Below are 57,671 nucleotides of genomic sequence, written 5' to 3' on the forward strand. Positions count from 1 at the left end.
TGGCGTCAGCCATGGTGGACGGCTGAGAAGAGACCCTGCCGGCATGAGTAGCGATAATTGGGGTAGAAACCCTCAACGCCGAAAATCTAAGGTTTCCTGGGGAAGGTCAGTCCGCCCAGGGTCAGTCGGTCCCTAAGGCGAGGCCGAAAGGCGTAGCTGATGGACAGCAGGTCAACATTCCTGCACCGCCTGAAACGCGTTATCACCGAGGGGGAGACGCAGGAGGATAGGCATACGCGCGATCGGAAATGCGCGGCCGCCACGTAGGGGGAGTGTCCAGGCAAATCCGGACGCTCTTAACCCCGAGCACGGCGGGGTAGGTTGCCTTCGGGCTTCCGAACTTGTCGATTCCACGCTGCCGAGAAAATCCTCTAGGGAGTTTTTCAGGTGACCGTACCGCAAACCGACACAGGTAGATGAGAAGAATATTCTAAGGCGCACGAGTGAGCCCTCTTTTAGGAACTAGGCAAGTTAGCCCCGTAACTTCGGGATAAGGGGCGCCTTATTAGGGTGAAGCCGTACAGGCGGAGCCCGAGGAGGCCGCAGAGAAATGGCTCTAGCGACTGTTTAATAAAAACACAGGACTCTGCAAAGACATAAAATCGATGTATAGGGTCTGACGCCTGCCCGGTGCTGGAAGGTTAAGGGAAGCGGTCAGCCGCAAGGCGAAGCTGCGAACCGAAGCCCCAGTAAACGGCGGCCGTAACTATAACGGTCCTAAGGTAGCGAAATTCCTTGTCGGGTAAGTTCCGACCCGCACGAAAGGCGTAACGACTTGAGCGCTGTCTCAAAGAGGGGCTCGGCGAAATTGTGGTACCGGTGAAGACGCCGGTTACCTGCCGCTGGACGGAAAGACCCCGGCACCTTAACTGCATCCTAGCATTGGATTTCGGTCCATGATGCGCAGGATAGGTGGGAGACTTTGAAGCATCGGCTCTGGCCGGTGTGGAGTCAACGGTGAGATACCACTCTTCCTGGTCTGAGATTCTAACCTTCGCCCCTGATCGGGGCGAGGAACAGTGTTAGGTGGGTAGTTTGACTGGGGCGGTCGCCTCCTAAAATGTAACGGAGGCGCCCAAAGGTTCCCTCAGGTTGTTTGGAAATCAACCGTAGAGTGCAAAGGCATAAGGGAGCTTGACTGTGAGGCCGACGGGCCGAGCAGATGGGAAACCAGGGCTTAGTGATCCGGTGGTCCTGTATGGAAGGGCCATCGCTCAACGGATAAAAGGTACGCCGGGGATAACAGGCTAATAGTGTCCAAGAGCTCACATCGACGACACTGTTTGGCACCTCGATGTCGGCTCATCTCATCCTGGGGCTGAAGCGGGTCCCAAGGGTCCGGCTGTTCGCCGGTTAAAGAGGTACGTGAGCTGGGTTTAGAACGTCGCGAGACAGTTCGGTCCCTATCCACGGTAGGCGCAGGAGATTTGAGGGGGGCTGTCCATAGTACGAAAGGACCTGGATGGACGAACCTCTAGTGTACCAGTTGTCCCGCCAGGGGCAGCGCTGGGTAGCTACGTTCGGTTGTGATAACCGCTGAAAGCATATAAGCGGGAAGCACGCCCCAAGATAAGATCTCCCTCCCGCAAGGGCTGAAGGTCCCTGGTAGACGACCAGGTTGATAGGCTGGAGGTGTAAGCGCAGTGATGCGTTCAGCTGACCAGTACTAATAGACCGTGAGGCTTGACCATAAAGTTTATCAAGACAAAAAAGGCGGTAATTCGGGACGCGGCCCAATTCGGGGACATGTAATCAATTTTTCTCGAAATTGGCACGTGTCGCCAGGAATTGGGATGTCCCGGAATTAGCGCGCAAGCTAAGTTGCTAGATCGGATTAAAATCCCGGTGACTTTAACGGCGGGGCCACACCCGTTCCCATTCCGAACACGGAAGTTAAGCCCGTTCGTGCCGATGGTACTGCCTGGGCAGCTGGGTGGGAGAGTAGGTCGTTGCCGGGTTTTTTATTTTTTCTCGAATAAAGGACAGAGGGGCACGGGCCCCCAAAAAAAACGGTCGGTCATACTCCTCTCCTTTTATTCGGCAGGTCGGGCGCGGCCCCGTTCATGGGCCAAGGGGAACCACGGAATCCGAATAAGAGGGTTCGCGCCCAAGGCAAGGGCAATTTTTCAAGGAGAGATGTATGAACATCTACGTGGGAAACATTTCCCGCACGGCGGCCGAGCAGGATCTCAAGGACGCTTTTTCGGCATTCGGCGAGGTTTCGAGCGTCGCCATCATCAAGGACAAGTTCAGCGGTGAGAGCCGCGGTTTCGGCTTCGTCGAGATGCCGAACAAGGAAGAGGCCGACAAGGCCATCGCCGGCCTCAACGGCAAGGACCTCAAGGGCCGTCCTCTGACGGTCAACGAGGCCCGGCCCCGGACCGATCGTCCCCGCACGGGCGGCGGCGGCGGCAGGGGCGGCTTCGGCGGCGGCCGCGGCCGGTACTGATCGCTTAGCGACTTTATTCGAACGCAAAGGGCGGACCCCTTCGGGGGCTCCGCCCTTTTTTATTTTCGGGGCGGATTTCCGGCGCGCTTTATGAATCAGCCCTGCTCGAGCGGATGGACTACCTGGACGCCCGGGTGACGTCCCATATTCCCGGCAACGGTCAGGTCATGGTCCGCTGGACGAGGGGAGCGGCCTGCCCCTGTTAGGTAGAATTCTCAGCTGGTCGGCCGAATCCTGAGTGCTTGATTCTTGATGCAGGCCGCGATATCCTCCTTTCGTGATAGGAGGTGTCGATCCTGAGTCCGGGGCCGGCGCTTTCAGGAAAGGAATTTCCTATGAATTGGAGAAAACCATGTCGCTTGCCCTTTTCGTTCTAACGCTGATGACGGCGATCCCGCTGCTCGGCGCGGTTCAGGCCGCCGGGCCGGCCGACGATCCGGAGGCTGAAATCATCGCCATGGAAAAAGCCATGCTCGACCGCTGGGGAACCGGCGATACGTACGGCTTCATTGAACTGGCCGCCCCGGAAATCACCTATTTTGATCCGAGCCTGGAAAAACGGCTGAACGGACGCGAGGCGTTTGAAAAGTTTCTAGCCCCGCTCAAAGGCACGTTCCGGGTTCCCAAGTACGAAATGATCGATCCAAGAGTACAGGTTCATGGCGAGGCCGCCGTTCTCTCATACAACATGATCGATTACGATGAAACGGGGGAAAATGCCTTCCGCATGAACGTCACGGAGGTCTACGCCCGCCATGACGGCCGATGGGCCCTCGTCCATTCCCACTTCTCGATCACCAAGCCGCAGGTCAAATGACCGAAGGAGGAACGAGGGCGAAAACGAAATAAAACAAGCCCGCTTGGAACCGATCGCTTCCTGCCCGATGTCGTCCTGACGACGATCGGCGCTGACGGTTTTCCCCAGGCCCGGGTCATGTTCAACCTGCGCGGCCCGCGCTATCCCGGGCTTCAGGAACGTTTGCCCCCCTCGACGGAACGTTCCGCTGTTACCTCGACACCTATACTTCCTCATCGAAAGTCGGGGACGTCCGGTCCCGTCCGCAGGCCTCCCTGCTCTTCTGCCGGCCGGAGATCCATTTCAGCTTGATGCTGGCCGGCGATTTGACCGTTGATGATGATCCGGTTCTTTGCCGGGAGCTCTGGCGTCCGGGTTGGGAAACGTGTTACCCAGGCGGGGCCGGAAGATCCCGACTATACGATTCTTCGGTTCGATCCCCGTTACGGCCGGGGATGGAACGGCGGCGTCAATTACTTTTTTGACTTGCGGGGGGAACGTTGAACAAGCCGCGCCAGGGCGGTTTCCTGATGGCCAGGGTCCAACAAGTCTCTCGATGACGCGGAGCGAGTCGCTATTGAGATTGGAGAGCCAGTCCTCCCCTTCCTCAAGCTCCGTCGGATCGCGCTTAGTGAACAGGGTTTCGTAAACCCGGACCTCGCCGGTGGCGTTCGTGGACCCCGAGCCGACAATTTCGCCGTCTTGTTGTATTCTATAGGGAATGGAGATCCTCGAGCCTTGCGCGGCGATGCCTCCCAAAAGACGCGACTCTTACGTTCGACATGGGAGTGAATGACGATGCGAGATTCGAACCGAGCGTACTTCTCGCGGTTCGCGGCTGTCCTTCTGGCCGCCGGCGGCCTAGCCCTCCTCGCGGCGGGTGCCGGGCCGTTCCTGACCCGACCACCCGGTCAGGCGGTTGAATACGCCCAGGCCGATCTTCTGGACAAGAACGCCTCCTTCCCCAAGACGCTGGTCCTCAGCCTCGGCGACGAGCCCGGAGTTCATCTTCAAGCCGGCCGGGCGGTCGCCCTCTTCGACTCGCTCGGCTTCGCCATCAAGCCCCATGCGCCCCAGCGCATGATGCTGGGGCCCGGGCCCATCCTGGGCGGGCGGCCGTCGCTGCTCGCCGTCGGAACAGCCTCGAAAGGATGATAAGGAGAAAACCATGAAAAGACAGGATTTCCTCAAGACGGGGGCTTGCGCCTGCCTGGCCTGCTCCGGCGGCTCTTTTCTGGCCGGACAGGAAACCAAACCGCCGGTTGAGCCCGCCGGGCGCGAAAAGCGGAAGGGTGAGATGGAGGAGCGCTTCAAGCAGGCCTATATCCTGACGCTTATGGAGAACCTGGAGAGGAGCGTCGGCGAGCCCGTCCGCACCAGGATGATGAACGATTGCGGCCGGGCCTGCGCCCGCCGCGGAGGACTCTTCAAGCTGGCCCAAGCGAACAAGGGCGACTTGAAGGCCTTCTTAGCCAGGATGTCCGGCGTGCTGGGCGAGGGGAACGCGCGCCTCATCGACGGGAAGACGGTACACTGGAGCTATCCGCGCTGCTTCTGCGAGCTCGTGGCCGCCGGGCCCCGGCGTTTGCCCGCGGTCTACTGCCAGTGCTCGGTCGGCTGGGTGATGGAGATATTTCAGACCGTTCTGGGACGCCCAGCCAAGGTCGATCTCGTCCAATCGATCAAGACGGGCGCCCCGTCCTGCGTCTTTCGGGTGGACGTCGGCTGAAAGCCGCCGGCAGCGCCGGAAGCCGATTCACCGGTCCTTACTTGCGGATGAACTCGAACACGAGGCACGTTTCGTGCGGCGCCCATCCGAAGTCGAGGGGCAGGAATCCCAGGCCGCCATCCCAAAGCTTCAGGATGTCGCCGCTCAGGGCCACCAAAAACCCCGGCACTTCCCCATATTCGTAATCCGGTTCCAGCGACGACGGATAAAAATCGATCTGGGGCTTGCCCCAGAATTCATGGTAATGCCAGGTGCCGGGCGAGAGCGATGGATCCTGTCCGGGCATGGTCACGGATACGGTGTAGGCCCCGTTCGTTTCGAGGACGAGGGTGACGGCCCCCCCTTCCGCCACAAGGTCCCGGCGTGAGCCCGGAACCTCCACGAATTTGCCGTCCTTGTTTATCGACCTGCAGGCCACGGCCTTTGTAGCCAGCCACGTCCCCACGAGGCCGTCGGGAGCTACGGTTGTGGTTGACCCCGGAACCGATCCCGCCGTTGCGCTCTTCGCCGCCGCGGCGGAAGAGAGCTTCGGCCCCGTCGGACCGTTCTGGCAGGCTGCGGCCGCGATGACGGGCAGCGCGACAAGGACCGCGAACGCGGATTTTCTCATGACATTCTCCTTACCGAGATGGATATTCCCCCGGGCCGGGAGCGGCAGGGCCGGACCGTCCGGGCGGCCGGCCACGGCCGACGCGTACGCTCCGGCTTGATCCGGTGACCCATGCCGATGCCTTTCCCTCCGAAACATAGAGAAAACTCCCGCGCGAGTCCATGGCTTTGGCCTTGGATTTTCATTGTTTTTCCGGGGACCGGGTCTAAGGCTTGCGGGAATGGCGGGCCGTTGACATTCGCCCGCGGCCGGCACTATCATGCCCGGGTCATGACGCGGGCCGGTCAGCATCCTAACGGCAGCCGTTCCCGGGCGGCGGCTTCAAGACGCCCGATGAAACGAAAAGCCGATTGAAATCCCGGCCGTCGACCCAGCCAATGCGCATTCATTCCCAATCCATGTCTAAGGAGGATTCGATGAAGCTCCGATCGGCCCTTATGGCCCTTGCTGCTCTTGGCGCGGTTCTCCCGGCGGCCTCGGCGGCCTACGCCCAGCTGCCGCCGGCGGCGGAACTGCTCCCCGCGGGATTCAAAGTGGTCCAGGACCTGAAAAACGGACCGATGACCGTCATCGTGGCCCAGAAGGCCAACGAGGGCCTTCCCCAGCCCTGGGCTCATGTGAACATCGAGCTGAAATATTCAGTGACCAAATGGGTCCCGGACGAGGATGCCACGGCCGAGGATATCGAGGGCATGAAGGAGCTCTTCGAGGAAACGATGGCCCAATATCTGGACGCGCCGCAGGAGGCCGACAAGCGGCAGCCCGGCTCGCCGATGCGATATGAATTGTGCGGCAAGGAGCGTTATCAGAAGGGGGTGCTCACGTGCCAAAGGTACATCGAACGATACACGGGCGGCATCGGGAACGAAAAGGTCCCCGACCTGGTCACCTATGATCTGAATTGGATGGGGAAGAGCGACGCGGGGAGCGTCGCGATCTCGATCTTCCACTATGGCGGGGCCAGGGAGACCGCCCTCGGCTGGATCGACGCCATCATCTCCCGGATATCAGCGAAAAAGTGATCTGGGCGGCGCCGTCCCCGCCGCGGTCCCGTCGATCCGGGGGCCGGTCAGGACAGGCGCTGAAGCGCCTTGACGGCCAGCTTCATGGCCGGCTCCTTCGGACTGTCGATCAGGAGCATGGCGACGCTCAGCCAGTATTTGCCCTTCACGACGGCAATCGTGTTCGCCCGGCCCCCGGCCCAGAAGGCCCGGTCGCCGAGGCCGGAGACCGGCTCCGGATCGACGCCGGATGTCGATTTGGACGCGCCCTTGTTCTTTTCGAGGACCGCCTGGGCGGCGGCCGCATCCCGCGACTGCTGGACTAGGAACACGATCGTCGATCCGTCGGACGTGATGTAGGTGGCCGAGGAATAGCTGGCTCCGTCGCCGCCCGTTTTCACGGCCAGGATCGTCGTCCCCAGGATCGCGCCGACCTCCTCCTTTGTCAGCAGCTGGGAGGCATCGATCCCGGCTTGGGCGGCGGAGGGGCCTGCGAAGGACGGCTGGAACGCCTGGGAACTGCCCAGGAACATGCCGAGCAACAGCGAAACGAGCAGGATGGTCCGCAGGACCTGAACACAAGATCTGGTTCTCACCTTTCCTCCTTGTCCGGCTTGGCGCGATACGAAGGCGTCAACGGCGCCGACGATCAGGCATCTTTTCCGGGGCATTCTATCCAGACGCGATCCCGGTGTCAACGGGCCGGATCCCGCTTGACAGGCAGCCGCCGCGCCTTGACGCCGGCCTGAGGCCCGGGTATCCTCATTTACTGAAGGCCGGGGCCGCCGCCGGTTTGGCCATTCCCTCGGGCGGGGCTTTCGGCCGGAACGGACAGGATCGAAACGGAGGTCGACGATGAAAGCTCTGGCGGGATTCGCGGCGGTGCTCCTGGCCTTCTCGGCCCTGGCCGGCCAGGAGGCGCGCCCGGTGCGCGACGACGTCGGCTTCTGCTGGAACCCGGCGAGCATGCGGCTGCTCGTCGACTATCTCCAGGCCCGCGAGCCGGATCAGTTCGAAGCCGACGGCCTGGTGGCGGCGATCGCTCCCCATGACGATTATCTCCTGGCCGGACGCGTCGATTTTCCCCTGTTCAAGATCCTGCGGGCCAGGGAAGTCGTCGTCTTCGGCGTCACGCACGGCACGGTGCGCAAGGAGATCGGCGACCCGCACAACGTCATCATCCTCGACGAATTCAAGGCCTGGCCCGGGTTGACGGGGCCGGTGGCCGTCTCCGGGCTGCGCGAGGCCCTGAAGGAACGCCTGGCCAAGAGCGCCTTTCAGGTCAGCAACAAGGCGCACGCCCTCGAGCACTCCATCGAGGCCGAGCTGCCCTGGCTGCAATGCTTCAATCCGGGCGTCAAGATCACGCCGATCATGGTCACGGCCATGCCCTTCGAGAAGATGGAGGAGATCTCGACCATGGTCGCGAAAGTCGTCGCGGCCGAGATGAAGGCCAGGGGGCTCGTCGCCGGCCAGGACGTCTTTTTCCTGATCTCCGCCGACGGCAACCATTACGGCCAGGATTTCAACAACTCGGCGTTCGGCGAGGGCGAGGCCGCCTGGCTCAAGGGCCGCGCCTTCGACGAGCGGCTGATCCGCGACTACCTGACGGGCGTCGTGGACGAGGCGAAGGTCGAGGGCTTGACCAAGGAGCTTTGGGGCGCGACCTACCTCGATTATCGCAACACCTACTGGTGCGGGAAATACTCGATCCCCTTCGGGCTGCTGACGGTGCAGAAGATCCTCGCCCTGACGGAGAACAGGAAGATCGGCGGCATGCTTTTCCGCTATTCCGACAGCTACAGCGAAGGCGCGCTGCCGCTCCAGAAGACCGGCATGGGGCTCACGGCGCCCTACTCGCTCCGCCACTGGGTCAGCTGGTGTTCGATCGGCTATTATCGCGAGTGAAGCGCCCGGCTTCCCGCCGGGGAGCGCCATTTATGCTGCTGATTGATTCTGGCAATTGAATTCTCGCGAAACTCCCAAGGCAGGGAGGCAGGCCTGCTGACCTTGTCTGTTGCAGAAAGGGCCGTGCCGTCAGCGTTCTGCGCGGCCGAGCTGGCCGCAGGCCGCCATGAGGCCGCGACCCCGGGGGCTTCTCAGCTTGACCAGGACCCCGGCCGCCTGGAGGCGCCGGGTGAATTCCTCGATCTCCGTCCCGGCCGGCGCCCGGCCGATGGGGGCCGAGCCGGGGTTGTAGGGTATGAGGTTGACGAAGGCCCGGCCGGGCGGGGCCGCGGCCCGGATGAAGGCGGCCACGCCCTCCGCCGCGCCCTCGCCGTCGTTCCGGCCCGGGATAAGGCAGTAGTTCACGGCCAGGGTGAAATTGCGGCGCTGGGGATAGAGGGCCAGGGCGGCGGCCAGGGCCTCGAGCCCCGCGGCCCTGTTCACGGGCATGAGCTCGCTGCGGAGCCCGTCGTCCGGCGCGTTGAGGCTGATCGAGAGATTGAGACGCTTCAGCCCGAGTCCCTTGAGACGGGCGATGCCCTCGGGCAAGCCGACGGTGCAGACCGTGAGGTCATCCTGGGCAAAAGCCGGGCCGGATCCGTCCAGGAACACCGCCAGGGCGCCCGAGACGCCATCGAAGTTGTCGAGGGGCTCGCCCATGCCCATGAAGACGACCTTGCCGATCTCCCAGCCCAGGACGAGACGGGCGGCCGCGTATTGGCCCACGATCTCCTCGGCCGCGAGGTCTCTCGCGAAGCCCCGGCGGCCCGATTCGCAGAAGGCGCAGGCCATGCGGCAGCCGACCTGGGAGGAGACGCAGAGAGTGGACGGCGCCGGCCCGCGGCCGCGATGGAACACGGGGATGCGCACGCATTCAATGCGCTCGCCGTCGGCCAGCCGAACCAGGGCCTTGGCCGTGGTCCCGATGGGCCCTTCCTCCTCGACGACGCGCTCGACGGCGGGCAGCCTGACCGTGAAACGGGCGGCCAGGGAGGCGGCGGCCTCCCCGGCGATGGCCTCGGAACCCGGCTCGAAGCGGCCTTCGGCGAAAGCCCGCCTGTAGAGGCGGCCCAAGGCGCGCGAACGTCCTCCCGGGCCGGCCGCTCTCTCGAAGGCCGGGCGGGTCAAGCCCAGGATGTTCAGGCGCGCATCATTCTCCGCCATGGGGCCACTCTAAAGGAATTGCGGCCCTTGTCAAATCATAGAGGGACGGGCCCGCGCGGGGCGGGCCTCCGGATACGTCGTTATTGACACGGCCGGGCGCCGGTCCTACCATGGAGCGGCCATCCATAGGAGTGCATCCATGAACAGCGTCCGCATCCTGGTCACCGGCGGCACGTTCGACAAGGAGTACGACGAGCTTGCCGGCAACCTCTTTTTCCAGGACACGCATGTGCCCGAGATGCTCCGGCTGGGGCGGTCGTGCCTCAAGGTCGAGATCCGGACCCTGATGATGGTCGATTCGCTCGACATGTCCGACGCCGACCGGACGAGCATCCTCGAGCACTGCCACAGCTGCCCGGGCGAGCGGATCCTCATCACCCACGGGACAGACCGGATGGAGGTCACCGCCCGGCTGCTCGGGCAGTCGAACCTGGGCAAGACCATCGTCCTCACCGGGGCTATGGTGCCCTACAAGTTCGGCTCCTCCGACGGGCTTTTCAATCTCGGCTCGGCCCTGGCCTTCGTCCAGGTCCTGCCGCACGGCGTCTACGTGGCCATGAACGGCCGGGCCCTGCCCTGGGACAGGGTCCGCAAGAACCGCAAGACGGGCATGTTCGAGGAGATAGAAGCCTGATCGTCCGCCCGCCGTTCGTTTGACATCGGACCCGCACTTCTCATATAGTCCATCCGATCGACGCACGAAAATCGGGAATGCTCTCAGGAGGTAGCGGGTGCGATCCAAATTGACATGGCTGATATGCGCGCTGTTGTTCGTCCCGGCTGCTCAAGCCCAGGACTTGCAGCTTCAGGTGGAATTGATGAACGGCGTAGGCACGGGCTCCAGCCATAAAGGCGACCTGGTGTCAGGCCGGGTCGTCGCCCCGGCGGCCCTCCAGGGTGATATCCTGGAAGGCAAGGTTGCGAACGTCGAACAGGGCGGCGGCAAGTCGGTCCTGAAGTTCGGCTTCGAGACACTGCGCCATGCCGGCCAGGCGGTCCCGATCTCCACGGAGATCCAATCCATCGCCAATTCCAAGGGCCAGGTCGACGTCGACGAGAACGGCAACGCCATCCGCAAGAGCCATAATCAGGCCAAGCCGTCCGGGATCGCCCGGGCCGGGGGGGCCATCGGCGGCCTCCTCGGCGGCCGGAAGGGAGCCACTGTCGGCGCGGCCTCACGCGCGGCCGAAGCGATCAAGTCGATCGACCTGGCTTCGGACGCCCCGAGCCTCAGCCTGGCTCCCGGCAGCAAGATCACGCTCCTGGCCAAGTCTCGCGGCGGAGCGGACCTGGCCGGCCTGGCCCCCAACGCGGCCCCGGCCGGCGGCACGGTCGCCGCGGCGGCCCAGACCGCGGCCCCGGACGGCGGCCAGCCCAACCTGACTGCGGTGAAGGTCGACTTCGTCCCCGGCGACAAGGTCATCCTTTACGACGACTTCTCCGACATGGGCGCGGACGAGCCGCCGCCGCATTGGAGGGTCCGGGGCGGGACGGCCGAGCTTCGCGTCGGAAACGGCGTCCGGCAGCTGACCATGACGGCCCGGAACATGACCTTGGCGCCCAACGTGACCGAGCTGCCGGCCAACTTCACCATGGAAGCCGACGTCGCCTACAGGGGGCACGGCGGCAGAACCTGGTGGAGGTTCCATGACAAGGCCGGTGCGGGCGTCCTGGAGATCATAGCGAGCGTGAACTATTCTAACCTGACCCTGGTCATCCGGAAAGGCAGCGAGGAGCTGGCCAACCAGCAGATCCCGATGGATTGGGTCAAGCCGGTCAAGCAGGCCCTGTGGCTGCAGAACGGCCGCATGCGCTATTACGTCAACGGGCAGCGGGTCATGGACGTCAACCAGGTCGAGCTGCCGGCGCTGGGCAAGATCGAGTGTTACGTCGAGGGCCCCGGCGGCAACGATCCGGAGGGCTACGTCGGCTTCCAGTTCTTCCGCGTCGCGGAATCGTCGCCCGACTTCAGCAAGATCATCATGTCGTCCGGGCGCTACGTCACCCGCGGCATCCTGTTCGACACCGACAGCGACAAGATCAAGCCGGAGTCGGCCCCGGTCCTCAAGATGATCGCCAAGGGGCTGGAGGCCAACCCGGCCCTGAAGCTCCTGATAGAGGGCCACACCGATTCGGTGGGCAGCGCCGATCACAACCTGGATCTCTCGAAGCGGCGGGCCGAGGCCGTCAGGACCGTTCTCGCGTCCCAGTTCAATATCGACGCCTCGCGGCTGGCCACGGCCGGGCTGGGGGCCTCCAAGCCGGTCGATTCCAACGACACGCCGCAGGGCCGGGCTCAGAACCGGCGCGTGGAATTAGTCAAGCAGTAGCTCCCAGGGAGTGGACGGACATCGCGTTCGGCACTCACGGCGGTAAGGTCCAGGTCACGCTGTCTCCGGAGAAGGCCCCGGTCAAGATGCTGAAGTAGACATGGCCGCCGTCAGAGCTGGCCGCGTTCCTGGATGATGTCCTGGACGGTGATGACGCCCGAGAGGATGTCCTCGTCGTCGACGACCGGCAGCATCAGGAACTTGTATTTGCCGAAGAGGTCGGCGATTTCCTCGACCCGTTCGTTCGTCTCGACCTTGACGAGGTGGGGGTTCATGACCGTCCGGACGGGCGTCTCCTTCTCCAGCATCAGGAGCTGGCGGAGCGTGATGACCCCGAGGAGGCGGCCCGGCTCGTCCGTGACGTAGATGTAGGCCACTGACTCCAGCGGGTGCGTCGTCTGCTCGAAAGCCCGGACGGCGTCGCCGATCGTCTGGTCGTCGCGGACGGCGATGAAGTCCGTGGTCATGATGCTGCCCGCCGTCCCTTCCTTGTACGCCAGGAGCTCCTGGATGACCTCCCGGCTGGGCCTTTCCATCGTCTGGATGAGCTTGTGCTTCCGCTCCTCGGGCAGCTCGGCCAGGAGGTCCGTGGCCTCGTCGGGTTCCATCTCCTCGAGCAGGTCGGAGGCCTTCTCGACCGGGGCCGCCTCGATGAGGGAGCGCTGGAGCCAGGGCTCGGCCTCCTGGAGCGTGTCGGCCGCCGTCTCGAGGTCGAGGGTCCGGAAGACCCTCTTCCGGTTATCCCGGTCGAGGTCCTCGAGGATGTCGGCCAGGTCCGAGGGGTGGAGGTCGCGGAGGGCGCGGACGCCGACGTTGAGCTTCAGGTCGGCCCGGTGGACGTCCGAGCCGAGAGGCTGGATGTACTTCCAGGAGACGAGGACCTCGGCGAACTCGTATTCGAAGAACCAGCGGGTCAGGGCCTCGACCGGCCGCAGGAGCCCCAGGCGCCGGAGGATGCCGCGCTTGCCGATGTCGACATGGACGAGCCGGAGGTCGTGGTCGAGGACGAGAAGATGGATATCGTTGACCCGCTCGATCTTCGCCCCGAAGGTGTCGACGACCTGCTTGTCCAGGAGCTCCTCCTTGAGGAGCATCTCCTCGCCCTTGACCTCGGGCCGGCAGAACTTCTCCTCGGCCCTGGGTTTCAGGATGATCCGGCCTCCCGCGAAGCTCGCGACCTCGGACCAGTCGAGAGTCTCGATCTTCTTCCAGCCCGATCTAACGTCGAGGGCGACGATCTTGGGGAAGCTCTCTCCCAGCCGGACCTTGAGGTCGGCCAGCCGGCCCAGCCGGCGGCCCGCCGCGTCGGAGACGGGCCGGCCCAGGAGCTCGGAGACATAGATGAAATGCCGCGCCTCGTCGGCGTCGAACCCGCCCGCCGCGGCGGCCCTGGCCTTTTCTGATTCCGGCAGGGGACCCATGGCACTCACTTTCTGACCAGATGGACGACCTGGGAGACGAGGAGCGTCGCCGTCAGAGCCAGCAGGACGACCGTGCTCGTCCAGCCGACCGCGTTCTGGAAGCCGTTGTTGACGTGCGTGCCCATGATCTTCCTGTTGTTGACCATCCGGATCATGGAGATGAGGACGACCGGCAGGAGCATGGCGTTCAGGACCTGCGTCCAGATGGTGATGCCGATGAGCGGCGCCCCGGGGATGAGGATGATGAGCACGGCCAGGCCCATGATGGAGCCGAAGAGGGCGTAGAACTGCGGCGCCTCGCGGATCCGCTTGTTGATGCCCGCCTCGAAGCCGAAGGCCTCGCAGACGTAGAAAGCCGTGGCCAGGGGCAGGATGGCCGCCGAAAAGACCGAGGCGATGAACAGCCCGAAGGCGAAGAGCTCGGCGGCGAGATGCCCGGCGAAGGGCTTGAGGGACATGGCCGCGTCCTTGGCCTCGTTGATGACCACGCCGTTGACGTGGAGGGTCGCGGCGCAGGCGACCATGATGAAGAAGGCCACGGCGACCGTGGCCACGCAGCCGACGACCACGTCCCAGACGGCGTACCGGTAGTTCTCGACCTTGATGCCCTTCTCGATGACGGCCGATTGCATGTAGAACTGCATCCAGGGGGCGATGGTCGTGCCGACGATGCCGAGGACCATGCTCAGGTAGGGGACGTCGAAGCGCATCTCGGGCTTGATGATCGAGGTGCCGATCCTGGCCCAGTCGGGCTTGGCCAGGATGGCCGAAACGACGTAGGACAGGAGGCAGAAGCTGAAGAACAGGAAGATCCGCTCGGCCGTGCGGTAGTTCCCCTTGGAGACCAGGAGCCAGACGCCGACCGCCACCAGGGGGACCGAGACGTACTTGCTGACGCCGAAGATCATCATGCTCCCCGCGACGCCGGCGAACTCGGTGGCCGTGTTGCCGATGTCGGCGATGACCAGCCCGATGAAGATGACGAAGGTGACCTTCAGGCCGAAGTTCTCCCGCATCAGGTCGGCCAGCCCCTTGCCGGTGACCGTGCCCATGCGGGCGTTCATCTCCTGGACGACGAGCAGGAGGATGAACGACGGGATGAGGGTCCAGAGAAGCTGGTAACCGTAGGACGCGCCGGCCACGGAGTAGGTCGTGATGCCGCCGGCGTCGTTGTCGACGCTGCCGGTGATGATGCCCGGGCCGACGACGGCCAGGAAGAGGAGGGCGTTCCTCAGGAAGCGGTTACGCTTGAGCTTTTCCTTGAGCGACATGGGCATTGTCTCCGGCGCGGCCCTCCCCGGCGGGCCCGGAAAGTCCAATCGCTTATAGCACAGGAAACGGGGGGTGTCAAAAAGGGCGGAAATAAGGTTTGCCGGGCCGGGAGGATTGTCGTAATATCCCGGTATCTCGCACGGAGGAGGGACCGAAGCGCTCATGAAAAAACCAGGGACGGCGTTCCTAGCCGCTTTTTCCGGATGGATCCTCCTGGCCGCAGCCGCCGCGGCGGGGGCGCCGGCTCAGGCGCCGGCGCCCGGTCCGGCGCTCGACCGGCCCGTCCTTCTGGTCATCGATATCCAGAACTTCTATTTCGCGGGGGGGCGGATCCCGCTCGCCGGGAGCGTTGAGGCCAGCCTCAAGGCCAAGTCAGCGCTCGAGGCGTTCAGGGCCAGGAAGCTTCCCGTGATCCATGTCCAGCACATGCCCCAGGGGATCGAGAGGTTCGAGCCGGGGGTCACGGACCCCCAGTATGCCATCCATCCCAATGTCGCCCCGATCGCGGGAGAGCGCGTCGTGGTCAAGCATTTCGCCAATTCCTTCCGGGATACGGGACTCCTGGCGCTTTTGAAGGGATTGAACGTCAAGACCCTGGTCATCGCCGGGATGCAGACCCATATGTGCGTGGAGGCCGCGGTCCGGGCCGGCGCGGATCTGGGCTATGACGTCGTCGTCGTCGAGGACGCCTGCGCCACCCGGGACCTGAAGCTCCGCGACACGGCCGTCCCGGCCGCATCGGTCCAGGCGGCCGTCCTCGCGGCCCTGAACGGGAGCTACGCCAGGATCGCGACCGTCGCCGACGTCCTCGCCGCTCTCCGATAGGCCGGCCCCGGCCGCCGCCCTCGATCACCCTGACGGCGCCCCGGGTCTCCCGTCACAGGCCCTTGTTCGAGCCGGGCTCGGGGCTCCCGCTGTAGCCCTTCAGGTAGAGCGAATAGAGCGTGCCGCTGGGGCAGAGCGGGATGCACTCCCGGCAGACCGGGCAGAGGGAGTGGGAGAGGTCCGATTGGAAGACGACCTCCTTGCCGATGCCCCGGCCGATGAAGCAGGTGACGTTGTTCTTCTTGATCTCGGCGCAATAGCGGACGCACAGCCCGCAGAGGAGGCACTTGGGCTGGTCTCCCTGGAAGCGCGATTCCTTGAGGCCGTACCTCTTGGCCAGGGCCTCCAGCGGGCCCGTCGCGGAAACGGCCAGGAGCAGCTCGAGGATCATCTTGCGGATCTTGACGATCCTGGGGGTCTCGGTCCTGACGACCAGGCCGTCCTCGGCCTCGTAGGCGCAGGAGGCCACCAGCCGCTTCTCTCCGCCCTTGTCGATCTCCACCATGCACAGGCGGCAGGCGCCGTAGGGAGGGAGCCTCTTGTCGTAGCACACGGTCGGGATGTCGCTCCCCGCCTTCCGGGCCGCCTCGAGGATGGTCGTCCCCCCGGCCGTCTCGACCTGCTGGCCGTCGATCTCGAGCTTGATGGTTTTCATGTCGGGCTCACTTTCTCTTCTGGACTCTGGTCCCGGCGGGGACGGGCGCGGGCGCCGGCTTGCCGGAGATCTTGGTCACGGCGCCGAAGCGCGAGGGGCAGGCCTCGAGGCAGGCGCCGCACTTCGTGCACTTGGACTGGTCGATGACGTGGACCAGCCCCTTGTCCCCGCTGATGGCCCCGGCCGGGCAGCTCTTGGCGCAGAGCAGGCAGGCCTGGCATTTTTCGGGGACGATGTAGTAGCGGATGAGGTCCTTGCAGACGCCGGCCGGGCAGCGCTTCTCCCTGATGTGGGCCTCGTACTCGTTCCGGAAATACTTGATGGTCGACAGCGGCGGGTTGGCGGCCGTCGTGCCCAGGGCGCAGAGGGAGGCTTCGGCCATGACCTCGGCGATCTCCCGCAGCAGCTCGATGTCGCCTTCCCGGCCCTTGCCGGCGCAGATGTTGTTGTAGATGAGGAGCATCTGCTTCAGGCCCTCGCGGCAGGGCACGCACTTGCCGCAGGATTCCTCGGACAGGAAGTTGATGAAGTACCGGGCCGTGTCGACCATGCAGGTGTCCTCGTCCATGACGATCATGCCGCCGGAGCCCATCATGGAGCCGGCCCTCTCCAGCTCCTCGAAGTCCACGGGCAGGTCGAGGCTCGCGGCCGGCAGGCAGCCGCCGGACGGGCCGCCGGTCTGGACGGCCTTGAACTTCTTGCCGCCGGGGACGCCGCCGCCGATGTCGAAGATGACCTGCCTCAGGGTCGCGCCCATGGGCACCTCGACCAGCCCGGTGTTGTTGACCTTGCCGACCAGGGAGAAGATCTTGGTGCCCTTGCTGCCCCTGGTCCCGATGCCGCTGAACCAGGCCGCGCTCTTGTTGATGATGGCCGGCACGTTGGCCCAGGTCTCGACGTTGTTCATGTTGGTCGGCTTGCCCCAGAGGCCGCTGATGGCCGGCCGGATGTAGTTGATCTGGGGCTCGCCGACGCGGCCCTCCAGGGCCGTGATCAGGGCGCTGGACTCGCCGGAGACGAAGGCCCCGGCGCCCCTGTGGATGGCGACGTCGAAGCCGAACTCCGAGCCAAGGATGTTCGCGCCGAGGAGGCCCATCTCGCGGGCCTGTTCCAGGGCCACGGTGAGGTTGGCCACGGCCAGAGGGTATTCCTGGCGGACGTAGATGAATCCCTGGCGGGCGCCGATGGCATAGGCGCCGATGATCAGGCCCTCGATGACGCTGTGGGGATTGCCTTCGAGGACGCTCCGGTTCATGTAGGCCCCGGGGTCTCCCTCGTCGGCGTTGACGATGACGTATTTCGGCTCGCCGGGGGCGTTGCGGGTCGTCTCCCACTTCACCCCGGTCGGGAACCCGGCGCCGCCGCGTCCCCTCAGGCCGGACTTCTTGACCTCGTCCAGGACCTCCTCCGGGGTCATGACGAAAAGGGCCCTGGCCAGGGCGGAATAGCCGCCCAGAGCGATGTAGTCCTCGATCCGGGTCGGGTCGACCAGGCGGTTGGCCCCCAGGATGATCCGGCTCTGGTGCTTGTAGAAGGGGATGTCGCCCTCGTGGACGATCTTCTTGCCGTCCTCCCCGGTATAGAGCAGCCGGTCGACGATCTTGCCCTCGACCAGGGTCTTGGCGACCACTTCCGGCACGTCGGCCGGGGTCACCTTCAGGTAGCAGATCTCCCGGGGGAAGATGACGACCAGGGGGCCGCGCTCGCAGAAGCCGTGGCAGCCCGTGCGCCGGATGTCGACCTTGGCCTCGAGGCCCTGCTTGCGGATCTCGCCGGCGAAAGCCTGATAGACCTTTTCGCCGCCGCAGGCCTGACAGCCCGTGCCCAGGCAGATGGACAGGCACGGCTTGTTCGGGTCACGCCTGGACAGGACGTCCTGCCGGAATCTCTTCAGTTCGGCCGCTGAACTCAGTTTCGACATGATTGCCTCTTTTCTCTCGCCCCTCGCCTCAGTCGCAGGACGCGGCGATCTTCTCGATGTCCTTGATCCCGGGCTTGCTGTAGTACTGCCCGTCGACCAGCATGACCGGTCCCAGGGCGCAGCAGCCCAGGCAGTTGACAGTGGTCAGCGTGAATTTTTGATCGGCGTCGGTATGGCCGGGCTCGATGCCCAGGACGGAAGAGACGTTGTCCAGGAGGCGCTTGGCGCCGCGCACCTGGCAGGCCGTGCCCAGGCAGACCTGGAAGATGTGGCGTCCCAGGGGCACCAGGCTGAAGGCCTTGTAGAACGTGGCGATCTGGTAGATCTGCGAAAGCGGCACACCCAGCCTTTCGGCGACCCAGATCAGGGCCGGCTTCGGGAGCCAGCCGTTCTGGGCCTGGATGTCGAGGAGGACCTGGATCAGGGCGTTCTTCCGGCCCTGATACTTGTCCAGGATCCGGTCGACGTCGGCGAGCTCCTGGACCATCTGGCGGACGGCCAGCCTCTTGTCCTGGACCTGCTTCAAGGCCTCGGCCAGGTGCATGGCCTCGGATTCGAGGCTGCGCAGATCGAGATTCAAGGGCCCCCGGTCGAGGCCCAGGGAGTAGTACTCGCTCAGCAGCTCCAGGCCCCTGAGCAGGACGTCGCTCTTGCTCGCCTTCGAGTCTTTCTGGAGGCGGCTCAGGGCCTGGTTCTGCTCCTCGCTCAATCGCATGCCGACGAACTTGGATTTATTCTTTTCGCGTGGCATCAGGCACTCCTGTGGGCGGTGGTGTTTAACATTACTATCTTAAGCCGGGGCAATGAGATTGTCAACAATATTAGGCATATAACATGGCGTCTCGACTCGTTTGTGGGCCGGCGTTTAACAAATAGCCAGAAGGATTCCCGGGTCTGATAACCGGGGCGGTTCCGGGCCCGGAGGCGTTTTCCCCCGGGCCCTTGACGCCGGCCCAAGCCTGACGTAGTGTCGGTTCAGGATCCGAAAAGGGAGGGGACAATGAAAATGAAAAGACTCCCCCTGCCGAAGGCGTTCATGCTCCTCGAGCCGGGTCCCGTGGTGCTTGTGGCCACGGCGGACGGCGGCAGGAACAACGTCATGACCATCTCCTGGCACATGGTCATGGATTTCACGCCGCGGTTCGCCCTGCTGACGGGGGCCTGGAACTTCTCTTATGAGGCCCTGGTCAAGACCCGGGAATGCGTGATCGCGATACCGACGGTCGATATCTCGGCCAAGGTCGTCGGTATCGGGACGTGTTCTGGCTCCGACACGGACAAGTTCGCCAGGTTCGGGCTTACGCCCATCAAGGCGAAATCGGTCCGGGCGCCGTTGATAGGGGAGTGCCTGGCGAATATCGAATGCCGCGTTTCCGATCATATCGGGGAGCACGACATCTTCGTTCTCGACGCGGTCCATGCCTGGGTGGACGAGGACAGGAAGGAACGGCGCACGATCCACGCCCGGGGGGACGGGACGTTCGTCGTCGACGGCCGGACGATCGATCATAGCGCGCTGATGCGTTCCAAGATCCCTCCGGGGGTCTGAGCCCTTGACTCGAGCCCGCGGCGGCCCGGGCGGTCCTGTCGCGCTTCGACCAGCGCTCGCAGCATTACGAGGCCCGCGGGCGCCGCGCCCGCTAGCCGCCTTCCTTGACACCCGGCAGGATCGGGACCTATCCTGGACCCGCTGGAGAGCGAACCAAGGAGGCGGATGATGGTCGGTCCAAGGGCGCGGTCTTCGTTCTTCCTTCTGGCAGCTGCGGCGGTCCTGGCGCTTGCCGCCGGGACCGCTTCGGCCGAGCTCGTGGCCAAGCTGCCGCAGGTGATGAACCCGTTCTTCCTCTCCATCGCCGGCGGCCGCATGTATATCGTCGAAAACGACGCGACCGTGCACATCTACGCGCTGGAGGCCGGGCGCGTCTCCTTCGTCAAGACGTTCGGACGGGCGGGCCAGGGACCCGGCGAGTTCGATTTCATCTACGCCGTCCGCCCCTTCAAGGACCACCTGGACATCCCCGGTTCGGCCAAGCTGGCCCGCTTCTCGCTTGACGGCGACTATCAGAGCGAGATCGTCTTCACCGTCGGGGCGTTCAAAGGCGCCTTCTATCGCCTGGCCGACCGGTACGTGGCCCGGGACATCGATTTCGATGACAAGGGGGCCACGACGACCATCCGTCTCTATGACAAGGATCTTAAATTGATCAAGGAGATCGGCCGCCGCACGGAGCCCTTGAATATCATGGAGAAGATCAATCTGGTGAGCGGCTATTACGCACCGCGCGTCTCCGGCGACCGCCTCTACGTGATCGATTCGGCCCGGGAATCGATCGTCGCAGTTTACGACCGGGACGGCGTTCTGCAGCGCAAGATCCGGCTGCCCCTCGAGCCGCAAAAGATGACGGCCGCGCTGAGGGACGCCGTCATCAGGACCGTCAAGGAGGGCTGGGCGGGCCGGATGCCCTGGGCGGAATACGAGAAGAGGCTGTTCTTTCCCGATGAGACACCGGGACTCGATTACTTCGAGGTCCTCGACGGGGCGTTCGCGGCCAGGACGTGGAAATACCGCCGGGATATGGTCGAGTTCGCCCTCTTCGACGGGCAGGGACGCGAACTGAAGCGATTGGAACTGCCTTTCACCGGCCGGCTGTCCAACGGCATCCTGTTCTGCTTCTGCGAGGGGCGCTATTATTACCTTCGCGAGAATCCAGGCGAAGAGGCCTGGGAGCTCCACGCCGAAAAGGCCTGGTAGTCCCCCGGGATGAAGAAGCGGGCGCGGACCATCCGGCGGATCCTGGCCTGGATCGTCCCCTGAGCCTGGGGCAGCATCCCCCGCGCCGGGGCTCCCGACCCGGGATCCGCGGGTTCCGGGCCGGGGACGCCTTGGAATAACCTCGGCTCCGCCGGTGTCAAATCGGATGTAGAGAGCCCCCCAACGGAGAAGAGAACCATGAAACGGACGCTCGCTCTGGCCGCGGTTTCGTGCCTGCTTTGCCTGTCCTGCAGCGGCGGAGGATCGGCCAACGACCCGGATCCCGGAGGGACGAGCGCCGAACCGGCGACAACGATCGATGCCGCGCCTTTCGCGGTTTCCGTCGCGGCCGAGGCGGACCCTCCGCCCCATCACCATGATCCGGCGGATATCGTCGCCAACAACGCTTTCGACAATGCCGTCGACATAGATTTCACCGCCAATACCGCCAAGTTGCCCGCCGATCCCGCCGACCCGGCGACCCAGACCATCACGCCGGAGGGCGTAACGCCCCTCGCCGGGGTCTCCGTTGCGCAGACGGCTTACGGCGTGACTATCACTTCCACGGCCGCCGGCGTCAGATACAACCTGGCGGGGTCATTGAGCGGGACGCTCGTCGTCAACAGCTCCAGCCAGTACCAGCTCTGTCTCGACGGCGTCGCGATAGATGCCGCCCAGGGGCCGGCGCTCGACCTGGAATCGTCGAAGAAGGTCTTCATCGTCTCCCCGGCCGGGACGGCCAACACGCTGACAGACCAGGCGACTTCCGGCACCATGGATAAGAAGGGCGCCCTGTACGGCAAGGGGGCCATGATCTTCAGCGGCGACGGAACGACGACCGTGACAGGGAACTACAAGCACGGCATTTACAGCAAGGACTATATCCGGATCTGCGGCGGAACGCTCAACGTCACGGTCAATGCCAAGAACGCCGTCCAAACGGTGAATGGCTTCATCTTCGACGACGGGGATCTGACGGTCAACGCCCGCGGGGAAACGCTGGGCGATGAGAGCAAGGGGATCAGGGTCGAGGGCCTGGAAGGCGCGGCCGGCGCGGGGAAAGGGTACATAGTCGTCAACGGCGGGCGCATCAACGTCACGTCCGTCGGCAAAGCCATCACGGCCGGCTGGGATATCGACGAAGACGAGACGGTGACGCCCGGGGACCCGTCGGACAACCCCGACCCCGACGTCATCATCAATAACGGCGTCATCGACGTCACAACGACGGGGACCCCGGAGCCCGACGACATCAACGGCGACGGCCTGACCCTGAGCCCCGAAGGGATCGAGGCGAAATCGGACCTGGTCATCAACAGCGGGTACATCGTCGTCAACGCGACCGAGGACGGGCTCAACGCGGGAGATTCGATCACGATCGGCGGCGGATACGTCTATCTGAAGAGCCAGTCCGGCGACGCGTCGGATTCCAACGGTTCGACCAAGATCTCCGGAGGCGTCGTCGTGGCTATAGGCCAGTCCGGCGCCGTGGAAGGCTCGTTCGACAGCGAGCCCGGGCATCCCTTCGCCATCACCGGGGGGATCTTGGTCGGGATCGCCGCCAACACCAGCGAGCCGACCGCGTCGGCCTGCACCCAGAACGCCGTCGTCACCGGCCGGCTGACGGCCGAAAGGACCATGGCCCTCAAGGCCGATGCCGGGACGGTGGCCTTCGCCTTCTTCGTGCCCAGGTCCTTTGAGACGATGATCATATCCTCCCCGCTGATCTCGGTCGGAACAGCGTACACCGTCTACACGGGCGGGACCGCCACGGGGGACAACGTCTTCGGAGGCCTTTATCTCGGGAATCTCGGCTATTCCGGCGGAACGGCCGGAACAGCGTTCACGGCGTCGTCGGGGGTCACCCGGATAGGCGGAACGTTCTTCTGATCTCGACCCGAGGAGAGGGGGCGAGATGATGAGATCATATCTCCGCGGCGCCGTTGACGAACGGCTTCGCCGGCGGGCCCCTCTTCTTCGTCTGCGATAGGGCGGCCGTCATCACCCTGAGCGGCGCGGCGCCCGTCAACAGCTTGGACATGCTGCTCGTGGCCGGCCAGGCCTCCACGGCCTCCCAGTATATCGATGACGTCAACAGCGACTGGGGGACCCTCGGCGGCACGGTGACGTTCAGGGCGACGAACGAAACGATGGCCGGCAAGATCATCATCTGCGACAGCTCGAGCTCGATCGACCTGACGCTTGCGGGATCGACCCTCACCGGCGCCATCGACGGCGACGACAAAGGGCCGGCCGACAAGCTGACGGCCCGGACCTCCCGGCCGGGCCGCGGGGCCCGGGCCGCGAGGGGTCACAAACCTCCGCCCAGGACCTTGTAGAGGGCGACCTGGTTGACCCGGCGGGCCAGCTTGGTCGCGACAAGCCCCCGCTGGGCGTCGTAGAAGGACCGCTGGGCCACCAGGACGCCGAGATAGCTGTCGATGCCTTCCTTGTAGCGGGCCTCGGAGAGACGGTAGCTCTCGCCCAGGGCCTCGGCCAGGGATCGCTGGGCGTCCAGCTGCTCGACGAGGGTCGAGCGAAGGGCCAGGGCGTCGCTGACCTCGCGGAAAGCCGTCTGGATGGCCTTCTCGTACTGGGCCACGGCGATGTCGCGGTCGACCTTGGCCGCCTTGAGGTTGGCGACCAGGGAGCCCCCGGCGAAGAGAGGCTGGACGATCTGCGGCGCGTAGCTCCAGTAGCCCGTCCCGGACTCGAACAGCCCGGCCAGGGCGGGCGCCAGGGTGCCGGCCGCGGCGGTCAGCGAGATGCGCGGGAAGAAGGCCGCCCGGGCGGCGCCGATGTTGGCGTTCAGGCTCTTGAGCTGGTATTCGGCCGCCAGGATGTCGGGCCGCTCGAGGAGGATGCCGGAATCCAGGCCGGCGGAGATGTCCTTCAGCTCGGCGACCGCGGCCAGCCCGCCCGGCAGAAGGCCGGCCGGGACCTCTCTCCCGGCCAGTAGGTTCAGGGCGTTCGTGTCCGCGGCCACGAGCCCGGTGTAGCGGGCGACGTCGACGCGGGCCGCTTCCACCTGGCTCTGGGACTGGCGCAGGGTCAGGTCCGAGGCGACTCCGGCGTCCCGGCTTTTCAGGATCAGCTCATAAGAAGCTTTCTGGGCTTCGAGGGTCGCCTTGGCCAGATCGAGCGATTCACGGTCGGCCGCCAGGGACAGGTAGGAGCCGGCGACGGCGGCCACCAGGGAGATCTGGGCCGACTTCCGCCCCTCGACCGTGGCCAGGTACTGGTTCAGGGCCCTGGCCTTCAGGCTGCGAAGGCGGCCGAAGAGGTCCAGCTCCCACGACGCCGTGCCCATGACGCTGTACTGCTCGACCGTATAGGCGTTGCCGGTTGACGACATCTGCCGCGGGATCCTGTAGTTGTCGGCGCCGGCGGCCGCCGCGGCGCTCGGATACAGGCTGGATCGCTGGATCCGGTAGACGGCCTGCATCTTTTCGACGTTGAGGGCCGCGATCCGCAGGTCGCGGTTGTTGGCCAGGGCCAGCTCGATGACGCCGCGCAGGCCGGGATCGGTGAAGAATTCCCGCCAGGCCGGCTCCGGCGCCGCCGGCGCGGCGGGGGAACCGCCCGTAACGGCCGGGCCGGCCGGCAGGGCGGCCGGGACCGGCGCCTCGGGACGGCGGTACTTGGGGATCATGGTGCAGCCGCCCAGAAGGAGGACGGCCAGGGCTAGGGACAGGGTCTTGTTGCGCATCTTATTCTTCTTTCGATTGCTCGGCGAAGCTCGCTTCGCGCGGCGCGCGGTTCCGGCCGAGCCCGGAGATCTTCTCGATCAGGACGTAGAACAGGGGCGAAAAGACGAGCACCAGCACGGTGGCCGTGACCATGCCGCCGAGGACGCTGGTGCCGATGGCGTTCTGCGACCCCGACCCGGCGCCCGTGCTGACGGCCAGGGGCAGGACGCCGAAGCCGAAGGCCAGCGAGGTCATGAGGATCGGGCGGAACCGGAGCTTGGCCGCCTCGAGCGTGGCTTGGATGAGGTCCATGCCCGCCTCCACGCGGGCCTTGGAGAACTGGACGATGAGGATGGCGTTCTTGGCCGTCAGCCCGAGGGTGGTCAGCAGGCCGATCTGGAAATAGACCCCGTTGGTCAGGCCGCGAAGGGACGTGGCGATGACGCCGCCGATCGCGCCGAGGGGCAGGGCCATCAGGACCGAGATGGGGATGGCCCAGCTTTCATAGAGGGCGGCCAGGCACAGGAAGACGACGAAGATGGCGAAGGTATAGAGGAGGCCGGTTTGCGAGCTGGACTGCCGTTCCTGGTAGGAGAGGCCGGTCCAGTCATACCCGATGCCCGCCGGCAGCTTGGCGATGGCCTCTTCCATGGCCTTCATGGCCTCGCCCGAGCTGACGCCGGGCGCCGGCTGGCCCATGATGTTCATGGACGGGAAGCCGTTGTAGCGTTCGAGCCGCGGCGAGCCGGAGGTCCAGCGGCCGGTGGCGAAGGCGGAGAGGGGGACCATCTTCCCGGCGTTGTTCCGGACGAAGAGGCGTTCCAGGTCCTGGGGCAGCATGCGGTAGGGCGCGTCGGCCTGGACGAAGACCCTCTTGATGCGGCCGGCCTGGATGAAGTCGTTGGCGTAGGCGCTGCCGAAGGCGGCCGAGATGGTGTTGTGGATCGAGCCGATGGGCACGCCGAGCGCGCCGGCCCTGTCCCAGTCCACGTCGACCCGGTACTGTGGCACGTCCTCCAGCCCGTTGGGGCGGACGCCGGTCAGCCGCGGGTCCTGGGCCGCCAGGCCGAGAAGCTGGTTGCGGGCGGCCGTCAGGGTCTCGTGGCCGAGGCCGCCCATGTCGAGCAGCTCCAGGTCGAACCCGGAGGTCATGCCCAGCTCGGTCACGGCCGCCGGGGCGAGGACATAGATGGAAGCGTTGCGGATCTGCGAGAGGGCCCGGTTGGCCCTCCCCGCCACGGCCTTGACCCGGAGGTCCTTGGTCGGGCGGAGATCCCAGTCCTTGAGCTTGACGAAGAGCATGCCGACGTTCTGGCCGCTGCCGGCGAACCCGGCGCCGACGATGCCCATGCACGAGTCGACGGCGTCCTTCTCGTTCTGCTCGAAATAGCCCTGGATCTGGGCCATGACGGCCTTGGTCTGTTCGAAGGTGTTGCCTCTCGGCAGGGTCACCTGGCAGAGCAGAGCCCCCTGATCCTCGTCGGGCAGGTAGGAGGTAGGCAGCCGGAGATACAGGAAGCCCAGGAGGGCGACGATCAGGACGAAGACCGCGATGTACCGTTTCTTCTTGGCCAGCGCGCGGCCGACCAGCCGCGAGTACCACTCGCGCAGGCGGTAGAAGCCGCGGTTGAACTTTCTAAAGAACGGCCGCAGCAGGCGGAAGGTGGTCTCCGAGGTGTCGTGGCCGGCGGCGACCGGCTTGAGGATCGAGGCGCAGAGGACGGGCGTCAGGATCAAGGCCACGACGACCGAGAGCATCATGGCCGTGACGATGGTGACGGAGAACTGCCGGTAGATGACGCCGGTCGAGCCGGCGAAGAAAGCCATGGGCACGAAGACCGCAGAGAGCACGAGGCCGATGCCGATGAGGGCGCTGGTGATCTGGTCCATCGATTTGGCCGTCGCCTCGCGGGGCGACAGCCCTTCCTCGGACATGATCCGCTCGACGTTCTCGACGACGACGATGGCGTCGTCGACGAGCAGGCCGATGGCCATGACCATGGCGAACATCGTCAGCATGTTGATGGTGTAGCCGAAAAGCGCCAGCAGCGCGAACGTGCCCAGGAGCACGACCGGGACGGCGATGGTCGGGATGAGCGTGGCCCGGAAGTTGCCCAGGAAGAGCCACATGATGAGGAAGACCAGAAGGACGGCCACCAGGAGGGTCTTGAAGACCTCGTTGATGGACACCCGGATGAAGGGCGTCGTGTCGTTGTTGTAGGTGACCTTCATGCCCGCCGGGAAGTACCGGCTCATATCGGCCATCTTGGCCTTGACGGCCGCGGACGTTTTCATGGCGTTGGCCCCGGCGGCCTGCCGGACGGCCAGGCCGGCCGAGGGCTTGCCGTTGTAATAGACCTCGGCGTTGTAGTACTGGGTCCCCATCTCCGTCCGGCCGACGTCGCTGATCCGGACGACGGAGCCGTCCGGGTTCGTCCGCAGGGGGATGGCGGCGAACTCGTCGGGCTTCTGGAGCATGTTCTGGACGATGATCGAGGCGTTCAGGCGCTGGCCGGGCTGAGCCGGCATGCCGCCGAATTGGCCGGCCGAGACCTCGACGTTGTAGGACCGCAGGGCGGCCAGGACTTCCGCGAACGTCAGCCGGTAATCCGTGAGCTTGTCCGGGTTGAGCCAAACGCGCATGGCGTACTCGGAGCCGAAAGAGGACACCTCGCCGACGCCGGGGATGCGGGCCACGACCTTTTCGAGGTTGGACTTGGCGTAGTCCATCAGGTCCTTGCCGTCCATGCTGCCGTCTTCCGAGATCAGGCCGATGATCATAAGGTAGTTGCGGGTGGACTTGGTGACCGTCACGCCCTGGGTCTGGATGACCGAGGGCAGGTTGGCCATGGCCATCTGGAGCCTGTTCTGGACCTGGGCCCAGGCCAGGTCGGGGTCCGTGCCCGGGGCGAAGGTCATCTCGAGGCGGGATGCGCCCGACGAGTCGCTCGTGGCGGACATGTAGAGCAGGTTGTCGAAGCCGGTCATCTTCTGCTCGATGATCTGGGTGACGCTGTTCTCGACCGTCTCGGCCGATCCGCCGGGGTAATAGGCGGAAATGGCGATGGACGGCGGGGCGATCGGCGGGTATTGGGCTATGGGCAGCATATAGATCGCCAGGGCCCCCGCGGCCATCATGGCGATGGCGATGACCCAGGCGAAGACAGGGCGCTTCAGGAAGAATTTCGATAACATCTCGGGCCTCCGTCGAATCGGATCCGCGGCCGGTTATTTCGCGGCGGCGCCGGCCGCCGCCGGGGCCGGGGCCGGGGCCGCGATCCGCACGGCCGCGCCGGGCCGGACCCTCAGCTGGCCCTCGGTGATGACCCGGTCGCCGGCGGCGAGCCCCTTGCCGACGAGCCACTGGTCGCCGATGGCCCGCTCGATCTCGAGCGGCCGCTGCTCGACCTTGCCCTCGCCGTTGACGATCAGGGCATAGGGACTGCCCTTCGTGTCGCGGCTGACCCCCTGCTGGGGGACGAGGAGAGCCTGGTCGCTCACCCCTTCCTCGACGATGGCCCGCACGAACATGCCGGGGAGCAGGACCTTGTCGGGATTGGGGAAGACGGCCCGCAGGGTCACCGATCCCGTGGTCGGGTCGACGGTGATGTCGCGGAACTGCAGGGTGCCTTCCTGCGGGTAGGGGGTGCCGTCCTCGAGTTTCAGCCGGACCCTGCTCCAGGCCTCCTTGTCCTGCCTCAGCTCCCCGCTCTCCATGAACCGACGCAGGCGGAGGACCTCGGCGCTGGACTGGATGACATCCACGAAGATGGGATCGAGCTGCTGGACGACGGCCAGGGGCGCGCCCTGGTAGGCGTTGACTAGGGCGCCGACCGTCACGGCCGAGCGGCCGATGCGGCCGGAGATGGGCGACTTGATGGGCGTATAGCCGAGATTGATGCGGGCGTTCTCCAGGGCCGCCCGGGCGGATTCCGCGCCGGCCTCGGCCGTCTGAAGGGCCGACACCGCGTCGTCATAATCCTGCTGGCCGACGGCGTTGATGGCGGCGAGGTTCTTGAACCGGTCGGCGCGCGAACGGGCCGCCGGGATCTTGGCTTCGGCCACGGCCAGGGCGGCCTTGGCCTGCTCGAAAGCCGCCTGATAGGGGGCGGGGTCGATCTGGTAGAGGACGCTGCCGGCCCGGACGTCCGCGCCTTCCGTGAACAGGCGCTTCTGGAGGATGCCGTTGACCTGGGGCCGGATCTCGGCGACGAGGAAGGCCGTCGTGCGGCCGGGTAGCTCGGTGGTCAACGCCAGCCGTTCCGTCCGGAGCGTGACGACCGCGACCTCGGCGGGCCCGGCGGCCGGCATGGGTTTGGACTTGCAGGCGGCGGCCAGGGCGCTCAGGACGATCAAGGCCAGCGCGGGCATTCGGCGAAGCTTGGGGTTCGAAGGCGTGCGGCTCATGGGGTGACTCCTTTCTCTGCCGCGGGGATCTCCCGCGGTCCCGGGGCGGTCTGTAAAGCTATCGATCATGGTTCGTTCTCCAGGGATCGTGATGATTCCGTCGGTCTCGGCGGATCGGGGTGGAGGGGCCTAGGCCCCCTGCGGGCCCTCCGGCCGGCGCCCCTCCGCCTGGGGGGGGCCGAAGGACTCGAAGGCTTCCTTGATCAGGTCCTCGCCGGTCAGACCGAACTCCTCTGACAGGAACCGCTCCTCTACGCAGGCCATGCGGATCAAACCGAGGATCATGCCCATCAGGATGAGGGTCGTCTTGACCGGATCGGCGCCGGCCCTGAATGTCCCGTCGGCGATGCCGCTCTTGACCAGATCGAGGTTGAGGGAGAAGATCTCTTCCTTTGCTCAGTTCCGCGGCCTCGGCGATCTCGTCGATGGTCGTGGCGCCGAACCCCTTGGCGAAGAAGAGCTTCTCGGCCGCATCGATGATGCTTTCCTGGCGCATCTTCTTGTCCCGTTCACGGCGATCGACGATGCTCATGCGGTCCTTATTCCCTTCTGCGGCGATTTGGTTAAATTATACTAATGAACAATTAATGACTATCGGTCATAGTAATCGGCCATCATAGCAGTTAATTGAATTTTGTCAAGGGACCCGGCTGCCCGCCTCCGCGGGAAGGGCTGCACGTCCCGGATCCCGGCGGCCGCCGCGATAAGCCGTTGACACGCGGCCGGAGCCGGGCATATGATGCCGGGGATCGGAAACCTGGGAGGTGTCGCCCATGATCCAGGCCCTTATCAAGATCCTCAAGGTCCTCAACTCCGAGACGCATCCGGCCCAGATCTCGCTCGGGCTCTGCTTCTCGGTCATCGTCGCCTTCACGCCGAAGTTCAGCGTCCACAACGTCGTCATCCTGTTCCTCATCCTCTTTTTCCGCATCAACCTGTCCGCCTTCCTTCTCGGCGGCTTCCTCTTCTCGGGCGTCGGCGCCCTGCTCGACCCCCTGTTCCACAAGCTGGGCCTGGCCCTCCTGACCGTTCCCGGCCTGGAGAAGCTCTGGACGGCCTTCTACAACGCCACCATGTGGCGGGTCGAGCGGTTCAACAACTCCGTCGTCATGGGCGCCCTCTTCTCCGGGCTGGTCCTGTTCGTGCCGCTCTATTTCCTCTTCAACGCCTGCGTCCGCTACTACCGCAAGCACGTCTACGACCGTGTTCAGAAGCTGAAGATCATGAAGCTCATCAAGGGCAACGACCTCTACCAGAGATACCGTAGCCTCAAGGAATGGGGAGGCCTGGCATGACGGCCCCGAGCGAGCCCAAGCTCCAGGGACCGGCGGGGACGCCCGAGCCGGCGCCGGCTGAAAACGGCCGGAAGAACCGGAAGACCCGGAAGAGATCGACGATCGTCCGCTGGCAGGGCATCATCATCTTCTTCGTCGTCTGCGCCCTGCTGGCGGCCTTCTGGCGGCTCTTCCTCAACGGCTTCACCGAGCGGGCCATCGAGAAGACGGGCGCGGCCATCGTCGGCGCCGAGGTCGATCTCGACGCGGCCCGCGTCTCGCTCTCGCCGCTCGGCATCACGTTATCGGGGCTCCAGGTGACGAACCCGGCCGCGCCGGCCACTAACATCGTCGAGGCCGGCCGCATCGCCTTCCACATGGACGGCCAGAACGCCCTCCGCCACAAGGTCATCATCGACGAGATGCGCGTCGAGGGCGTCCGGCTGAACTCGCCGCGCAAGAGGCCGGGGTTCGTCTCCAAGACCGAGGGCCCGAGCGTGATCCAGCAGCTGGCCGAGCTGCCCTCGTTCGTCATCCCGAACGTCAAGGAGGTCTTCGAAGAGGAGAAGGCCAACCTGCCGTCGCTCAAGCTGATCGCCGGGGCGGTCGAAGACAGCCAGAGGGCCCGGGCCAAGTGGGACGGGAAGATCAGGGAGATCAGGGCGGCCTCCGACCCGGACAAGTACCAGAAGATGTACGAGGCGCTCAAGGCGAGGAAGGGCAAGGCCTCACTCGGCAACATCCTCGGCGGCGCCAAGGACGTCGTCGCCCTCCAGAAGCAGGTGCGGGAGGACCTCAAGACCATCGCTTCGGCCAAGAACGAGTTCACGGCCGACGCCTCCGCCCTCAAGAAGGTCGTCACGGACGCGCCCGCTCTGGTCGCCTCCGACGCCCAGAGGCTGATCGAGAAATACTCTTTCAGCCAAGCGGGGCTGGCGAACATCAGCCGGCTCCTGTTCGGCGGCAAGATCGCCGGCCAGGTCTCTTCCGCGCTCCGGTGGAACGAGCGGCTGTCGCCCCTCATCGACCGGATCAAGACCAAGGTCAAGGGCAGGGACGCGGTCAAGCCGCTCCGGGCGAAAGGGCTGGACGTGCGGTTCCGCGAGGACCGCCCCCTGCCGGACTTCCTGGCCCGCCTGATCAACGTCTCGATCAGCCTGCCGGCCGGGGACTTCGGGGGCCGGATCGAGAACCTGACGCCCGACCAGGACGTCCTCGGGCAGCCGCTCAAGTTCCGCTTCTCGGGCGAGAACCTCAAGGGCCTCAAATCGGCGGTCCTCGAAGGCGCGTTCGACCGGACCCGCGCCGACGCCCGGAAGGACATCCTGAACTTCCGCGTCCGGGGCTATCAGGCCCGCGGCCTGAAGCTCTCGACGAGCCGGGCCCTGCCGGTCTCGCTGGCCGAAGGATCGGTGGACCTCGACGCCGGCGCGACCGTGGAGAAGGGGCGAATCTCCGCCAGGATCTCCGCCGGGCTCCGGGGGGTCCGCCTGGCGATCGAGAAGACGGAAGAACGCCAGGCCCTGGCCGGCCGGGTGGATGCGGCGCTCCGGACCGCCCTCCTGTCCGTCTCGAACCTGAGCCTCACGGCCGAGATCACGGGCGCCTCCGACAGCTTCGAGGTCAAGGTCCGCTCGGACATCGACGACCTCCTCAAGAACGCGGCCGGCGCCGTCGTCCGGGACCAGATGGCGGGATTGGAGAAGGACCTGAAGGCGGCGATCAACGAACGGGCGGCCGGGCCGCTGGAGAAGCTCGGCTCGGGCCTCAAGGGGCTCGACGGCTGCGGCCTCGAGCTGGACGGCCTGTCCAAGCGCCTGAACGACCTCCTGAAGAAGTGGAAATAGCCGGGGGTAGCCCCGGGGAGGACGGAATCCCGGCAGGCGGAACAGGCGGGGGCCGCGGGAAGCCGTCCCGTCTCGCAGCCGGGGGGCCGGCCCCCGGCGTGCCAGTTGGCACATATCTTGCCGAAAGCAAGATGAAGGAGGCGCCATGCCGGCTGACGGTCGCCATCGCTGCCTGACCATCCGCATCCTCTATCCCCGACCCGGCGGCGGGGCCTAGGCCCGTGGACAGGCCGAGGACCGCATATCTCGACAGGCCCGGCGGGAGGATCGCTTTTAACGTCGCCGGCCGTGGACCGCTCGTCATCATGGGCAGCCGGGATGCCGACTCCCCCGACCCGGAGGCGGAAGCCGGGCTGGTCGCCGGACGCCTGAACGGCCGGGTCCTGATGGTGTCCGGGGCCGGCCACTATCCCCAGGCCGAGTATCCCGAGGTGGTGAATCCGGCCGTCATCGGATTCCTGGACTCGATCTCGCGCCGGGTTCGGCCATACGCAGGCGGAGGACGGCAAGCGGGCGCTTGACTCCCGCCCGGCTCCGGGCTATCTTCCCTTCGCGCGCCGCGGCCGCGATCCCTGCCCGAAAAGTGGACGGCCGAGGGCCGGGCGGACCGGGCGCATACCGGAGAACGGGCATGACCAAGAAGTGGTACGAAGCGCTCTTCACTGATTTCGCGGAAGCCTACGACAAGGAGGCTTTCACCCGCGGCACCCCCGGCGAGTGCGACTTCCTCGAGTCCGAGATCGGCGGCGACCGCTCGGTCCCGATCCTCGACATCGGCTGCGGCACGGGCCGGCACGCGATCGAGCTGGCCCGGCGCGGCTACAAGGTGACGGGGATCGACCTGTCGCCGTCCCAGATCGACCGGGCCCGGGCCAAGGCCGCGGCCGCCGGGGTCGCCCCGGATTTCCGGGTCGGCGACGCCCGGGCCCTCCGCTTCGGCCCCGAGTTCGGCCTGGCCGTCATGCTCTGCGAGGGCGCCTTCCCGCTCATGGAGACCGACGAGATGAACTTCGAGATCCTGCGCGGCGCGGCCCGGGCGCTGCGCCCGCGCGGCAAGCTGGTCATGACCACGCTCAACGGCCTCTTCCCGCTGCACCGTTCGGTCGGTCAATTCGAGAACGAGGGCAAGGGCGAAGACGAGGCCGCGACCGGGGGCCACGACTTCGACCTGATGACCTTCCGGATGCATTCCAGGCTCAAGGCCCGCGACGACCACGGTTGCCCGATCGAGATCGACTGCGACGAGCGCTGGTACGTCCCCTCCGAGCTGGCCTGGCTGCTCAAGCAGGCCGGGTTCGCCTCGGTCGGGATCTTCGGCGCCAGGCTGGGCGGCTTCAGCCGCTCGGACCGGCTGACCCCTGACGACTTCGAGATGCTGGCCGTGGCCGTGAAGCCCTGAGCCCGGCCGGCCCCGTCCGGAACGACGGCCCGCGGCGCCGGCGCCGCTTTTTCGATGCGATATAATCGAAATGGGCCGACCCTTTCGGCATCGCGAGGTGATCATGGACAGACGGCGGCTTGTCGGTTTCGTTGGCCTGACGGCCCTTTGGCTGATGCCTCTCTCTCTCCCGGCCGGGTCCGGGCCGGCCGCGCCAGCGGTCGCGCCGAAGGCCCGTCCCTTGCCGCTCGGCGACGTGCGGCTGACCGGCGGCCCCTTGAAACATGCCCAGGACCTGGACGCCGCCTACCTGCTCTCGCTTTCGACCGACCGCATGATGGCCTTCCTCCGCAAGGCGGCCGGGCTCGAGCCCAAGGCCCCCGGATACGGCGGCTGGGACGGCGACGACCGCCAGCTGACCGGCCACATCGCCGGCCATTACCTTTCCGGCGTGAGCCTGATGTACGCGGCGACGGGCGACCCGCGGTTCAAGGAGCGGGCCGACGCCCTCGTAGCCGAGCTGCGGGCCGTCCAGGACAAGAACGGCGACGGCTACATCGGCGCCCAGACCGACCGGGCCGGAACGCCGGGGAAGGTCCTCTACGGCCAGATCGCCGCCGGCGACATCCGCTCGTCCGGCTTCGACCTCAACGGCATGTGGTCGCCCTGGTACGTCCAGCACAAGATCTTCGCCGGCCTGCGGGACGCCTATCGTTTCGCCGGGAGCCGGTCGGCCCTGGAGGTCGAGACCCGGTTCGCGGCCTGGGCCGAAGGGGTCCTGTCCGGGCTCGATGACGCCCAGATCCAGAAGATGCTGAACACCGAGTTCGGCGGCATGAACGAGGTCCTGGTCGACCTCTGTGCCGACACGGGCGACCGGCGCTGGCTCGCCCTCGCCGACCGGTTCGAGCACCGCGCGATCGTCGAGCCCCTGGCCAGGGGCGAGGACATCCTGCGCGGCAAGCACGGCAACACCCAGGTCCCCAAGCTCCTCGGCGTGCTGGCCCGCTACGTCGCCACGGGCCGGCCGTCCGACGGCGCCGCGGCGAGGTTCTTCTGGGACCGCGTGGCCCTCCATCACAGCTTCGCCACCGGCGGCCACGGCCGGAACGAGTACTTCGGCGAAGCGGACAAGCTCGACGACATGATCGAGGGCCGGACGGCCGAGACCTGCAACGTCTACAACATGATCAAGATGTCCCGGGCCCTGTTCGCCCTCGACCCGCAGATCCGTTACGCCGATTTCCACGAGCGGGCCCTCTTCAACCATATCCTCGGCTCTATGGACCCGGCCGACGGCTCGACCTGTTACATGGTCCCCGTGGGCCAGGGCGTCGTCCGCGAGTACCAGGACATGCAGGAGGACTTCACCTGCTGCGTCGGCTCGGGCATGGAGAGCCATGCCCTCCACGGCTACGGGATCTACGACGGATCGGGGGACACGCTCTGGGTGAACCTCTACGCGCCCTCGACGGCGGATTGGCGCGCGGCCGGCGTCCGGCTGGCCATGGCGACATCCTTTCCGGAGGGCGAGGAGGCCGAGCTGACCATCCGGACGGCGAAGCCGCGCTCCTTCACGATCGCGCTCCGGCGGCCGTACTGGGCGGGGGCGGGCTTCTCGGTCACGGTCAACGGCGAGGCCGTGAAGGATCCCGGCCCGGCCGGGTCCTACGTCCGCATCTCCCGAAAATGGCGGACGGGGGACAAGGTGGCCCTGATCCTGCCCAAGGCCCTCCGGCTGGAGCCCCTCCCGGACAATCCCGACCGGGCGGCCATCCTCTGGGGCCCGCTCGTCCTGGCCGGCGACCTCGGGCCGATCCCGGCGCGGCAGCCCCGGGACGAATCCATCGCGACGGCGGCCACGGCCGCCGAGTGGCCGGCGACGCCAGTCCTCGTGACCGCCGAAACCTCCCTCGACGCCTGGATCAAGCCCGTGGCCGGGAGGCCCGGGGTCTTCCGGACCGCCGGCGCCGGCCGCGACAGGGACGTCGATCTCGTCCCGTTCTATCGCCTGCACCGGCGCGTCTACGCGGCCTACTGGGATATCCTGACCCCGCGGAAGTGGGAGGAACGGGCGGCGTCCCTGAAGGCGGCCGAGGAGGCCCGGCGCCGGCTCGAGGCGACCACGGTCGCCTTCGCCCAGCCGGGACAGATGCAGTCCGAGCGGGACTTCAACCAGCAGGGCGGCAGGACCTTCCCGGCCCAGCTCCGGGGCCGGTACGGACGACGGGCGGCCGACTGGTTCTCGTTCGACCTGGCCGTCGATCCCTCGGCGCCGCTGAGCCTGATCGTGACCTGCAGCCGCGAGGAGCCGGCCGACCGCGCCTTCGCCATCCTGGTCGACGGCCGGAAGGTCGGGGAGCAGCGCATCCCCCGGCGCAGCCCGCAGGAGAAAGAGGGCTTCTTCGACGCCGCCTATCCCATCCCGGCCGAGGCCGTCGCCGGCAAGACGAAGGTCACGGTCCGGTTCGAAGGGATCGAAGGCCGCGAGACCGGAACGGTGTTCGGCATCCGGATCGTTCGGATCGATTGAACGCCCCGCGCCTTCGAGCGGGCCGCGGCCGGGCCCTTAGGCCTCGATCGACCCCGTGAAGACGAAGGTCGCCGGGCCCGCGAGCCGGACGTTCGTGACCAGGTCCCCCCGGATCTCGAACTCGACCCTCAGGCGTCCGCCCCGGGCCCGGACGTCGACGGGGCCGCCGGCGGCATGCGCCCTCAGGGCGGAGGCGATGGCCGAGGCGGTCACTCCCGTGCCGCAGGCCCAGGTCTCCTCTTCCACTCCCCGCTCGAACGTCCGGATGTAAAGGCCCTCGGGCGTCGTCTCGACGAAATTGACGTTCGTGCCGCCCGGCGCGAACAGGGGAGACCAGCGCCATTTCCGGCCTTCGGCGGCGACGTCGATCCCGTCGATCCCGGAGGCGAAGATGACCAGGTGGGGGGACCCGGTGTCGAGGAAATAGTGCCCTTCGACCGCCCGGCATCCCCGGACGTCGGAGAGCCGGAGCCGGACCGTGTCCCCCGCGACATCCGCCTCGTGGAGCCCGTCATAGGCCAGGAATCTCTGCCGCGGTCCGGCGATCTTCCGTCTCAGGGCGAAGCTGGCGGCGCACCGGCCTCCGTTGCCGCACATCGACCCGGGCCGGCCGTCGGCGTTGAAATAGCGCATCTCGTAATCGGCCCGGTCGGAGGGAAGGATCAGGATCAGCCCGTCGGCTCCGACCCCGAAGCGGCGGTCGCACAGCCGGCGGACGAGGTCCGCGTCGCCGGGATCGAGGACGTTGTCGCGGCCGTCGACGATGACGAAATCGTTGCCGGCGCCCTGGTACTTGTCGAAGCGGATCGTCATGCGGGTTCGAGCCACCTCCCGGAATGATACGGGAGGCCCGGCGTCGCGTCAAGGAACCGCGGACCGGCGCCTCGGCGGGGCGGCCCGGCCGCGGTCAGCTCCTGTAGAAGTCGATGTTCTCCGCGGTGACGATGTCGATCTGCATCGTCACGTTCTTCGGGACCGGCTCCTTGAGGACGACGTGGCGGTAGAGGGTGCAGACGCCCTCGTACCCCTGGCGTTCCGGCTGCTGGCTGATGAGGAAATCGATGACCCCTTCGCGGAGCCAGCGGACGTTCTCGTCGATGAGGTCGTAGCCGACGATATGGATCTTCCCCGACACGCCGCGGGACTTGACGAAAGCCGCGGCATAGTGGGTGCTGGCGTTGGATACGAAGATGCCGCGGAGGTCCGGATGCCTGGCGATGATCCGGCGGACCGTGCGGGCGCTGGCGGCCAGCGTCCCCTCGCCGTCGAACTCATAGACCTCGCTCGTGATCCCGGGGCAGCGCCGGCAATAGGACTGGAAGCCCTTGACCCGGTCGTCGATATGGAAATCCTTGGGCAGGACCTTGATGATGGCGACATGCCCCGGCGCCGTCACCAGCAGCCTCATGAGCCGGGCCGAGAGAACGCCGCTCTGGAAGGAATCCTGGCCGATGGACGAGAGGTGGGGGACGCCGGGGATGAACGAGTCGAAGAAGACGCAGGGCGTACGGTGCGGCCAGGCCCGCAGGAACTTCTCGAAGGCCTCGGACGCGACCGGGGCGACGAGAAGGCCGTCGAGCGCGGCGGCCAGGACCTGCCGCCGGGCCCGGGCGAAGGACGAAGCGGAGTGCTTGTCATAGAAGAAGCGGCGGATGCGGACGTTCTGGGAACGGAGCTCGGCCTCGGCCCTGGCGACGCCCCGGAGCGGCAGGGTCCAGTAGCCGCCGTCCTGGGCCGGCCGAGGCATCAGGACGCCGAAGACGAAGGCCTTGCCCAGCTTGAGGTTCCGGGCGAAGATGTTGGGCTTGTACTCGAGGTCCTTGACGATGCGCAGGATGCGCTTCTCCGTCGCCGGCGAGACCCGGCCGCGCTTGTGAAGGACCCGGTCGACCGTTCCGATGGACACCCCGGCCAGCCGGGCGATGGTCTTGATCGTTCCGATGCTCGTTCTCCTCGGCGCCCTGGCGAGCGGCGTTGCCTATGATATAAGGACCATTCCCATCCAAGTCAAGGAAATCGAAAAAACGGCTTGACAACGGGTCGATTCCGCTTATTATCAATGTGTACGATAACGCAGGAATTATCCTGCGCTTCCGCGATGACATAGATTTCCCGAAATCAACAGCAGAAAGGAGAGGCCATGAGATCACGGAAATCCTTAGGCGTGCTCCTGCTCGGCCTGCTGCTGGCTCCCTTCCTGACCGCTCAGGTGAGCCGGCAGACGGGCGTGATCAAGGGCGTCGTCACGGACATGAGCGGGGCGGCCTTGCCGGGCGTGAGTGTCGCCGCCGCCAGCCCCGGGCTGATGGGCACGATCGCATCGGTCACGGACTCGACCGGCGCCTACCGGCTGGTCAACCTGCCGCCCGGGACCTACACGATCACGGCCAGCCTGCCGGGCTTCAAGACGGTGAAAAAGGGCGGCATCATCGTCCAGGTCGGGCAGACCTACCTGGTCAACCTGCAGACCGAGGCGAGCCCGTTGAGCGAGGAGATCACGGTCACCGGCGCGGCCCCGGTGGTGGACGTGGAGTCGAACAAGGTCACCAGCGTCATCACCACCGAGCTGCTCCAGAACCTGCCCCTCAACCGCAACATCAACGGCCTCTTCAATATCACCGCCGGCAGCGCCGGCTCGATCGGCGCCTACTCGGGCAGCATCCACGGCGCCAACTCCGGCTCGACGGCCTACGAGATCGACGGCGTCAACGGGGAAAGCCCGACCACGGGCGGCATGCAGATCTCCCCGCAGTACGAGAGCATCGAGGAGATCGAGATCGCCACGGCCGGGCTGCCGGCCCAGGTCGGCGCCTCCGGCGGCTCGTTCATCTCGGTCGTCACCAAATCGGGCGGCAACACCTTCCACGGCCAGGCCCAGACCTACTACACCGCCAAGGGCCTGAACCAGATGCTCTTCACCAACGAGGAGCTCAACGCCTTCGGGAGGTCCAAGCCGTCGTTCGCCAAGTACGACGTCGACGGGTCCGTCTCCCTGGGCGGCCCGATCATCAAGGACCGGATCTGGTTCTTCACCACGCTCGACTATCGCCAGAACGAGTACACGCTGAACAACGTCCCGGTCACCCTGGAAGGGACCCTCTACGACGTCTTCACCAACCCGACCAAGACCTACTCGCCGTTCCTCAAGCTGACGACACAGCTCAACAAGGACATGCGCCTGTTCTTCATGTTCAACGGCAGCTACACACGGAACCTCTACGGGCCGAGCTATTACCAGGTCTTCGATTCCACCACCCGCTCCCGCTCGAACAGCATGGCCGTGACCGCCAACCTCAACTGGATGCTCGGCGCCAGCACCTACATCGACATCCGCGGCGGCTACAACAACCTGGACTGGTCGCTGACCTCCCAGCCGGATGCCCGGCTGAATGCCACCAAGATCGACGACTACACCGGTTACGTCTGGGGCGACAAGGATGGCGAGGAACAGTACACCATCCGCCGGGGCGAGACCGGGAGCATCCGGATGACCCACTTCCTGGACAACGTGCTGGGCGGCAATCACGAGCTCGGCGCCGGCGTCGAGTACGTCTACTCGTTCGACCGCCTGACCGTGGCCCGGGGAAACCCGCTGACCATCCATTACTATAACGGCAACCCCTACGCCTACGCCGCCCAGGGCCGGGACCGGGCCACCTACGGGGACGGCTACATCCAGCTGTTCAACATGGGCCCGAACGAGGGCGACTCGACCAAGGACCTGCCCGGCAACCGCTTCGGCGCCTACCTGCAGGACTCCTTCAGCGTCAAGAACCGCCTGACCGTCAACCTCGGCTTCCGCTATGACTACTATTGGGGCGGCTTCGGCGGCGCGAGCTCGACCGGCACCGCCACAGACGGGCTGGCCTACAAGATGGGCGAATTCGTCGCCGAGACCATCGGCTGGAACCCCTACGCGGCGATGACCTGGGAACCGATGCGCAAGACCATGCAGACCTCGGCCCTCTCGCCCCGCATCGGCGCGAGCTACGATCTCTTCGGCAACGGCAAGACGGCCCTGAAGATCTCCTGGGGCCGCTATTATGAAGCCATGCCCGTCATGTGGTTCTCCAACGCCCAGGCCTCCATCCAGCAGAACTACGCCTACAACTGGTGGGACGACAACGGCAACCACGTCCCCGACGACCCCGGCGTCGACACGTACGTGCCGACGGACGGCTATTGGTCGTTCGTCGAACAGGACCTGACGGCCCTCCGCCGGCTCGTCGCCGGCAAGGGCGAGCAGTACCAGCTGAAGGCCCCCTGGAACAACGAGCTGGTCGTTTCCCTGTCCCACGAGCTGGTCAAGAACTTCTCGGTCAAGCTGCAGTACGTCAACAAGCTGGGCCGGCGGGACCACTGGGACACGATGTACGACATCTCGACCAAGAGGTACCTGAGCTCGCTGCAGGACGCTCCGGCCGGCTTCTGGGTCCCGTTCACGACCACCGTGCCGGCGGTCGGCGCCTGGCCGGAATCGACGGTCACGATCTACGTCCCGACGAACGATTACAACTGGGATAACGTCGTTTCGCGGCAGGCCAGCAATCCCTATTCCAAGCGGCGCTACAACGGCATCGAGCTGGCCTTCGACAAACGCTACGCCAACGGCTGGGCCATGGGCGGCTCGATCACCCTGGCCAAATCGAAGGCCATCACGCCCTACGACCCGAACTATGTCGTCAACGGCTGGGGGGCGGACATCAACGATATCCCGATGGCCATCAAGCTCTTCGGCTCGTTCCGCCTGCCCCTCGAGTTCGTCGGCTCGTTCATCTACCGCCACATCGAGGGCGGCCCGCTCAACTACGGCGGAAACTTCTGGGACAAGTCGTTCGACGTCTACGTCTACGTTCCCGACGACTGGCTGGCCGCGCACAACTGCGTGACCTGGTATAACTATATCGGCGTCCAGCTCGCGCCCAACGGCACGCACCGCCAGGCTTCCTGGGACAACGTCGATTTCAGGCTGGAGAAGCAGTTCAAGTTCGGGTTCGGGACCGTGTCCGTTTTCGCCGACGTCTTCAACCTGCTCGGCAACAAGTACGTCTACAGCGGCTTGAACCCGGCCGGCGTCTGGTATCCGGTCGACGAGAACACTTCCGTCGGGACCCGCGAGCTCGACTACTACTACAAGAAGGTCACGAGCGTCTCGGGGCTCAGGATCTTCAAGTTCTCGGCCCGCGTCACTTTCTGATCCGGATGTCGTCGCGGGGGAGGGGCCCGGCCCCCCCCCTTCTTTTCTATTCTTCTCCTATCTCCGGGAATCCCTCTCGCGGCTGCGATGGGCGTTGCCCTCGAAGATCCCCGTTGCTGGAGAGGGGGGCCGGGGAGCTGGAGGCACTGCCCTGAGCAAAGCAGCCTTCTTTTTCGCCCGGGGAGCGCGCATAATGGAGATGACCCTGACGAAGGGACGGGAACGGACATGACCATGAAACATCGCCTTCTTCGCGTCCTCCGGCTCGGCGCGGCCGGGTGCCTCGCGGCCGTCCTGGCGCTCGCCCTTCCGGCCGTCCTGGCGGGCCAGGAGAACCTCGGCCGGGGCCGGGTCACGGGCAAGGTCGTCGACCGGAACGATCGTCCGGTCGCGGGGGCGCTGATCGTCGCCCAGAGCCTGACCGCCCTGACCACGAGGCTCGAGGCCAGGACCGACGGCAAGGGCGGCTTCGTTGTCGGCGGGATGGGGACGGGCCCCTGGCGCTTCACTGTCGGCAAGAGCGGATACCAGGACGCCGTCCAGGACGTCGACGTGCACCAGCTCCGGCCGAACCAGCCGCTGGTCTTCGTTCTGACCGAGCTTGCGGCCGCCGCCCCCGCGGACAATGCCCGCAAGGAGGCCGAAGACAACCTGGCCCTCGGCAACCAGCTCCTGGCGGCGGAGAAATATGCCGAGGCCCGGGAGCTACTGGAAGGTTTCCTGAAGGACCATCCCGACGCCTATCAGGTCCGGCTGCAGATCGGCATGTGCTCTCTCAAGCTCGGGGAGACCGACCTGGCCGAGACGGAGCTGAAGGCCCTGCTGGACGCGATCGCGGCGAAGTCGGGATCATACGACAAGGAGCCGGCCTTGGCGGTCCAGGCCCTGGCCGGGCTGGGCGAGGCGGCGGTCAAGCGCGGCGACATGGAAGCCGCGATGGCCCGCTTCCGCGAGGCCCTGACCGTGTCCCCGACAAGCGAGCTCGTCGCCTATAACGTGGCCGAGATCCTTTTCGCCAACCAGAAGACCGACGAGGCGATCCAGTATTACCTGATGGCCATCGAGATCAAGAAGGACTGGCCCAAGCCGTACTACAAGCTGGGCATCGCCTGCCTGAACAAGGGCGATTATCCCAAGGCGCTCGAATACCTGCGCAAGTTCGTGGCCCTGGACCCGCAGAGCCAGGCCGCGGCGGAGGCCCGCAACGTCATCGCCGCCATCGAAAAGATGAAATAGGCCAGGCCGGCTTCCATCCTGGAATGCCTTGAATCCGGGCGGACGACCGGATTAGAATGGGGCGCGGATCCGATCGAAGCCCTGGGCCCGGCGATCCGGCCCCAGATCACCGATGAGGATGGAAAGCATGAAAGCCAAAGCCGCGAAGATCCTGATCCTGGCCATCGTCCTGGCGGCGGTCACCCAGACCGCCGCGGCTCAGCTGCCGAAGGAGACCGAGGCCCAGAAAGCCCAGCGGATGCGGTGGTGGACCGAGGCCCGCTTCGGGATGTTCATCCACTGGGGGCTCTACGCCCTGCCGGCCCGCCACGAGTGGGTCAAGAACCATGAGCGGCTGACCAACGAGCAGTATCAGAAGTATTTCGAGATCTTCGACCCCGACCTCTACAACCCCCGGGAATGGGCCCGGATGGCCAAGGCCGCCGGCATGAAGTACGCCGTCCTGACGGCCAAGCACCACGAGGGGTTCTGCCTCTGGGATTCGAAATACACCGATTACAAGGCGACGAACACGCCCATCGGCAGGGATCTGGTCAAGGAGTTCGTGGAAGCCTTCCGGGCCGAGGGCCTGAAGGTCGGGTTCTATTATTCGCTCATCGACTGGCACCACCCCGACTACACCGTCGACCGGAACCACCCCCAGCGCGCCGAGAGCGACGCCGACTACGCCAGGCTGAACGCGGGCCGGGACATGGCCAGGTACCGCGAATACCTCAAGAACCAGGTCCGCGAGCTGCTGACGAACTACGGCGAGATCAGCATCATCTGGTTCGATTTCTCGTTCCCCGGCAAGAACGGCAAGGGCCGCGACGACTGGGATTCCCTGAACCTGCTCAAGCTGGCCCGCTCGCTCCAGCCCGGCATCATCGTCGATGACCGGCTCGACCTGGCGGACGTCGAGGGCGGCTGGGACTTCACGACGCCTGAGCAGGAAAAGGTGGCCAAGTGGCCCGAGCGCAACGGCCGGCGGGTCCCCTGGGAGACCTGCCAGACGTTCTCGGGGTCCTGGGGCTATTACCGCGACGAATACACCTGGAAAAGCCCGGCCCAGCTCCTCGAACTCCTGGCCGAATCGGTGAGCAAGGGCGGCAACCTCCTGCTCAACGTCGGGCCCACGGCCCGGGGAACGTTCGACGACCGGGCCCAGGCCAGCCTGAAGGCCATGGGCGACTGGATGAAGGTCAACGGCCGTTCGATCTACGGCTGCACAGAGGCCCCGGCCGGGTTCGTCGCCCCGCCGAACACGCTCCTGACCTGGAACCCGGCCGCCAACCGGCTCTACGTCCACCTGCTCGATTATCCGCTCGACCGGATCGTCCTGCCGGGGATGGCCGGCAAGGTGAAATACGCCCAGTTCCTCCACGACGCCTCCGAGCTCTGGATGAGCCCCGGGCGCGGGGACGGGGCCGCGGACCTGACGCTCTCGCTCCCGGTCCGCAAGCCGCCGGTCGAGATCCCGGTCGTGGAGCTTTTGCTGAAATAGAACCGAAGACCGTCTTCGGACCTGGCCCAAAGGAGAGGTTCATGAAACGATCCCCGTACCGCTCGATGCCCCCCGAGAACGCAGTCGGCCGCCGGGATTTCCTGCTGAAGGCCGGCGGGGCGCTCGGCGCCGGCTTGGTCATGACCGGCCGGAGCCTCGTCTTCGCCCAGCAGGCCCAGGGCCAGGCGCCCGCGGCCAAGCCGGCCGGGCAGCCGCCGAAACCCAAGACCAATATCGAGGACGCCCTCAAGGTCCCCCGGACCAAGTGGAGCCTGCCCGGGCCGTTCCCCGGACGGGTCGTCGAGGTCCATGACCCGGCGGCCATGCCCGACGGCAAGGTCGATGCGGCCGTGGTCGGGGCCATGGTCGAAAAGGGGATCCGCGGGCTGACAGGCAAGAGCCTGAAGAAGAGCTTCGGCCAGTTCTTCGCCAAGGACGACATCGTCGGGCTCAAGGTCAACCCCGTCGGCCCGGGCCTCATCAGCACCCGGCTCGAGGTCGTCGACGCCGTCATCGGCTGGCTCGCCTCCTGCGGCCTGCCGCGCCGGAACATCATCATCTGGGACCGCTTCGACTACATGCTCAAGGACGCCGGCTTCACGGCCGAGCGCTTTCCGGGCGTCGGGATCGAGGGCCTGCAGACGATGGACGAGGCCGCCGCCGAGGGCAAGACCCAGGACAACAGCAAGTGGCTCAAGGCCGACGGCAGCCATGTCAGCGCCCCCAATTTCGACCAGGCGGTCTACTACTGGGCCGACGTCGAGGGGCCCAAGGACCTGCCCTATCTCAACCAGCACGTCTTCAACGGCAAGCACTCCTATTTCGGCAAGCTGCTGACGAAGAAACTGACCAAGATCGTCAACCTGCCCGTGTTCAAGAACACCGGGAATGCCATCTCCATGGCCACCAAGAACATCGGCTACGGCGCGGTCTGCAACACCAACCGGCTCCACCAGCCGCTCTTCCTGGATGTCTGCGTCGAGGTGCCGGCCTTCTGGCCGGTGCGCGACAAGATGGTCCTGAACATCACCGACGGCCTGCGCTCCCAGTACGACGGCGGGCCGGACAAGAACGCCAAGTTCGCCTACATCGATAACCGGCTCTATTTCGCCTCCGACCCGTTCGCCCTGGACATGGTCTGCCACGGCAGGATCTTGGCCAAGCGCAAGGAGATGGGCGTGGCGGTCAACGAGAACCCGCGCTTCACGAACTATCTGCGCTACGCCGAGAAGCTCGGGCTCGGGGTCGCCGACCCGGCCAAGATCGTCCATGTCAAGGCCTGAGGGATCGCCGGGGCGGTGGAGAGCGGGACGCGCCGCCGCGCTGGCGGCCGTCCTCGCCCTCCTCTGCGACGGGATCCAGGCCCTCCCCGCCGCGGGCGCGGCGCGGACGGACGGCCAGGCGGCCGCCTCGTCCGCCCCGATCCCCGCTCCGGGATTCGCGCCCGGCTGGGCCGGGTCCGGGCCGCTCCGGGCGTTCACCGGCCAGGACCTCTTCAACCAGATCGACGGCGGGGCCGAGCTCTTCCTCGAGTTCGGCTTCGTCCGGCTCCGCCTCCAGTCGTACGCCCGCGGCCGGTCCGAGCTGACCCTCAACGCCTACGAGATGGAGAGCGCCGCGTCGGCCCTGGGCATCTACCTGATGAAGATGGGCAAGGAGAGCCCTTTCCCGGAAGTCGCGGCCCGCAATTCCAGCGAAGAGGTCCAGCTGACCATTCTAAAGGGCCGTTATTTCGTCCAGGTCGACAACCTCGGCGACGTTCCGGCATCGAGGGCCGAGGCGGCCGCCTTGGCCAACGCTTTCCTGGCCGGCGTGGCGGACGAGCCGGCCGCGACGCCGTTCGACGCCCTGCCGGCGGAGGGTCGCCTGCCCGGCTCCGAGCGACTGATCCGCGGGCCGTACGGGCTCCAGCCCTATTTCACCTTCGGGGAAGGCGATATCCTGTCGCTCGGAGGCCGGGTCTTCGGCGCCCTGGCCGGGTACCGGACGCGCGATGGATCGCCGTTCACCCGCCTGATCGTACCCTATCCGGACGCCGCGGCGGCGGCCGCGGCGCTGGCCCGTCTCAGGGCCAACCTGGATCCTTATCTGAAGATCACGGCAAGCCGCCCGGACGGGTTCGATTTCGTCGACTATCAGTCGAAGAAGGGGAGCGTCGGCCTTTCCGGCGCCGTCCTGGACATCCGCTTCAACGTCATTTCTTAGCCAGCCCCCACTTGACCGTCCCCCGCGCGGCTACGAAAAGGAACAGGAAACAGTAGAGCACCGCCAGCTCCCCGTGGTTCACGAGGGGAAAGGCCTGGCCGGTCAGCTGAAGCTTCCAGTGGACCTGGATGTAAGCCACGGCCATTTCGCCGCTGGCGATGAAGGCCGCGATCCGGGTGCCGAAGCCGACGGCGATGGCCAATCCGCCGGCGAGCTCGATCAGCCCGGCGAACCACAGCTGGGAGAACGCCGCCGGCCGGGTCCCGCCCAGGATGCCGAAGATCTTCTGGGCCCCGTGGAACGAATACAGGACGGCGGCCACGATCCGCAGCAGGGCGTAAGCCGTGTCGGAATATTTCGCGGGAAGCTTCATGGGTCCCCCTTCCGCGATCATGATAACAGAACCGGGCGCCGATGTCCTCCGCCGCCGCGGACCGGCCCCCCCCGGCGCTGGCCCGCCTTGATTTCCCCGCAGGCCGCGCCTATGATGGACGCGCAGAGGGGAAAGAACATGAAAACGATATCCGGACGCGCGGTCCGCGCCGCGGCCGCGGCTGTCCTGATCGCGGGCCTGGCCGGCTGCTCCCATAATACGGAGGCCGGGATCGGCGTCCTGGTGACCAACGCGCCGGCGACCCTGACGATCAACCAGGCGGTCCAGCTGACGGCCAACGTCGTCGACGATCCCTCGGGCGCCGGGGTCGATTGGTCCTGCGCCGGGGGAGGCGCGTTCGCCCCGGCCCACACCGCGAGCGGGGCGCCGACGGTCTTCACGGCCCCCGCGACCCCGGGCCTCGTGACCGTCACGGCGGCCTCGGCCGCGGACCCCTACGCCAGGGACAGCGCCCAGATCTCCGTCGTTCCCATCGGTTCGAACGCCATGCTCTCGGGCGCCTATGTCTTCGCCGTGCAGGGCGCGGACAGCTCCGGGTCCTACGCGGCGGCGGGCACGATCGTCGCGGACGGCAACGGCGCCATCACCGGCGGCCGGCAGGATTACTCCGACGAGACCCTCCAGGCCGGGCCCGACGCGGTCACCGGCACGTACGCCATCGGCCCGGACGGCCGCGGCAGCATCACGCTCGCCGTCGCCAACACGAGCCTTCCCAACAACGGCGTCGAGACCTTCAGCGTCGTCATGACCTCGGGCGCGCACGGCCTGATCGGCCAGTTCGACGGCACGGCGACATCGAGCGGCAGCCTCGACGCCCAGGCGGCGAGCGCCCTCGATCCCGCGGCGATCGCCGGCGCCTTCGCCTTCACGGCCCAGGGCGTCGACCTCTCGTACGGGCTGCCCCTGACCCACGGCGGCGTCGTGATCATGAGCGCCGCGGCCGGAACGATCGCGAGCGGCACGTACTTCGAGAACGACGGCGGCTCCACATATTCGTCGGCGACGGCCGGGACGCTGACGGCCCCGGACGGGTTCGGCCGCGGGACCATCGACCTCGGCGTCGGCGTCGCCTTCGCTTATTATGCCGTCCGGGGCCAGGTCCTGCGGCTCATCGAGAAGGACTTCCCATCCGCCATGACCGGTGGCGGCATGTACGGGCAGGGCCAGGCGGGACTGAGCCAAACATTCTCCGCGGCCTCCTTGAACGGGAGCTTCGTCCTCTCCCACGCGGGAGGAACGGGACACGGGGCTTTGGCCGCGGCCGGGCAGTTCACGGCCGACGGGGCGGGCAATTTCACGGCCGGGGAGACCGACCTCAACAACGCCGGCGTGGGCGCCTTCGCCTCGATCTCCGGGCAGTCCCGCTACACGATGGCCGCCAACGGCGCCGGCTGGGTCACGCTCCCTCCGATCGTGGACCAGCTGGGGGACGTCTCCCTGCTGCTGATCCTGGCGGTGGACCCGGACCTCAACCTGGTCGATCCGTCGAGCCCGACCGGGGGCGGCGGGGCCCTGGTGATGGATTTCGACGCCGGCGCGGTCGGGTCCGGATACGTCGTGCCGCAAACGGCCGGGACCTTCGACGGCAATTACGCCCTCAACCTGCAATTCGTCGGCTCGTCGGGGGAGAATGACTGGATCGGGCAGGCGGCGGCCTCGGCCGGGGCGCTCGCCGGGACCGTCGACATCAACGCCTCGGGGCAGACGACGGCCGGCGCCGGCTTCACGGGTGCGTTCGGGGCCGACGCCTCGCGTCCCGGCCGCTGGACGGGGACGTTCACGGCGGGCGGGACCACCCACGCTATCGCCTATTACCAGGTGAGCGACGCCGCTTTCATGATCGTCGATATGGACAGCGCCGACGTCGGGATCGGCCTCGTCCAGAAGCAATAGGGAAGGGCCGAAGGCCGGGCCAGGCGGGCTTCCTCCGCCGGGCGGATTCGGGTACAATCGCGGCATGCCTTCCGACACCCAAGTTATCTTCTCCATGTCCGGCGTCGGCCGGGTCCACCCGCCGAACAGGCAGGTCCTCAAGGACATCTCGCTCGGCTTTTACTACGGGGCCAAGATCGGCGTCCTCGGGCTCAACGGCGCGGGGAAATCGACCCTGCTCGGCATCATCGCCGGGCGGGACAAGGACTATATCGGCGAGGTCGCCCTGAGCAAGGGCTACACGGTCGGCCTGCTCGAGCAGGATCCCCGGCTCGACCCGGCCAAGACCGTCGTCGAGATCGTCCGCGAAGGCGTGCAGCCCGTGGTCGACCTGCTGGCCCGCTACGACGCGGTCAACGACAGGCTGGGCGACCCTGAAGCCGATATGGACGCGCTCCTGGCCGAGCAGGCCCGGCTGCTCGAGGAGATCGAGAAGCACGACGCCTGGAACCTCGACAACCACCTCGAGATCGCCATGGAGGCCCTGCGCTGCCCGCCGCCGGAGACGCCGGTGACCGTCCTTTCCGGCGGCGAGCGCCGCCGCATCGCCCTGACCCGACTGCTCCTCCAGGAGCCCGACATCCTGCTCCTCGACGAGCCGACGAACCACCTCGACGCCGAGTCGGTCGCCTGGCTCGAGCGGCACCTGCGGGACTACAAGGGCACGGTCATCGCCGTCACCCACGACCGCTACTTCCTCGACAACGTGGCCGGCTGGATCCTGGAGCTCGACCGGGGCGAAGGCATCCCCTGGAAGGGCAACTACTCATCGTGGCTCGAGCAGAAGCAGGCCCGTCTGGCCGTCGAGGAGAAGACCGAGTCGCGCCGCCAGCGGACCCTGGCCCGCGAGCTCGAATGGGTCCGCATGTCGCCCAAGGCCCGCCAGGCCAAGGGCAAGGCCCGCGTCACCGCCTACGAGAAGCTCCTCGGCCAGGATTTCGAGCGCTACCGCGACGAGCAGGAGCTGCCCATCCCGCCCGGGCCGCGCCTCGGCGATCTCGTCATCGAGCTCGAGAACGTGTCCAAGGCCTACGGCGACCGGGCCCTCATGGACGGCCTGTCGATCGGCATCCCCCCCGGGTCGATCGTCGGGGTCATCGGCCCGAACGGGGCCGGCAAGACGACCCTGCTCAGGATGATCACCGGCTCGGAGAAGCCCGACGCCGGGCGCATCCGGATCGGCGAGACGGTCAAGGTCGCCTACGCCGACCAGGCCCGGGCCCTCGACCCGGCCAGGACCGTGTGGGAGGAGATCTCGGGCGGCGAGGACATCCTCAAGGCCGGCGGCCGGGAGCTGAACACCCGGGCCTATTGCGCCTCGTTCGGCTTCGGCGGCGCCGACCAGCAGAAGAAGTGCGGCAGCCTCTCCGGCGGCGAGCGCAACCGCGTCCACATCGCCAAGGCGGTGTCGGAGGGGGGCAACGTCCTCCTCCTCGACGAGCCGACCAACGACCTGGACGTCAACACCCTGCGGGCCCTCGAGGACGCGCTGGCCGGGTTCGCCGGCTGCGCCGTCGTGGTCAGCCACGACCGCTGGTTCCTCGACCGGGTCGCGACCCATATCCTGGCCTTCGAGGAGGACGGCGGCATCCACTGGATCTTCGGGAATTACTCGGAATACCGCGAGGACCTTCACCGTCGCAAGGGCGCCGCGGCCGACCAGCCCCACCGGCTGAAGCACCGGACGCTGAGGCGCTAGCGCCGGGAAGGCCGCGCTCCCCTTAGTCGATCACGACATCGACCTGCCCGGCGATCTTCGGGTCCTTCTTGTCCCAGACCTTGAACGTGACCTTGTCGCCTTTCTTGAATCCGGGGTTCTTGAAGTAAGCCTTCGTCCGGAACCCGTTGAAGCTGAACATCCAGCCTTCGTCGACGGCCAGCTCGGTCCGCATCGTCAGGGGCGGATAGAAGTCGCTGCGCTCGGGGAAGTTGTAAAAGCGGATCCAGGACGCGATGATGCCTTCCTTCCCCAGGTGGCGATAGAAGTCGATGTCGTGGATCTCGCCCCTGTAGTCCTGGCGCAGCTCCCGGAGCGGGACCATCTTGTATTCCTGGCCCCCATAGACCATGGCGATCGTGTCCCGGGTGACGACGATCTCCTGGCTCTGGCTCTTGGCCGCCATGTAGATGACGAACATGACGTACGGGCTGTTGATCTGGAAATCGACAAGGGCGGCGTCGACGGCCAGGAGGATGGGCCCGTGCTCGTCGGCGAAGGCGCCCATGCCCAGATCGTCGGTCTTCTGCGCGTAAGCGGCGGCGCAAAGAAGCAGGATCAGCGGAACGACCCTCAAGATCTTCATCCGAAACCTCCTTGGATCAAGATGACATTCCCCGGTCCGGGGATCAGCCGGGATCCCCGCGAAGCATCCGACACCCCTCATTTAGCAAGGTTCATGCCAGGTTCGACGGGAGTGACGCCGCAGTTTTTCAGGCGTGAAGGCCGCTCCCCGTCCGGATGTTGAGGCCCTTTTCCTGCCGGACAGGATGCCGGCAGGCCGGGATCCGCGCCCGGCGAAACAGCACTCCGGGGAGGACGTCCGCGGCGCGGACGGTCCGCCGGCCGGCGGACCCTGGCATGGAGTTTGCATGATTAATGGGGAAAAAGGAGGTTGGCCATGAAGCGCATGCGCTGGATCCTTCTCTTGACCGTCGCGGCGGCGCTGGCCGGGACGGCCGGGCTTCGGGCGGAAGGGAGGCCCGGAAGGGGTGGCGCGCTCCCCACAGCCGCCGCCCCCCCGAGCGGCGGCGCCGCCCTCGACATCGGGTACTGCTACGATTACCTGGCGCCGTACGGAACATGGATCGGCCTGGCCCCCCACGGCTACGTCTGGTGCCCGCGGCATATGGGCTACCGCTGGCGGCCGTATATCGACGGCTACTGGATCTGGACCGATTGGGGCTGGACCTGGATCTCCGATTACGATTGGGGCTGGATGCCATTCCATTACGGCCGCTGGGGCTGGGACGATGATCTCGGCTGGTTCTGGGTCCCGGGGACCGTCTGGGGGCCGGCCTGGGTGACGTGGAGGTGGAGCGACCTCTATTTCGGGTGGGCGCCCATACCGCCGGGCCTCGATTTCCGGGCCGGGATCGACTTCGATGCGCTCGCGCTCGGCATCCCCTTCAACTTCTGGGTATTCGTCGGAGGATCCCATTTCCTGGACAGGGACCTCGGCCGCTATTGCCTGCCGTACGAGCGGAACGCGACGATCATCGGCCTGACCGCCCCCCGTAACCGCTTCGAGTTCCGAGGCGGCCGGATGGCGAACCAGGGGATCGACGTGGAGACCATCCGCCGGATCACCCGCCGGCAGGTCCTGCGCTACGACCTGGCGGATTCCGACCGCCCGGGCGGGGCCCTGGTCGCCGGGCGCTCTGCCAGGATCTACCAGCCGGGCTTTGCCGAGGACCGCGCGGCCCGGCCGAAGGAATTCCTGGACCAGGACCAGGCCCGCCGCGAGCTGGCGCCGGCCAAGGTCTTTGAGCCCCGGCGGGAGGCCAAGCCCGCCAAGCCGGATGCGGCGGTCCGGAAGCGGCAGGCCCAGGAGCGGAGCCTCATGCTGCAGAGCCAGGCCCAGGAGCGGCAGGACCTGGAGCGCCGCCGGAAAGAAGAGGGCCGGGCGATGAAGGGCGCGGACGAAAAGGCCAGGAGCCAGCAGGACTATCAGGCCCGAATGGCCGAACGGCAAAAGCAGCATCAGGACGAACAACAGAAGATGAACCAGCGGCATCAGCAGGACCGGCAGCAGGTCCGGCAGTCCGGTCCATCGAAGCAACAGGCGCCGCCGCCCCGGAAGAAATGAGGGGGAGCCCCTGAGCGGGCTCGTCCGGGGCGCGGCTCCGAATAGATAGCGGGCCTCGCTCCGGACGGGCCGGGCGCCGTCCCTGGCCATGGCGAGGAGGCGGCGCCCGGCCCGGGCCGGAGCCGTTGGATCCCTTCCGGCGCTATTTCTTCTTCAGCAGCTCGGCGACGGCCGCTTCGACCTGCTGGTCGCGGCCGGCCGACATGACGTCGGGGTCGTTCTTGACCAGGATGTCCGGCTCGAGCTGATTGTTCTCGCAGAGCCTGCCGTCGGGCATCCGCCAGCCGCCCTGGGGGATGCCGAAGCGCAGGGTCGGGTCGATCTGCGACTCCCACCAGACGAAAGTCCCCGTGCCGGGGACGGGCATGCCGAGCGTCTGGCCGATGCCGCGGACCTTGTACTCGACCGGGAAGAGATGGGCGTCCGAATAGTTGCATTCGCCCATCAGGACGATGGACGGCCTGATCCATTTGCCGTAGGGCTCGACGCCGACGATCTGGCCGCGGGGCACGATGTCGAAGACCTTCTTGCCGGCCAGGAAATCGGCCAGGGTGTCGTGGAGGTTGCCCCCGCCGTTGAAGCGGGTGTCGACGATCAGGGCCTCCTTGCCGGCGCAGAGGCCCATGACCTCCTCGATGACCACGCGGTAGCTGGAATCGCCCATGCTCCGGACGTGGACGTAGCCCAGCCGGCCGCCGGACAGGCGGTCGACCTCGGCCCGGCGGTTGCGGACCCAGCGCTGGTAGAGGAGGTTCCCCTCCTCGCCGAGGGAGATCGGCTTGACGGTTTCCTCCCAGCGGCTCCCCGAGACGGGATCGAACACCGACAGCAGGGTCAGCTGGCCGGCCTTGCGATTGAGCAGCCTGTAATGGTCGGCGGTCCGGTCGAGGGCCTGGCCGTCGATCTTCTCGATGACGTGTCCGGCCCGGATCCTGAGCTCGGCCTTGTCGAGCGGCCCGCCGGCCACGATCTCGGCGACCTTGAGGCCGGGGCCCGCGAAATCATAGTCCATGAACAGGCCCAGCGCGGCCGTGGCGTCGGCCGCCGGCTGGCGCTGGGGCGAATAATAACAGCCCGTGTGCGAGACGTTCATCTCGCCCAGGAGCTCGCTGACCATCTCGGCGTAGTCGTAGTTGTTGGCGATGAAGGGCAGGAACTTCTTGTAGACGCCGTAATAGCCGTCCCAATCGGCGCCGTAGAGGTCGGCGACGAGCAGCTTCTGCTTGATCTGCCGCCACATGTGGTCATACATGTAGGCCTTCTCGGCGGTCGCGTCGAAGGCCAGCTCGCCGCCGAGAGCGACCGGCTCGGACTTGCCGCTCTCCGGGTCGATCTTGACCACCCGGCCGTCGACGAAGACGACGAGCGACTTGCCGTCGGCCGTCATCTCCATGCCGGTCTGGTTGGCGCCGAGCTTGGCCAGGAGCTTGGTGTCCCGCGTCCGCGTCTCGGTCACCCAGAGGTCGTAGCCCTTCTCGAAGCGGGCCAGGTAGAAGAGCTTGTCGCCGTTCTTGGACAGGGCCTGATCGGCGATGTCGGCCGAATGGATGGTCAGGCGGACCTTGCGCCGCTCGATCCCGTCGAGCTCGAAGACGAGGTCCTTTTTCGGCTCCTCGGGCTTGACCGCGGCGGCCTTGTCCTTGGGTTTTTCCTTCTCGGCCTTGGCCTTGTCCTCCTTGGCCTTGTCCTCCTGCTCCTTGAGCAGGGCGAAATCCTCCTTGGACAGGCGGAACCGGTCGTAGGCGGCCCGGGTGAAGAACGTGCCGTAAATATCCATCTCGACGGCGCTGCCGTCGGTGTTGACGGCCCCTTCGCGCGTCGAGCCGTAGATCATCATCGTCCCGTCCATGGCCCAGCGGGGGTTGAAGGCGCCGAAGCCGTTCTTGGTCAGGTCGACGACCTGGCCCCTGCCGTCGCTCGAGACAAGCCCGACCTGGGGGGTGAAGAGACGGGTGAAGGCGAACTGGACCAGGAACCACTTGCCGTCCGGGCTCCAGCGATAGGACTGGTCGCCGTCGGAGTAAGAATAGTTATATTGGGCCGGCAGGATCGTCCGGGTCTCCTTCGTGGCCAGGTTGACGACCTTGAGGACGACGCGGTTCTCCAGGTAGGCGACCTCCTTGCCGTCCGGCGAGAACTGCGGCTGGTACTCCTCGGCCGCCGTGGCGATGACCGGCTCCTCCCTGAGGACGGTCGAGGCGTAGAAGTAGGGCTCCTCCTTGCGGACGATGGAGGTCGTGTAGACGTTCCAGTTGTTGTCGCGCTCGGCGGCGTAAACGACCGAACGGCCGTCGGGGCTGAAGCCGACGCTGCGCTCCTGGCCGGGCGTGCCGGTGACCCGCTTGGCGGCGCCGCCTTCGACGCTGCCGACGAAGACCTCGCCGCGGAAGACGTAGGCCATCTCCTTGCCGTTGGGGGAGAGCTGCAGCTCGGTGATGCCGCCCCCGACCGCCAGGGGCCGTTCGAGGACCTGGCGGCCGTCCTCGGCGATGCGGATATCGACGCGCCGGGGCTCCGCCGCGCCGGACTTGGTATAGATCTCGCCGTCGAACCCGAAGCACAGCAGGCCGTTGTCGGCGCGGGTCAGGAAGCGGACCGGGTTCCTGGTGAACGAGGTCACCGGCGTCGAGGCGGCCGGCCGGCTCAACGAGCTCTTGTAGACGTTGAACGAGCCGCCCCGCTCGCTCAGGTAATAGAAATCGTCGCCGTTCGCGTCGAAGACCGGATTGCGGTCCTCGCCCTTGAAGGTCGTCAGCATCGTGTTCTTCTTGGCCTTCAGGTCGTAGACCCAGATGTCGCGGGTGATGGCTGAAGTGTGATGCTTGCGCCAGTCGCTCTCGTAACCCTTCTGATCGTGGTAGATGATCCTGGCCCCGGACCGGTCGACCGTGGCCGCGATCGCCGGCTGGGTCAGCACGAGCGAGGCCTCGCCGCCGCCGGCCGGGACGCTGTAGAGCTCGGGGAACGTCGACGTCGGGAACTGGACATTGGCCGCCGCGTCCTGGCGGGCCGAGGTGAAGAGCACGGCCTTGTCGTCGGCCGTGAAGCTGCTGGGAACGTCGGAGGCCGAATGGTAGGTCAGCCGCCGGGCCTCTCCGCCCTGGGCCGGCATGAGGAAGACGTCGAAGTTGCCGTACCGGTCGGAGGCGAAGGCTATCCATTTCCCGTCATGGCTCCAGACGGGGGAGAAATCGTAGGCCTCGCTGATGGTCAGCGGGACGGCCTGGCCGCCCGCGGCGGGGACCTTGTATATATCGCCCTTGTAGCAGAACAGGATGGTCTGGCCGTCGGGCGAGACGGCCGGATATCTCAGCCAGAGCGGACGGTCCTGGGCCGCGAGGGGCAGGGCGGCGGCCAGGACGAAAGGCAGGAGAAGCAACCAGGCGAAAGACTTGGCCCGGGAACGGCTGTGGATCGACATGGATTCCTCCCTTGGAAATGACATTCCTTTCTATAGACGGGGGGAGCGACGGTTTGGTTTCCCCGGCGGAAGAGATATAATTCGCCTCCGCGTTCTTTCGGGCCGGGCCCGTCATCTCGCCGCGAGGAGGGGTTTCCATGAGCCGCATGACGCGCCGGGGCTTTCTGGGGACCGCGGCCGTGACGGCGGCGCTGATGGGGCTGCTCGGCGGACTATGAACCCGGCCCGGATCGCCCGAACCGGGCGCGGCGAACGAGAAAGCGGCCAGCGCGGAGCCGGCCCAGCCCATGAAACAACGGCTTTTCTTTTAGCCGGGCTGGGTCTAGAATCGTTGGCATATCGGCCGCGCTCGGCGGAAGGCGTGGTCGAGGAGGGAGAATGGAAATGAAGAACAGAGCGCTCATGGTCCTCTTAGCCGTCGCCGTGGTCACGTCTTTGGCCGGTCCCGTCCTCCGGGCCCAGCCGCAGGGCGCGCCGCCCTCCAGGCCGCAGGAGGCCAAGCCCTCGCCGGCCCCCCCGGCCGACCTCGCTCCCGTCCAGGAGCGGTCTTCCGTGACCGAACATACGATACGCATCAAGGGGCAGGTCATCCCATACAAGGCCGCGGCCGGGACGACGCTCCTCCGCGACGACAAGGGAGAGGCGACGGGGCTCCTCTACGCCGTGGCCTACACCCGGAGCGACGTCAAGGATCTCTCGGCCCGGCCCATCGCTTTCTTCTATAACGGCGGCCCGGGCTCGGCGTCGTTGTGGCTGCACGTGGGCGCCTTCGGACCGCGCCGCGTCTCCACCCTGGACGCCGCGTTCACACCGCCGGCGCCTTACGCCCTCGTCGACAATACCGAGACCCTCCTCGACAAGACGGACATGGTCTTCATCGACGCCATGGGCACCGGCTACAGCCGGGCCGCTGGCAAAGCCCAGGCCAAGGACTTCTACGGCATCGACGAGGACGTCCAGGCCTTCGCCCAGTTCATCCGGACCTACCTCAGCCGGAACGGCCGCTGGAACTCCCCGAAGTTCCTCGTCGGCGAGAGCTACGGCACCTTCCGTTCGGCCGCCCTGGGGAACGCCCTGCAGTCGCGGGACGGCATACACCTCAACGGGATCGTCCTCATCTCCTCGGTCCTCGACATGGGCACGATCACCTTCGGCTCCGGCGACGACCGGCCCTACATCTTCTACCTTCCGAGCTATGCCGCGGTGGCCTGGTACCACAAGGCGCTGAAGGACCGGCCGGCCGACCTCGGGGCCTTCCTGGCCGAGGTGCGCCGCTATGCCCAGGGCGAATACGCCGAGGCCCTGTTCAAAGGCGCCGCGCTTTCGCTCGCGGACAAGCAGGCCGTGGCCGCCAAGCTTTCCGCCTACACCGGCCTGGACGCGGACTATTGGCTCAAGGCCGACCTCCGGGTGACGCTGGCCCAGTTCAACGTCGAGCTCGAGCGCGGCCGCGGCCTGACGACGGGCCGTATCGACGCCCGGTTCACCGGCTTCACCCGCGATCTTCTGGCCGAGAACGCCCAGGGGGACCCCGAGGGCCCGGCCGTTGGCGGCGCCTTCACGGCCCTGATCAATGCCTACAACCACCAGGAGCTCCGGTTCGGCCAGGACATGGCCTACAACACTTCGAGCGGCGGGACCCGGGAGTGGAACTGGAGGCGCCTGCCGGCGACCGGCGGCTTTCCCGGCGCGCCCAATGTCCAAGGCGATCTCACCCAGGCCATGATCACCAACCCGCGGCTCCTCGTCCAGGTCGAGAACGGGTACTATGACATGGCCACGCCGTTCTTCGCCACCGAGTTCACCATGGCCCACCTCGGCCTGCCGGCCGAGCTCCGGGACCACGTCAAGCTGAATTACTATCCCTCGGGGCACATGATGTACCTGCACGACGAAAGCCGCGGGGAGCTCCACGACAATATCGCCGCCTTCATCGACCGGGCGACGGCGAGATAGGGCACGGCCCTCAGCACTAGCTCGCCCGGGGCCGGGAACGG

General features: G+C 66.3%; 45 protein-coding genes and 2 rRNA genes (1 of these 47 cut by a window edge). 30 read left to right on the forward strand and 17 right to left on the reverse strand.

The window, feature by feature from the left end:
* The 6 genes from ABFD52_01500 to ABFD52_01525 form a co-directional block, all read left to right on the forward strand.
* Positions 1 to 1,691 (forward strand): 23S ribosomal RNA (locus ABFD52_01500) (it extends 1,306 nt beyond the left edge of the window).
* Between the two features lie 150 nt (positions 1,692 to 1,841).
* Positions 1,842 to 1,958, forward strand: a 5S ribosomal RNA gene (gene rrf, locus ABFD52_01505).
* A gap of 182 nt (positions 1,959 to 2,140) precedes the next feature.
* On the forward strand, positions 2,141 to 2,449 hold the full coding sequence (locus tag ABFD52_01510) for an RNA-binding protein (GenBank protein MEN6559435.1): 309 nt from the start codon (positions 2,141 to 2,143) through the stop codon (positions 2,447 to 2,449).
* A gap of 352 nt (positions 2,450 to 2,801) precedes the next feature.
* Complete coding sequence (locus ABFD52_01515) at positions 2,802 to 3,266, forward strand: nuclear transport factor 2 family protein (GenBank protein ID MEN6559436.1); 465 nt, start codon at positions 2,802 to 2,804, stop codon at positions 3,264 to 3,266.
* Positions 3,267 to 4,043: 777 nt separating this feature from the next.
* A complete protein-coding gene (locus tag ABFD52_01520; GenBank protein MEN6559437.1) occupies positions 4,044 to 4,400 on the forward strand; it encodes a hypothetical protein in 357 nt (118 codons plus the stop codon).
* 13 nt (positions 4,401 to 4,413) lie between these two features.
* Positions 4,414 to 4,974, forward strand: a complete 561-nt coding sequence (locus ABFD52_01525; GenBank protein MEN6559438.1) for a DUF6144 family protein — start codon at positions 4,414 to 4,416, stop codon at positions 4,972 to 4,974.
* Positions 4,975 to 5,011: 37 nt separating this feature from the next.
* Here ABFD52_01525 and ABFD52_01530 read toward each other — a convergent pair whose 3' ends face one another.
* Positions 5,012 to 5,584 (reverse strand): hypothetical protein, encoded by a 573-nt coding sequence (locus ABFD52_01530; protein ID MEN6559439.1) that lies wholly within the window; start codon positions 5,582 to 5,584, stop codon positions 5,012 to 5,014.
* A gap of 416 nt (positions 5,585 to 6,000) precedes the next feature.
* Here ABFD52_01530 and ABFD52_01535 point away from each other — a divergent pair, with 416 nt between their 5' ends.
* A complete protein-coding gene (locus ABFD52_01535; protein MEN6559440.1) occupies positions 6,001 to 6,606 on the forward strand; it encodes a hypothetical protein in 606 nt (201 codons plus the stop codon).
* A 47-nt stretch (positions 6,607 to 6,653) separates the two neighbouring features.
* Here ABFD52_01535 and ABFD52_01540 read toward each other — a convergent pair whose 3' ends face one another.
* The gene (locus ABFD52_01540) at positions 6,654 to 7,181 is read right to left on the reverse strand and encodes a hypothetical protein (protein MEN6559441.1); all 528 of its coding nucleotides are present in this window, start codon (positions 7,179 to 7,181) and stop codon (positions 6,654 to 6,656) included.
* Positions 7,182 to 7,440: 259 nt separating this feature from the next.
* On the opposite strand from ABFD52_01540, the gene amrB reads away from it, so the two are divergent.
* Positions 7,441 to 8,493 carry an AmmeMemoRadiSam system protein B gene (gene amrB / locus ABFD52_01545; protein ID MEN6559442.1) on the forward strand — a complete coding sequence of 351 codons (1,053 nt, stop codon included), beginning with the start codon at positions 7,441 to 7,443 and terminating at the stop codon, positions 8,491 to 8,493.
* Positions 8,494 to 8,622: 129 nt separating this feature from the next.
* Here amrB and ABFD52_01550 read toward each other — a convergent pair whose 3' ends face one another.
* A complete protein-coding gene (locus ABFD52_01550) occupies positions 8,623 to 9,696 on the reverse strand; it encodes a radical SAM protein (protein MEN6559443.1) in 1,074 nt (357 codons plus the stop codon).
* A 139-nt stretch (positions 9,697 to 9,835) separates the two neighbouring features.
* Here ABFD52_01550 and ABFD52_01555 point away from each other — a divergent pair, with 139 nt between their 5' ends.
* Both ABFD52_01555 and ABFD52_01560 read left to right on the forward strand, forming a co-directional pair.
* Complete coding sequence (locus ABFD52_01555) at positions 9,836 to 10,330, forward strand: asparaginase domain-containing protein (protein MEN6559444.1); 495 nt, start codon at positions 9,836 to 9,838, stop codon at positions 10,328 to 10,330.
* A 184-nt stretch (positions 10,331 to 10,514) separates the two neighbouring features.
* Complete coding sequence (locus tag ABFD52_01560) at positions 10,515 to 12,026, forward strand: OmpA family protein (GenBank protein MEN6559445.1); 1,512 nt, start codon at positions 10,515 to 10,517, stop codon at positions 12,024 to 12,026.
* 110 nt (positions 12,027 to 12,136) lie between these two features.
* On the opposite strand, the gene ABFD52_01565 is transcribed toward ABFD52_01560, so the two are convergent.
* Complete coding sequence (locus ABFD52_01565) at positions 12,137 to 13,447, reverse strand: CBS domain-containing protein (GenBank protein MEN6559446.1); 1,311 nt, start codon at positions 13,445 to 13,447, stop codon at positions 12,137 to 12,139.
* Positions 13,448 to 13,452: 5 nt separating this feature from the next.
* Positions 13,453 to 14,718 (reverse strand): Nramp family divalent metal transporter, encoded by a 1,266-nt coding sequence (locus ABFD52_01570; protein ID MEN6559447.1) that lies wholly within the window; start codon positions 14,716 to 14,718, stop codon positions 13,453 to 13,455.
* Between the two features lie 163 nt (positions 14,719 to 14,881).
* On the opposite strand from ABFD52_01570, the gene ABFD52_01575 reads away from it, so the two are divergent.
* Positions 14,882 to 15,544: a cysteine hydrolase family protein gene (locus ABFD52_01575; protein MEN6559448.1), complete on the forward strand. Its 663-nt coding sequence runs from the start codon at positions 14,882 to 14,884 to the stop codon at positions 15,542 to 15,544.
* Positions 15,545 to 15,596: 52 nt separating this feature from the next.
* Here the strand turns inward: ABFD52_01575 and ABFD52_01580 are convergent, their stop codons facing one another.
* Genes ABFD52_01580 through ABFD52_01590 form a run of 3 tightly spaced genes read right to left on the reverse strand, consistent with a single transcriptional unit; the run spans position 15,597 to position 18,607 of the window.
* A complete protein-coding gene (locus ABFD52_01580; protein ID MEN6559449.1) occupies positions 15,597 to 16,199 on the reverse strand; it encodes a 2Fe-2S iron-sulfur cluster-binding protein in 603 nt (200 codons plus the stop codon).
* Between the two features lie 7 nt (positions 16,200 to 16,206).
* Positions 16,207 to 18,120, reverse strand: coding sequence for an NADH-quinone oxidoreductase subunit NuoF (locus ABFD52_01585; protein ID MEN6559450.1), 1,914 nt, complete (start codon positions 18,118 to 18,120; stop codon positions 16,207 to 16,209).
* 28 nt (positions 18,121 to 18,148) lie between these two features.
* Positions 18,149 to 18,607 carry an NAD(P)H-dependent oxidoreductase subunit E gene (locus ABFD52_01590; GenBank protein ID MEN6559451.1) on the reverse strand — a complete coding sequence of 153 codons (459 nt, stop codon included), beginning with the start codon at positions 18,605 to 18,607 and terminating at the stop codon, positions 18,149 to 18,151.
* Between the two features lie 519 nt (positions 18,608 to 19,126).
* Here ABFD52_01590 and ABFD52_01595 point away from each other — a divergent pair.
* From ABFD52_01595 to ABFD52_01610, 4 genes are all read left to right on the forward strand, one after another.
* Positions 19,127 to 19,669, forward strand: coding sequence for a flavin reductase family protein (locus ABFD52_01595; protein MEN6559452.1), 543 nt, complete (start codon positions 19,127 to 19,129; stop codon positions 19,667 to 19,669).
* Positions 19,670 to 19,837: 168 nt separating this feature from the next.
* Positions 19,838 to 20,872 carry a hypothetical protein gene (locus tag ABFD52_01600; GenBank protein MEN6559453.1) on the forward strand — a complete coding sequence of 345 codons (1,035 nt, stop codon included), beginning with the start codon at positions 19,838 to 19,840 and terminating at the stop codon, positions 20,870 to 20,872.
* 198 nt (positions 20,873 to 21,070) lie between these two features.
* Complete coding sequence (locus ABFD52_01605) at positions 21,071 to 22,762, forward strand: carbohydrate-binding domain-containing protein (protein ID MEN6559454.1); 1,692 nt, start codon at positions 21,071 to 21,073, stop codon at positions 22,760 to 22,762.
* Between the two features lie 53 nt (positions 22,763 to 22,815).
* The gene (locus ABFD52_01610) at positions 22,816 to 23,211 is read left to right on the forward strand and encodes a hypothetical protein (GenBank protein ID MEN6559455.1); all 396 of its coding nucleotides are present in this window, start codon (positions 22,816 to 22,818) and stop codon (positions 23,209 to 23,211) included.
* Here ABFD52_01610 and ABFD52_01615 read toward each other — a convergent pair.
* The 4 genes from ABFD52_01615 to ABFD52_01630 all read right to left on the reverse strand — a co-directional run bounded on the left by ABFD52_01615 (position 23,184) and on the right by ABFD52_01630 (position 29,259).
* On the reverse strand, positions 23,184 to 24,581 hold the full coding sequence (locus ABFD52_01615; GenBank protein ID MEN6559456.1) for an efflux transporter outer membrane subunit: 1,398 nt from the start codon (positions 24,579 to 24,581) through the stop codon (positions 23,184 to 23,186). The two genes, ABFD52_01610 and ABFD52_01615, sit on opposite strands and share 28 nt — an antisense overlap.
* Position 24,582: 1 nt before the next feature.
* On the reverse strand, positions 24,583 to 27,756 hold the full coding sequence (locus tag ABFD52_01620) for an efflux RND transporter permease subunit (protein MEN6559457.1): 3,174 nt from the start codon (positions 27,754 to 27,756) through the stop codon (positions 24,583 to 24,585).
* Positions 27,757 to 27,789: 33 nt separating this feature from the next.
* Positions 27,790 to 28,968 (reverse strand): efflux RND transporter periplasmic adaptor subunit, encoded by a 1,179-nt coding sequence (locus tag ABFD52_01625; protein ID MEN6559458.1) that lies wholly within the window; start codon positions 28,966 to 28,968, stop codon positions 27,790 to 27,792.
* Positions 28,969 to 29,097: 129 nt separating this feature from the next.
* On the reverse strand, positions 29,098 to 29,259 hold the full coding sequence (locus ABFD52_01630; GenBank protein MEN6559459.1) for a hypothetical protein: 162 nt from the start codon (positions 29,257 to 29,259) through the stop codon (positions 29,098 to 29,100).
* 16 nt (positions 29,260 to 29,275) lie between these two features.
* Between ABFD52_01630 and ABFD52_01635 the strand changes: the two genes are divergently transcribed.
* The 6 genes from ABFD52_01635 (at position 29,276) to ABFD52_01660 (ending at position 36,000) form a co-directional block, all read left to right on the forward strand.
* Positions 29,276 to 29,545, forward strand: a complete 270-nt coding sequence (locus tag ABFD52_01635; protein MEN6559460.1) for a hypothetical protein — start codon at positions 29,276 to 29,278, stop codon at positions 29,543 to 29,545.
* A gap of 196 nt (positions 29,546 to 29,741) precedes the next feature.
* A complete protein-coding gene (locus ABFD52_01640) occupies positions 29,742 to 30,263 on the forward strand; it encodes a TIGR03546 family protein (GenBank protein ID MEN6559461.1) in 522 nt (173 codons plus the stop codon).
* A complete protein-coding gene (locus ABFD52_01645) occupies positions 30,260 to 32,089 on the forward strand; it encodes a TIGR03545 family protein (GenBank protein MEN6559462.1) in 1,830 nt (609 codons plus the stop codon). Before ABFD52_01640 ends, ABFD52_01645 begins: the two co-directional genes overlap by 4 nt.
* A 221-nt stretch (positions 32,090 to 32,310) precedes the next feature.
* Positions 32,311 to 32,610: an alpha/beta hydrolase gene (locus ABFD52_01650; protein ID MEN6559463.1), complete on the forward strand. Its 300-nt coding sequence runs from the start codon at positions 32,311 to 32,313 to the stop codon at positions 32,608 to 32,610.
* A 110-nt stretch (positions 32,611 to 32,720) separates the two neighbouring features.
* Positions 32,721 to 33,488: a methyltransferase domain-containing protein gene (locus tag ABFD52_01655; protein ID MEN6559464.1), complete on the forward strand. Its 768-nt coding sequence runs from the start codon at positions 32,721 to 32,723 to the stop codon at positions 33,486 to 33,488.
* Positions 33,489 to 33,591: 103 nt separating this feature from the next.
* On the forward strand, positions 33,592 to 36,000 hold the full coding sequence (locus ABFD52_01660; GenBank protein MEN6559465.1) for a beta-L-arabinofuranosidase domain-containing protein: 2,409 nt from the start codon (positions 33,592 to 33,594) through the stop codon (positions 35,998 to 36,000).
* Positions 36,001 to 36,036: 36 nt separating this feature from the next.
* On the opposite strand, the gene dapF is transcribed toward ABFD52_01660, so the two are convergent.
* Together dapF and ABFD52_01670 are read right to left on the reverse strand one after the other, a co-directional pair.
* Positions 36,037 to 36,813, reverse strand: coding sequence for a diaminopimelate epimerase (gene dapF / locus ABFD52_01665; GenBank protein MEN6559466.1), 777 nt, complete (start codon positions 36,811 to 36,813; stop codon positions 36,037 to 36,039).
* 94 nt (positions 36,814 to 36,907) lie between these two features.
* Positions 36,908 to 37,942, reverse strand: coding sequence for a substrate-binding domain-containing protein (locus ABFD52_01670; protein MEN6559467.1), 1,035 nt, complete (start codon positions 37,940 to 37,942; stop codon positions 36,908 to 36,910).
* 198 nt (positions 37,943 to 38,140) lie between these two features.
* Here ABFD52_01670 and ABFD52_01675 point away from each other — a divergent pair, with 198 nt between their 5' ends.
* The 5 genes from ABFD52_01675 to ABFD52_01695 all read left to right on the forward strand — a co-directional run bounded on the left by ABFD52_01675 (position 38,141) and on the right by ABFD52_01695 (position 46,121).
* A complete protein-coding gene (locus ABFD52_01675; protein ID MEN6559468.1) occupies positions 38,141 to 41,197 on the forward strand; it encodes a TonB-dependent receptor in 3,057 nt (1,018 codons plus the stop codon).
* A gap of 234 nt (positions 41,198 to 41,431) precedes the next feature.
* Complete coding sequence (locus ABFD52_01680) at positions 41,432 to 42,433, forward strand: tetratricopeptide repeat protein (protein ID MEN6559469.1); 1,002 nt, start codon at positions 41,432 to 41,434, stop codon at positions 42,431 to 42,433.
* 127 nt (positions 42,434 to 42,560) lie between these two features.
* Positions 42,561 to 43,916: an alpha-L-fucosidase gene (locus ABFD52_01685; GenBank protein ID MEN6559470.1), complete on the forward strand. Its 1,356-nt coding sequence runs from the start codon at positions 42,561 to 42,563 to the stop codon at positions 43,914 to 43,916.
* A 41-nt stretch (positions 43,917 to 43,957) separates the two neighbouring features.
* Entirely contained in the window at positions 43,958 to 45,199 is a 1,242-nt protein-coding gene (locus tag ABFD52_01690; GenBank protein ID MEN6559471.1) for a DUF362 domain-containing protein, read from the forward strand.
* Positions 45,186 to 46,121: a DUF6599 family protein gene (locus ABFD52_01695; protein MEN6559472.1), complete on the forward strand. Its 936-nt coding sequence runs from the start codon at positions 45,186 to 45,188 to the stop codon at positions 46,119 to 46,121. The genes ABFD52_01690 and ABFD52_01695 overlap by 14 nt, the downstream gene beginning before the upstream one ends.
* Here ABFD52_01695 and ABFD52_01700 read toward each other — a convergent pair.
* Complete coding sequence (locus ABFD52_01700; GenBank protein ID MEN6559473.1) at positions 46,111 to 46,494, reverse strand: DoxX family protein; 384 nt, start codon at positions 46,492 to 46,494, stop codon at positions 46,111 to 46,113. The two genes, ABFD52_01695 and ABFD52_01700, sit on opposite strands and share 11 nt — an antisense overlap.
* 138 nt (positions 46,495 to 46,632) lie before the next feature.
* Here ABFD52_01700 and ABFD52_01705 point away from each other — a divergent pair, with 138 nt between their 5' ends.
* Together ABFD52_01705 and ettA are read left to right on the forward strand one after the other, a co-directional pair.
* Complete coding sequence (locus tag ABFD52_01705; protein MEN6559474.1) at positions 46,633 to 48,408, forward strand: hypothetical protein; 1,776 nt, start codon at positions 46,633 to 46,635, stop codon at positions 48,406 to 48,408.
* Between the two features lie 64 nt (positions 48,409 to 48,472).
* Positions 48,473 to 50,146, forward strand: coding sequence for an energy-dependent translational throttle protein EttA (gene ettA, locus ABFD52_01710; GenBank protein ID MEN6559475.1), 1,674 nt, complete (start codon positions 48,473 to 48,475; stop codon positions 50,144 to 50,146).
* A 22-nt stretch (positions 50,147 to 50,168) separates the two neighbouring features.
* Here the strand turns inward: ettA and ABFD52_01715 are convergent, their stop codons facing one another.
* Complete coding sequence (locus tag ABFD52_01715) at positions 50,169 to 50,750, reverse strand: hypothetical protein (protein ID MEN6559476.1); 582 nt, start codon at positions 50,748 to 50,750, stop codon at positions 50,169 to 50,171.
* Between the two features lie 315 nt (positions 50,751 to 51,065).
* On the opposite strand from ABFD52_01715, the gene ABFD52_01720 reads away from it, so the two are divergent.
* On the forward strand, positions 51,066 to 52,253 hold the full coding sequence (locus ABFD52_01720; protein MEN6559477.1) for a DUF6600 domain-containing protein: 1,188 nt from the start codon (positions 51,066 to 51,068) through the stop codon (positions 52,251 to 52,253).
* A gap of 142 nt (positions 52,254 to 52,395) precedes the next feature.
* Here the strand turns inward: ABFD52_01720 and ABFD52_01725 are convergent, their stop codons facing one another.
* On the reverse strand, positions 52,396 to 55,674 hold the full coding sequence (locus ABFD52_01725) for a S41 family peptidase (protein MEN6559478.1): 3,279 nt from the start codon (positions 55,672 to 55,674) through the stop codon (positions 52,396 to 52,398).
* A gap of 384 nt (positions 55,675 to 56,058) precedes the next feature.
* Between ABFD52_01725 and ABFD52_01730 the strand changes: the two genes are divergently transcribed.
* The gene (locus tag ABFD52_01730) at positions 56,059 to 57,630 is read left to right on the forward strand and encodes a peptidase S10 (protein ID MEN6559479.1); all 1,572 of its coding nucleotides are present in this window, start codon (positions 56,059 to 56,061) and stop codon (positions 57,628 to 57,630) included.
* Positions 57,631 to 57,671 lie beyond the last annotated feature (41 nt).

Source organism: Acidobacteriota bacterium, assembly GCA_039683095.1.
GTDB lineage: Bacteria > Acidobacteriota > Aminicenantia > Aminicenantales > Saccharicenantaceae > RBG-16-66-30.

Excerpts from the sequence above, each read along its gene's own strand:
- ABFD52_01510 (MEN6559435.1), top strand. The coding sequence starts at position 2,141 with ATGAACATCTACGTGGGAAACATTTCCCGCACGGCGGCCGAGCAGGAT.
- ABFD52_01515 (MEN6559436.1), top strand. The coding sequence starts at position 2,802 with ATGTCGCTTGCCCTTTTCGTTCTAACGCTGATGACGGCGATCCCGCTG.
- ABFD52_01520 (MEN6559437.1), top strand. The coding sequence starts at position 4,044 with ATGCGAGATTCGAACCGAGCGTACTTCTCGCGGTTCGCGGCTGTCCTT.
- ABFD52_01525 (MEN6559438.1), top strand. The coding sequence starts at position 4,414 with ATGAAAAGACAGGATTTCCTCAAGACGGGGGCTTGCGCCTGCCTGGCC.
- ABFD52_01530 (MEN6559439.1), bottom strand. The coding sequence starts at position 5,584 with ATGAGAAAATCCGCGTTCGCGGTCCTTGTCGCGCTGCCCGTCATCGCG.
- ABFD52_01535 (MEN6559440.1), top strand. The coding sequence starts at position 6,001 with ATGAAGCTCCGATCGGCCCTTATGGCCCTTGCTGCTCTTGGCGCGGTT.
- amrB (MEN6559442.1), top strand. The coding sequence starts at position 7,441 with ATGAAAGCTCTGGCGGGATTCGCGGCGGTGCTCCTGGCCTTCTCGGCC.
- ABFD52_01550 (MEN6559443.1), bottom strand. The coding sequence starts at position 9,696 with ATGGCGGAGAATGATGCGCGCCTGAACATCCTGGGCTTGACCCGCCCG.
- ABFD52_01555 (MEN6559444.1), top strand. The coding sequence starts at position 9,836 with ATGAACAGCGTCCGCATCCTGGTCACCGGCGGCACGTTCGACAAGGAG.
- ABFD52_01560 (MEN6559445.1), top strand. The coding sequence starts at position 10,515 with ATGAACGGCGTAGGCACGGGCTCCAGCCATAAAGGCGACCTGGTGTCA.
- ABFD52_01565 (MEN6559446.1), bottom strand. The coding sequence starts at position 13,447 with ATGGGTCCCCTGCCGGAATCAGAAAAGGCCAGGGCCGCCGCGGCGGGC.
- ABFD52_01570 (MEN6559447.1), bottom strand. The coding sequence starts at position 14,718 with ATGTCGCTCAAGGAAAAGCTCAAGCGTAACCGCTTCCTGAGGAACGCC.
- ABFD52_01575 (MEN6559448.1), top strand. The coding sequence starts at position 14,882 with ATGAAAAAACCAGGGACGGCGTTCCTAGCCGCTTTTTCCGGATGGATC.
- ABFD52_01580 (MEN6559449.1), bottom strand. The coding sequence starts at position 16,199 with ATGAAAACCATCAAGCTCGAGATCGACGGCCAGCAGGTCGAGACGGCC.
- ABFD52_01585 (MEN6559450.1), bottom strand. The coding sequence starts at position 18,120 with ATGTCGAAACTGAGTTCAGCGGCCGAACTGAAGAGATTCCGGCAGGAC.
- ABFD52_01590 (MEN6559451.1), bottom strand. The coding sequence starts at position 18,607 with ATGGTCCAGGAGCTCGCCGACGTCGACCGGATCCTGGACAAGTATCAG.
- ABFD52_01595 (MEN6559452.1), top strand. The coding sequence starts at position 19,127 with ATGAAAAGACTCCCCCTGCCGAAGGCGTTCATGCTCCTCGAGCCGGGT.
- ABFD52_01600 (MEN6559453.1), top strand. The coding sequence starts at position 19,838 with ATGGTCGGTCCAAGGGCGCGGTCTTCGTTCTTCCTTCTGGCAGCTGCG.
- ABFD52_01605 (MEN6559454.1), top strand. The coding sequence starts at position 21,071 with ATGAAACGGACGCTCGCTCTGGCCGCGGTTTCGTGCCTGCTTTGCCTG.
- ABFD52_01615 (MEN6559456.1), bottom strand. The coding sequence starts at position 24,581 with ATGCGCAACAAGACCCTGTCCCTAGCCCTGGCCGTCCTCCTTCTGGGC.
- ABFD52_01620 (MEN6559457.1), bottom strand. The coding sequence starts at position 27,756 with ATGTTATCGAAATTCTTCCTGAAGCGCCCTGTCTTCGCCTGGGTCATC.
- ABFD52_01625 (MEN6559458.1), bottom strand. The coding sequence starts at position 28,968 with ATGAGCCGCACGCCTTCGAACCCCAAGCTTCGCCGAATGCCCGCGCTG.
- ABFD52_01630 (MEN6559459.1), bottom strand. The coding sequence starts at position 29,259 with ATGGGCATGATCCTCGGTTTGATCCGCATGGCCTGCGTAGAGGAGCGG.
- ABFD52_01640 (MEN6559461.1), top strand. The coding sequence starts at position 29,742 with ATGATCCAGGCCCTTATCAAGATCCTCAAGGTCCTCAACTCCGAGACG.
- ABFD52_01645 (MEN6559462.1), top strand. The coding sequence starts at position 30,260 with ATGACGGCCCCGAGCGAGCCCAAGCTCCAGGGACCGGCGGGGACGCCC.
- ABFD52_01655 (MEN6559464.1), top strand. The coding sequence starts at position 32,721 with ATGACCAAGAAGTGGTACGAAGCGCTCTTCACTGATTTCGCGGAAGCC.
- ABFD52_01660 (MEN6559465.1), top strand. The coding sequence starts at position 33,592 with ATGGACAGACGGCGGCTTGTCGGTTTCGTTGGCCTGACGGCCCTTTGG.
- dapF (MEN6559466.1), bottom strand. The coding sequence starts at position 36,813 with ATGACGATCCGCTTCGACAAGTACCAGGGCGCCGGCAACGATTTCGTC.
- ABFD52_01675 (MEN6559468.1), top strand. The coding sequence starts at position 38,141 with ATGAGATCACGGAAATCCTTAGGCGTGCTCCTGCTCGGCCTGCTGCTG.
- ABFD52_01680 (MEN6559469.1), top strand. The coding sequence starts at position 41,432 with ATGAAACATCGCCTTCTTCGCGTCCTCCGGCTCGGCGCGGCCGGGTGC.
- ABFD52_01685 (MEN6559470.1), top strand. The coding sequence starts at position 42,561 with ATGAAAGCCAAAGCCGCGAAGATCCTGATCCTGGCCATCGTCCTGGCG.
- ABFD52_01690 (MEN6559471.1), top strand. The coding sequence starts at position 43,958 with ATGAAACGATCCCCGTACCGCTCGATGCCCCCCGAGAACGCAGTCGGC.
- ABFD52_01695 (MEN6559472.1), top strand. The coding sequence starts at position 45,186 with ATGTCAAGGCCTGAGGGATCGCCGGGGCGGTGGAGAGCGGGACGCGCC.
- ABFD52_01700 (MEN6559473.1), bottom strand. The coding sequence starts at position 46,494 with ATGAAGCTTCCCGCGAAATATTCCGACACGGCTTACGCCCTGCTGCGG.
- ABFD52_01705 (MEN6559474.1), top strand. The coding sequence starts at position 46,633 with ATGAAAACGATATCCGGACGCGCGGTCCGCGCCGCGGCCGCGGCTGTC.
- ettA (MEN6559475.1), top strand. The coding sequence starts at position 48,473 with ATGCCTTCCGACACCCAAGTTATCTTCTCCATGTCCGGCGTCGGCCGG.
- ABFD52_01715 (MEN6559476.1), bottom strand. The coding sequence starts at position 50,750 with ATGAAGATCTTGAGGGTCGTTCCGCTGATCCTGCTTCTTTGCGCCGCC.
- ABFD52_01720 (MEN6559477.1), top strand. The coding sequence starts at position 51,066 with ATGAAGCGCATGCGCTGGATCCTTCTCTTGACCGTCGCGGCGGCGCTG.
- ABFD52_01725 (MEN6559478.1), bottom strand. The coding sequence starts at position 55,674 with ATGTCGATCCACAGCCGTTCCCGGGCCAAGTCTTTCGCCTGGTTGCTT.
- ABFD52_01730 (MEN6559479.1), top strand. The coding sequence starts at position 56,059 with ATGAAGAACAGAGCGCTCATGGTCCTCTTAGCCGTCGCCGTGGTCACG.